This window comes from Pseudoxanthomonas putridarboris (genome assembly GCF_038321125.1).
Taxonomy (GTDB): domain Bacteria; phylum Pseudomonadota; class Gammaproteobacteria; order Xanthomonadales; family Xanthomonadaceae; genus Pseudoxanthomonas_A; species Pseudoxanthomonas_A putridarboris.
In genome coordinates this window covers 113,208-168,860 of record NZ_JBBWWT010000007.1, presented here as the reverse complement: position 1 = coordinate 168,860, position 55,653 = coordinate 113,208, and the positions used below count along the sequence as shown (strand labels likewise).

Genomic DNA, 55,653 nt, shown 5'->3' with positions numbered 1-55,653 from the left:
GGCGCATGGCCGCGCGCCGCGCGCAGGACCTGCCGCCCGCCGCGCTCGATTGACCCGGGATTGCGCTACCCTGCGCGGCATGGGCCATGCCGACGACCTGATTCCCCTGAGCCTGTGCGTGCTGACCGTGTCGGACAGCCGCACGTTGCGGGACGACCGTTCCGGCGACTACCTGGCCGCCGCGCTGGGCGAAGCCGGACATCGCCTGCACGACCGCGCGGTGCTGCCGGACGACCGCTACCAGCTGCGCGCGAAGGTATCGCAGTGGATCGCCGACGCCGCGGTGGACGGCATCCTGGTGACCGGCGGCACCGGCTTCACCGGCCGCGATTCCACGCCCGAAGCGCTGCTGCCGTTGCTGGACAAGGAAATGCCGGGCTTCGGCGAACTGTTCCGGCAGATCAGCTTCGAGGAGATCGGCACGTCCGCGTTGCAGTCGCGTGCGTTCGCCGGGCTGGCCAACCGGACCTTCGTGTTCTGCCTGCCCGGCTCGACGTCCGCGTGCCGCACGGGCTGGGAGAAGATCATCCGCGCGCAGCTCGACGCGCGCACGAAACCCTGCAACCTCGCCACGTTGCGCCCCCGCCTGAAGGAATGAGCAAGGAGCCGCCGAGCATGTCGCTGGACACCACGCTTCGCCTGCTGGCCAAGGCCAGCGGCATGACCGCCGCGGACCTGGCCGCCGCCATCCCGCGCGCGGGCGTGGCCACCGTCAAATCGTGGATGGCCGGCGACAAGCTGCCCGGCCGCGACCAGTTGAATGCGCTGGCGCGTGCGCTGGGCGTGCCGGCCGGCGCGCTGCTGTCGGAACTGGCCACCACGCTGGACCCGGCACGCACCAAGGGCGAACACGATCTGCTGGCCGCCTACCGTGCGCTCAACACGCGCCAGCAAGGCGCGCTGCTGGAGGTCGCCCGGAGCATGGCCGGCCATGCCGGGCGCAAGCGCTGACTCTTGCAGGAGGGCTTCGGCCCCGATCACTTCCTCGATCGGTCGGGGCTGAAGCCCCTCCTACAGCCTCTTACAACGCGATGCGTCGATTCCGGGCAGCGACAAAGCACTCAATCCCATCCGCACCACCCCGTCCTCCCGATAAGGAAGCCACTGTGAAAGAACTCAAGCGCAAGGATTACGAAGTCCTGCTCAAGCCACTGCAACTGGAACTGGCCGCGATGGCGCGCTGGGCTTCGCACACCGGCGCGCGCATCGTGGTGGTGGTGGAAGGCCGCGACACCGCCGGCAAGGGGGGCACGATCAGCGCCATCATCGAGCACCTCAACCCGCGCCAGTGCCGCGTGGTCGCCCTGCCCAAGCCCAGCGAGCGCGAGGCCACCCAATGGTATTTCCAGCGCTACATCGCGCACCTGCCCGCGGCCGGCGAAATCGTGCTGTTCGACCGCAGCTGGTACAACCGCGCCGGCGTGGAGCGGGTGATGGGCTATTGCAACGATGCGCAGTACCGCCAGTTCCTGCAGCAGGCGCCGGTGTTCGAGCGCGGGCTCACCGACGACGGCATCCTGCTGTTCAAGTACTGGCTGTGCGTGGACCAGGCGCAGCAGGAGGAACGCTTCGCCGAGCGCGCCGATGAGCCGCTGAAAAGCTGGAAGCTGTCGCCGATCGACCTGAAGGCGCGCGAGAAATACGCCGACTACACCGCCGCGCGCGAAGCCATGCTGAAGGCCACGCACAGCGCATACGCACCGTGGACGCTGGTGGATTTCAACGACCAACGGCTGGGCCGGCTCACCCTGATCCGCCACCTGCTGGACCGGCTGCCGGACACCGACGTGCCGCTGGATCCGCTGGGGTTGCCGCCGCTGAAGGGCAAGCTGCTGAAGGAGAAGTACACGGTGGTGAAGCCGGTTCCACGCTACCGCATCAGGGCGGCCCGCCGAGACATCAAGCCCGCGTGACGTCTTGAAGCGGGAGGGTCCATGCCCGGGACCCGTCCGGGTACGCGCTCCGTCCTCCGCGACACGCCCCATGCCGTGACCAGGCCAAGGCAAGACATGCCGCGGACAGGCCGTGTCCCTCTGCCCTCTCCCGCGTGCGTGCGTGGCGACAGGGCGCGGGACGCCACGGGCACGCGTCGGCACGCCCGGCGTCGCAGCGAGCGCATGCAGCATTGCAGCTTCCGTCCGTTTACTTCGACGCGACGGCCAATGCACGGCCAACAATTGCGATAACGCAACTGCATCACATCTCTACAGCCGCACGTGCGGCATACCGTCCTCCGGCCGTCGTCCTCGCGGGCCGGCCATCCCCCCACACCGCACTACCTGGCACGACGGGGCCTGCATGGCGCAGCCCCGGCCTCCACCTTTCGCAAGGCAACGGGAGAGTGATCATGTTGAGGAGTTTGGGCAGGACGTATTGGCTGGCGGGCCTGCTGGCACTGGCCGCCACCGGCACCGCACACGCACAGAGCGCCAGTTGCACCGGCGTTCCCGCATGGACGGCATCCACCATCTACAACCCCGGCGACCGGCTGGTGTACCAGGACCGGTTGTACGAAGCGAAGATCCAGATCTGGAACGCCCCGCCGACCCATTGCACCACCTGCGGCTGGTACCAGGACCTGGGCGCGTGCGGCACCGGCGGCAACCAGCCGCCCAGCGTCACCCTCACCGCACCCGCCGACGGCGCCACCGCCGCCACGGGCAGCACGGTGACCGTCAGCGCGAACGCCAGCGACAGCGACGGCAGCATCGCGCAGGTCGAATTCTTCCGCGGCACGGCCTCGCTGGGCGTGGACACCAGCCCGCCGTATTCGGTGTCGTGGACCAACGCCACCGCCGGCAGCCATGCGTTCCGCGCCGTCGCCACCGACAACGCCGGCGCCACCGCGCAGTCGGCCACGGCCACCATCACGGTGGGCACGCCCTCGGATACCGTGCCGCCCAGCGTGCCGACGGGGTTGAACTCGCCCGCGAAGACGGCATCGAGCGTGTCGCTGGCGTGGAACGCGTCCACCGACAACGCCGGCGGCAGCGGCGTGGCCGGCTACGACATCTATCGCAACGGCAGCCTCGCCGGTTCCTCCACCGGCACCAGCTTCACCAGCAGCGGGCTGACGGCGAACACCGCCTACAGTTTCGCCGTGCGCGCACGCGACAACGCCGGCAACGCCTCGGCGCAGAGCGCCGCCATCAGCGTGACCACCGCGGCGGCCAGCGACACCATCGCACCGTCGGTGCCGACCGGCCTGGCGGTAGTGGGACAGACCGCCAGCAGCATCTCGCTGGCCTGGGCGGCCTCCACCGACAATGCCGGCGGCAGCGGCGTGGCCGGCTACGACGTCTACCGCAACGGCACGCTGGCCGGCTCGCCGAGCGGCAACAGTTACACCGCCACCGGCCTGGCGGCCGCCACCAGCTACAGCTTCACCGTACGCGCGCGCGACAACGCCGGCAATACCTCGGCGCAGAGCGCCGCGATCACCGGCAGCACCACGTCGGGCGGAGGCGGCGGCAACAAGCGCCTGCTGGGCTACTTCGTGCAATGGGGCATCTACGCACGCAACTACCGGGTGAAGAACATCGACACCAGCGGCACCGCCGCCAAGCTGACACACATCAACTACGCCTTCGGCAACGTGCGCAACAACCGCTGCGAAGTCGGCCTCACCGTGCCGTCCAATGAAGCGACCGGCGCCGGCGGCGACGCCTTCGCCGACTACACCAAGGCCTTCGGCGCGGCCGAGAGCGTCAGCGGCGCGGCCGACACCTGGGACCAGCCGCTGCGCGGCAACTGGAACCAGTTGAAGCAGCTGAAGACCAAGTATCCCGGCCTGAAGGTGCTGATCTCGCTGGGCGGCTGGACCTGGTCGCGCGGTTTCTCCGAAGCGGCCAGGCCGGCCAACCGGCAGGCCTTCGTGGCCTCGTGCATCGACGCCTACATCCGCGGCAACCTGCCGGTGACCGACGGCGCCGGTGGTCCGGGCGCGGCGCTGGGGGTGTTCGACGGCATCGACATCGACTGGGAATACCCCAACGCCTGCGGCCTGAGCTGCGGCACGCCGGAGGACCGCGCCAATTTCACCGCGCTGCTGGCGGAGTTCCGCAGCCAGTTGAACGCGGTGCGGCCCGGCCTGCTGCTGACCGTCGCCGTGGGGGCCGGCGTGGACAAGATCGCCGCCACCGATCCAGGGCAGTACGCGCAGCACCTGGATTTCATCAACATCATGAGCTACGACTTCCACGGCGCCTGGGAGCCGCGCACCAACCACCACTCGGCGCTGTTCGATTCGCCCAACGACCCGTCCACGGGCGATGTGCGCTTCTACAACACCAACGACGCCGTCGAGGCGTTCCTGCAGCGCGGCGTGCCGGCGGCCAAGCTCAACCTGGGCATCGGCTTCTACGGCCGCGGCTGGACCAACGTGCCCGGCGCCAACAACGGCCTGTACCAGACCGGCAGCGCCGCGCCGGGCACCTACGAGTCCGGCATCGAGGACTACAAGGTGCTGAAGAACCTGGGCTGGCCCAGCTTCATCGACGCCAACGCCAGGGCGCACTGGATCTACAACGGCAGCACGTTCTGGTCGTTCGACAATCCGGCCATCATCACCGAGAAGATGAGCTACACCAAGGCGCAGGGACTGGGCGGCGCGTTCTTCTGGGAACTGAGCGGCGACGACGCGCAGGGCACGCTGGCCAAGGCGATGAGCGCGGGGCTGGAGTGACCGCATGAGGCAAAAGGAAGGAGGCGCCGGGCACGGCGCTTCCTTCCGCCGCTTCCCTGTGGGAGCGACGTCGGTCGCGACGGGAAACCACGAAAAGCCTTGCAGCCACGGATTGACACGGATCACACGGATGAAGCGGAAAAGGAACATCCGTTTCCATCCATGTGGACTTTCGGCAAAAAAGAGGTTCTTCCACCGATCGCGACCGACGTCGCTCCCACGAGGAAGCCTGTCAGCCAGCGACGAAGCCTTCGTCGACCGGGCCGTCCCATTCGCTGCGCTCCACGCGGTCCACGCGCGCGGATGGCGGGCCATGGTGCAGCCACGCTTCCAGCGTATCGAGCGCGTCGGCGTCGCCTTCGGCGATCACTTCGACGCGCCCGTCCGGCAGGTTGGTCGCGCGGCCCGACAAGGCCAGGTCCAGCGCACGCGCGCAGGTGGAGGCGCGGAAGAACACGCCCTGCACCTTGCCGCTGACCACGAATCTTGCCGCCGCCATCACGCCTCCGCTTTCGGTCCACCCGCGGCTTCCACGGCCGCCTGGATCTCCTTGCCGGTCACCGGGCCGAGGAACTGCTTGGCCACGCGGCCATCCGGGCCGATCAGGTAGGTCAGCGGCAAGCCGCGCGGCGTGGCGAAATCCGCCGGCGGGTCGTACACATCGAGGATCGCGATGGGATAGACCACCGGCCGCTCGGCCAGGAAGGCCTTCAGCTCGTCGGGCTCGATTTCCTCATAGGCCAGGCCGATGACCTCGATGTGGTCGTTGGCCCGGTCCAGTTCCGACAGGTCCGGCATTTCCTTCAGGCACGGTGCGCACCACGTCGCCCAGAAGTTCACCACCACCCATTTGCCGCGATGCGCGGCCAGGTCGTAGTCGGCGCCTTCCAGCGTCCGCACCTTCAGCGTGGGCAGTTCGGCGGTGCGGTCGCTCCCCCTCGCATTCGGGTCCACCGCCTGCACATGCGGCTCGATGGCGGGCTGCGCGGTTTCCTGTGGGGTCGATTCGGAATTGCAGGCGGTCATGGCCAGCAGCATGGCCAGCAACAGCGACAGGCGGTTCTTCATGCGGGCTCCTTGGCGGGTTCGGCGAAGATGTCGCTGACCCGGCGTTTCATCAGTTCGCGCAACGGCATGCGCAGTTCGTCCAGCGCGGACAGGGCCGCGCGGCCCAGCGCATCGTCGTGGAAAGGCAAGTGCGCTTCCGCCACCGGGATGCGCAACTGGCAGGCTTCGTACAGGTCGCACAGCGTCAGGTCGTCCAGGTCGCGCGCCAGCAGCCATTCGCCTTCCTCGTCGCGGCGCAGCAGGTTGATCCCGGACAGCTGCGCCAGCATCTGCTGGATCAGCGAATCGGTCAGCATCGGCTCCATCTCCAGGATCTGGTCGCTGTGCAGGCCGCGCCCCTGTCCGCGCGCCTGGGCGAAACGGCCCAGCATGCGCAGCAGGCCGTAGATCTCGTAGCCCAGCGGCAACCGCATCGAGACCGGCTGGTAGCGGAAGGCCGCCATGCCCGAGGCCAGCGACGCGCCCAGCAGCACCGCGATCCAGCACAGGTAGATCCACAGCAGCAGGATCGGCGCCGCCGCCACCGCGCCATATATCTTCTGGTAGGCATGGAAGCTGCCCAGGTACACGCCCAGGCCCCACTTGGCCAGTTCCAGCAGCACCGTGGCCAGCAGCGCGCCGGCCACCGCGTAGCGCCACTTGATGGTCCGGTGCGGCACCACGCGGTAGATCACCGCGATGGCCGCGAACTCGATCAGCACCGGCGCCAGGCTCAACGACAGCCCCTGCAGCAGCTTGCCGCCGCTGGTGGCGAACAGCGGCAATGCATAAAGGCGCGCCGACAGCGCCAGCGAGGCCGCGGCCATCAGCGCGCCCAGCGTCAGCACGGTCCAGTACACCAGGAAGCGCGACAGCTTGGGCCGCGCGCTGGAGACGCGCCAGATGCGGTTGAGCGTGGCCTCGATGCTGTTGAGCGTGATCAGCAGCGACACCACCAGCGCGACCACGCCGACCGCGGTCAGCTTGCCGGTATTGGCGAGGAAGCCGTCCAGCCTGGTCTTCAGGCTGGCCGCCGCGCCCGGCAGGAAGTTGGCGAAGATGTAGTCGCGCAGCTGCGCGCTCCATTCCTGGAATACCGGGAACGCCGACAGCACACCGAACACCACCATCGCCAGCGGCACCAGCGCGAACAAGGTGGTGTAGGCCAGCGAGCCGGCGGCCTGGAACAGGCGGTCGTCGAGGAAGCGCCTGGCCAGGAAGCGGAAGAACGTGCCCATGCGCGCGCGGTCGCGCATGCGCTCGCTCCAGCGGTTCAATGAATCCAGTGGCTCCATGGCCGGAAGGGTAACCGATGCGCCGCGGGGACGACATCGCCGATACTAGGCGCCTTCCCAAGCGACGATGACGGCCCGATGCCCGAGATCCTGGTGCTCTACTACAGCCGCGGCGGTTCGGTGGCGCGACTGGCGCGGCAGATCGCGCGCGGCGTGGGCGAAGTGGACGGCATGTCCGCGCGCCTGCGCAGCGTGCCGCCGGTGGCGGCGGTGACCCAGCAGGCCGCCCCGCCCGTGCCCGAGGACGGCGCGCCCTACGTGGACCGGCGCGACCTGGCCGAATGCGCGGGCCTGGTGCTGGGCAGCCCCACCCGCTTCGGCAACATGGCCGCGCCGGTCAAGCACTTCATCGACGGCCTGGGCGCCGAATGGGCCAGCGGCACGCTGGTCGGCAAGCCGGCGGCGGTGTTCACCTCCACCGCCACCCAGCACGGCGGGCAGGAATCGACCCTGCTGTCGATGCAGGTACCGCTGCTGCATCACGGCTGCGTGATCGTGGGCATCCCCTTCACCGAGCCGCAGCTGAGCAGCACGCGCACCGGCGGCACGCCCTACGGCGCCAGCCACGTGGCCGGCGGCGAAGACGATCCGCAACCCAGCGAAGAGGAAGCCGCGCTGGCGCGCGCGCTGGGCCGCCGCGTGGCCGACATCGCGCGCCGGCTGGGGGCGCCGTGATGGAGATGGATCGTTCGCGGGCATGGCTGGCCGCCATGCTGCTGGCGCTTGCCGCGCTGTACGCGGTCTGGTTCCTCGGCGACCGCCATTACACCGCCGTGCTGCTGGTGTTCTGCCTGCCGCCGGTGCTGCTGTCGCTGGGCGTGCTGGTGCGCAGGACCAGTGCCGCGTTCTGGGCCGGCGTGTTCGCGCTGTTCTGGTTCGCCCACGCGGTGATGGTGGCATGGTCGCGGCCGGCCGAAGCCGGCTATGCCTGGGGCGGCATCGTGCTGTCGGTCGGCATCGTGCTGGCGACCAGCTGGCCCGCGCTGCGCGGGCGTTTCCGGAAGAAGGCGTGATGCGCCGCCTGGCAGCGCTATTGGCACTGGCCGCGTCGTCCGCGTCGGTCACGCACGCGCGGGCACAGGAGGCCGCCTGCGAGGCCAGCCCAGCCGAACAGGCCGGCAACCGCGACGGCAGCACGCTGTCGTTGCGCACGGAATGCCCTGCCGGCGCCACCCGCCGCTACATCGTCGAACTGCGCTGCGCCGACGGCCGGCAGTGCGACACGCTGGAGATCGAACAGGACATCGAAGAGAGTCCGACGGGCCACGCTTCGCTGGTCGACATCGACGGCGACGGCATGCACGAAGTGGAGGTGCGCGGCATGTGCGGCGCCGGTCCCAACTGCGAAGGCGACCTCTACCGCATCGACCGCGATGGCCGGACGCTGTACCACTTCTTCAGCGGCGGCTATGCCGACGTGCGGATCATCGACGGCCATATCGTCGAATCCGGCCGCGCCAGCTGCTGCTCGTGGGAACACCATGCCTGGCCATTGGACGAGGATGGCCGCCTGCACGGCGACGGCCCCATGGCGTTGATGGTCACCATCGGCGCGGATTTCGCCAGCGAACGCGACGATGCGCCGCCGCGCTGCACGTTCAGCCGCCCCAGCGGCGATAATCGGCAGGTGGTCGCCCCGCCCGGCGCCGCCTGGCTGTCGTTGTGCGAGGTGTACGGCGACGACTACCACCTGGTCACCCCCGAAGAAGCGCGCGCGGCCGATGCCGCCGCCGCGCAGGAGCAATGAGATGGAAGAGCTGCTGATCGTCACCACAGGTGGCACGATCGACAAGATCTACTTCGACGACAAGTCCGACTACCAGATCGGCGATCCGCAGATCGGCCAGATCCTGAAGGAACTGGGCGTGGCCTTCCGATTCACCGTCATCCCGATCATCCGCAAGGACTCGCTGCACATCACCGACGAGGACCGCGAACTGGTCCGCGCCACCGTCGCCGCGCAGTCGGCGCGCCACGTACTGATCACCCACGGCACCGATTCGATGGTGGAAACGGGCAAGGTGCTGCAGTCGATCCCGGGCAAGACCATCGTGCTGACCGGCGCGCTGAACCCGGCGCGCTTCCGCGGCTCCGACGCGGAATTCAACATCGGCTGCGCGGTCGGCGCGGTGCAGTCGCTGCCCGCTGGCGTCTACATCGCCATGAACGGCCGCATCTGGGATCCGGCCAAGGTGCGCAAGAACGTCGCGGCGAACCGCTTCGAGGCGGTCGGCTGACACGGCTCCGGCCCGCACGCGCATGCGATGCCCCGAAAGGAAAACCCCGGCTTTCGCCGGGGTTTCCGTTTGGCTTGCCTGCAACGATGCAGTGGTTCAGCGCGTAGCCGTGAGCGTCACGCCGGAGAAGCTGGTGTAGGCCTTCACGCGGATGTGCCACGTACCCGACTGCGGCGCGTTGATCGTGCAGGTCTCGTTGTTGCCGTAGAGATACGGACGGCAGTTGTACACCGTGTCGGTCGGCGCGCTGCCATAGCGCACGTACAGGTCGGCGTCGCCCGTGCCGCCGGCGATGGTCACCCTGAGCTGGCTGGTCCCGGTGGGCACCTGGAAGGTGTAGTTGAGCGAATTGCCGGTGCCGGCCGACAGGCCGCTGACCGGTACGCCATTCTGCAACTGGTTGCCGCCGCCTCCACCGCCACCTGTCGCCGCGACCACCGCGCCGTCGGCATTGGCGATGCCCGCGCCGCAGCCGCCGGAACACGTGCCCGGCAACGGACGCGCGGTGCTCTTGAGGATGCTCTCCACCTGCGCCGGCGTCAGCGGCGAAGAAGCGGCCGCCTGCATCAGCGCGACGATGCCGGCCACGTGCGGCGCCGCCATCGAGGTGCCGTTGTAGGACGCGTAGCTGGCACTGCCCGGCGTGGTGGTGCCGGTGTTCAACGTGGACAGGATGCTCTGGCCCGGTGCGGAGATGTCGATGCCGGCGCCGTAGTTGGAGAAGCTGGCGCGCGAACCGGCCGACGTGGTGGCCGCCACCGCGATGACGTTGGGGCAGTTGGCCGGCACCGAACTGGAAACGTTGGTGTTGCTGTTGCCCGCCGCCACCACCACGGTGGTCCCGCGCGAGACGGCGCCGTTGATGGCGTTCTGGTAGGTGGCCGAGCAACTGCCGCTGCCACCCAGCGACAGGTTGATCACCTCGGCCGGGTTGGCGTTGGCCGGCACGCCGCTGACGGTGCCGCCGGAGGCCCAGGTGATGGCGTCGGCGATGTCGGACGTGTAGCCGCCGCAACGGCCCAGCACGCGCACCGGCACCACCTTGGCGTTGAACGCGGTGCCGGCCACGCCGGTGGCGTTGTTGGTCACCGCGGCCACCGTGCCGGCCACGTGCGTGCCGTGCCAACTGGAGTTGCTCACCGGCGAACCGGCATAGCATTCGCCCGCCACCGGGTTCCAGTCGCCCTCGTCGTTGGGATTGGAATCGCGGCCGTTGCCGTCGCGCGAGACGAAGGTGTCGCTGATGAAGTCGTAGCCGGGCAGGATGTTGGCGTTGAGGTCGGCATGGTTGGTGATGCCGGTGTCGATCACGGCCACCACCACGCCGGCACCGGTGGACTTGTCCCACGCCGGACGCACGTTGATGCCGGCGCTGCTGGTGCCGAACGCCCACTGTTCGGAGAAACGCGTGTCGTTGGGCACCAGCGTCGGATACATGCGCTGGTCGACTTCCACGTACTCCACGTTGGGGTCGGCGGCCAGCTGGCGCATCAGCGATTCGGCTTCCACGCGGTCCAGCTTGCGGTCGGCGCGCACCACGTCGGCGCCACCGGCGGCCAGGCGCATCAACCGTTGCAGGCCCAGTGCGCGTCCGTTGCGCTTGGCCACGCCGCTGCTCGCCGCGGTGTTGAGGGATTTCGTCAGCGATGCGGCGCTGCCCGCTTCACTGCTGCCATCGCGGTATTTCACGATGAAGCGATCGAAGCCCTCCGGCTCTTCCGCCTGCAAGCCACTGGTATCCACCCGGCCGGCGGCCGCGGGAAGCGCGTACAACGATGCCACTACCGCGGCGGCCAGGCCCACGACCTGCCAGCGCGAACGACGTTTCGCAAGAACGGACATCAGATTCTCCCTCGTTGGATGATGAAAGCCGCAGGAGCGGCGAACGTCCCGGTCGATTCGCATGGGGAGCGAGAGGGGGATTGGCGGCCTGTTGCGTTTCGACCGGAGCACGATCACGCGAACGCGTGATGCAGGACGAAGCTAGCGGACGCCGCCGCCGCGAATCAGCGATGAAAGACACACTTCGCGCGACGCACGCCAAAACGTAATCGTCCAGCTACACGCATGTAGCGGAGCCACCGGTGGACATCGCGATGTAGATTCATTTACGTGCGTCGCGCGTGAAAACTACATGCGCTCACGATGCTTGTGGAGCATGCATGTCCATGCAATGCGGCATGCGGTCGAATCGCACGCATGCCGACGGCAGCTTGTACCGGTGCGACGTCATGTTCGATGACGCGCAGGATCGCCCGTGCGTCGCATTCCTCGCCAAGCAGGACGACATGGCCGACTGGCAGCAGGCGCGGAAGCGATTCGAGAAGCTGCAGTTCCACCGCAAGCAGCGCAGCGGCCGGAACATCTGGACCTGCGAGGCCACAGGGCCGCATGGATCCCGGAAGCTGCATGCCAACGGGTCATTGGCCCGTCGCCTGGGCTTCCAGCCGACCGTAAGAACCGTCTATCAGGCCGCCGAGGAAAAGCTGCTGTGACGCACGCCCAGCGCTGGGCGCAAGCCTTTCGATCAGGCGGCGCGGCAATAGCACAGCGCGCCTAAGAGCGCCTGCTCCTTCTGGCATAGAACGACTGATCTGCGCCATTCAGGTCGGCCCGTGCCTTGCTCTTGGCTTGAGCACGGAAGGAGCACTGCGCCTGCTGCATAGCTCGATGCGTATCGAATGCTTCGCCGAATCCCGGCTGCAATGCCAGCGACAGATGCTGCATCGTGCTGCCGCCGCGGTCGGAAAACTGGAGCAGTACCCGACCGGCCCGGTGATGGAGGTGAAGGGTTCGGTCGGACGTGCGAACCGCCCTTCATGGGTCTTGATCGGAGCCTTCTAAACCGTGATTCCTCCATCCACGCTGAGAATCGTGCCCGTGGTAAACCCCGCGCTTGGCGAACACAGGTAGAGGACCGCCCCAGCAATCTCTTCGGGACGGCCAGTGCGCTTCATCGGCTGTAGTCCATTGAGAAAATCGCGGCCGCTTTCTTCCGCTCGCATCTCCTCGTTCATGGGCGTATCGATCACGCCTGGACACACCACGTTGACCCGGACTCCTTGTGCAGCGAACTCGACTGCCGCCGATTTGGTCAGCCCGATGACGGCAAACTTGCTCGCGTTGTATATCGCCGAACCCGGAAAGGCCCGGATTCCCAGGAACGAGGCGGTATTGACGATGCCGCCGCCGCCATTTTTCATGATCGCCGGGATTTCGTGCTTCATGCAAAGCGCGACGCCGCGCACGTTGACGGCCAGGATGCGGTCGATGGCCTCGGCTGTTATTTCGGTAATGGGGGCGGGCGGGAGGAAAATACCCGCATTGTTGAAGGCGAAATTCAAGCCACCGAACACCTCGACGGTCCGCGCGACCATTGAGGCAACCTCATCTTCGACCGAAACATCGGCCCGCACGAAAAGTCCTTTGCCGCCTGCTTGCTCGATGAGAGCAACGGATTCCGCACCCTCATCTTCCCGCCGTCCGACAACGGCAACGTTGGCCCCTTCCCGAGCGAACGCAAGAGCGGTGGCCCGGCCGATGCCGGAGGTGCCGCCGGTGACGAGAACGACTTTGTCGGCAAATGTTTTCATAGCGCTAGATCCTCGTTCGTTCTTCGATGTTGCGGCGCTTGGCATAGGTCGCGCGTGCGGCGTCCATGCGCGACGAGTTCTCGATGACCCACTCGGCGAGCGCCCGCACCGGCACAAGAAACTCAAACCCAAGTTTGGTCAGTGCATATTCGACTTGAGGCGGTTTTACGGGCGTCACCGTACGGGAAACGAAGCCGTTCTCCTCCAGATCCCTCAAGGTCGAGGCCAGTACCTTCTGGCTGATCTCGCCAACCGCACGACGCAGTGCGTTGAAGCGGTGGGGACCGCTGCCGAGAACGTGTACCACGAGCATCGTCCACTTGTCGCTGATCCTCGCGATCATGCCGCTGATGTGCTCGCACTGGGCGCTATCTCCGCGGTGATCAGGTTTCTTCAAAGTGCCTCCTTGTCGGCCTCGAGGGCCCGCCGTAGATTGGTTTCCATTGGAAACCAGCATACAAGAGGTTATCGTGAACACAACGCCAAAGATCGCCGTCATCATCGGCTCGACCCGTCCGACCCGCTTCGCCGACAAGCCCGCGCAATGGATTCTGAAGCAGGCCAGGGCTCGCACCGACATGGACGTGGAGTTGGTGGACCTGCGCGACCACCCGATGCCCTTCTTCGACGAAATATCGACGAACAGGTTCGTGCCGAGCCAGAATCCCGAAGCGGTGCGGTGGCAGGAGACCGTCGGCAAATATGATGGGTTCATCTTCGTTGTACCGGAATACAACCATTCCTTGCCCGCCGTGCTGAAGAACGCCCTCGACGAAGCTTACAAGGAATGGAATCACAAGCCTTTCACCGCTGTCGGCTATGGCGGTGTCGGCGCAGCGCGTTCGATCGAGCACCTGCGACAGATCGGCGTGGAGTTGCAGATGGTGTCGACGGCCGCGGCCGTCCATATCGCAGGCGGGGACTTCTTTACCGTTTCTCCCTTCGGCCATGACCGGCCGCTCGAGGAAATCGAGGCCAACCTGCTGCCTTACGCGAAAGGCGCGTTCGACGAGCTGGTCTGGTGGGCGAAAGCGACGATGGCCGCGAGAGCGCTCGAAGCATGAGCGCTACCGGCACCCTTCGACATCCGGCGGACCAATTCGAACGGACCATCAGCCATCGCTCGCGTGGCAGCCACTTTCGATACATCCGTCCCGATCATCTCGGGCGGGTAGTCAAGCCATTCGTCTATTTCGACCTGTTCGACAAGGACGGTCCCGAGATGATGTTCGGATTGCACCCGCATTCCGGCATCGCAACGGTCACCCACGTGTTCGAAGGCGCCATCGATTACACCGATCCGGACGGCACGAGCGGGACCGTGCTGCCCGGCGGCGTTGAATGGATGATGGCCGGCAAGGGCATGTGGCACGGGGGAGGCGCGGTCGAAGGACGCGTTGCAGGCTTTCAACTTTGGATCGCCATGCCGCCGGAACTGGAGCTGGCGCCCTACGAGTCCAGCTACTGGCAAGCGGAGGACATCGAGACGGACGGTCCTGCGCGCGTTCTGATGGGCCGACTCGGCGCTGCCAGGGGCAAGTTCGCAGCCGATCTCCCCATCACCTTGCTCACGGTGAAGCTTGTGGCCGGCGAGAGCTGGCGCTTTACCCCACCTGGTGGGCAGGAAGTGCTTTGGATCGGAGTGTCGAAGGGCGCCCTGTCGGCACCGGATCGCGTCGTGACCGGTGAATTGGTCATCTTCGATCGGTCGGAAAACGGCGTCACCTTCAAGGCCAAAACCGAGACGCTCTTCGTGCTCGGCGCCTCGACGCTGCACGACCATGAGTTGGCGGTCGGCCACTACTCGGTCCACACCAACCGCGATGCCTTGGTGGAGGGCGAGCGGCATATCCAGGAGCTTGGCACTGAACTGCGCAGGAACGGGCGTCTCTGATGCCGCCAAGGCGGTCGCCTGTTCCGCCACCTGGGACAAGGTGGCAAGCAGGGGCCGCCTACAGGGCAAGCCCATGATCGACACGCGCCCTGAAGCCATTGAGCTGCGGCAGGAGCCCGGAGACTGGGAAGGCGACACCGTCATCGGCGCAGCCGGCGAGCGCCACTGCCTCCTGACCCTGGTCGATCGCAGTTGGGGCCTCAGTCTGGTCGAGGAGCTGCCCCACCGCACCGCCACCGCCGTCAACCGCGCCGTGCTGAAGCTCATCCGCGTGGTCCATCGCGCACCGTCGTGAGACCGGTACTTGATCTGCTCCGGATGGGCATAAAGTCTCCAGAGGCCGTCTCGTAGCCGTTGGACGGGCACGACCGCGGCGTGGCATCGGCATCCTCGGCCCCTCCGTTGGGGAGTCCAACGCTCGGACCGAGCCTGTGACGCGATCGACGGCATGGACGTGATCGCGGTGGACCCTGCCGAGCGCAAGCAGTGGGGGGAGCAGACCGTCAGCTTCGGAGGCGGCGCATCCTCCCTTCAAACTTCAAAGCTCGGATTTCAGGCTGCCGAAGGCGTCCCGCAGGAACCTGGCCGCCGGCTTCCGCTGGCCGGTCTGCTCCCTCCATGCCTGAAGCGCGACTCTCATCGCACCGATGGACACCATGGCCACCATCCGCAGCGCCGGACGGCGCTCGGGCTGCCGCCAGACCTCGCACATCGCGTTGAAGAGCGCCTGCTCCTGTTTTGCGTAGAACGTCTGCTTGCGAGCAAGCAGCGATTCGCTCGACAGCATGAGATCGTCGATGGCTTTCATCTGCTCGGTCGTATGGCGCGCGATGCGCTTCACCATCACATCGCGAACGGCATCGAGCGGCGGTACGTCGGGCGATGTCTTCAGCAGATCGGCGATCAGCATGGCCGAATCGGCCTCCAGCCCGAACAGGATGATGTCGTCCTTCGACTTGAAGTACGAGAAGAAGGTGCGGCGCGAGATGCCCGCCTCCGCCGCGATGGCGTCCAGCGTCGTGCCTTCGTAGCCCTTGGAGAGGAACAAGCGCAGCGCGGTTTCGGCGATGCGCTGACGTGTTTCGCGGCGCTTGCGTTCCCGCAGGCCTTCTGCGGGGGCAGCGCCCACGGGGAGGAAGATTTCCGACATTCGAGTGCCTGGCGTATGTATCGCTTAAAGAATCTTTAATTTGCACTCAGTACGTTAATTTTTGCACTAGGTGTATATATTCATGCATCCAGCTTACCTTCCCACCCCTCGTAAGGGAAAGACCATGGCCAACCGGACAGCTTCCGATACCCCTTCTCGGCGCGGCCCCGCCAAGGTGCCCACCGCCGCAACGGATGCCCAGGCGATCGCCCGCCCGTGGAGCGTCAGCGAAGAACTCAGCGGCACGCGGTTCCCGTCGCGCCTCGCCGAATGAACGTCAACACGCGCTTGTACGGCGTACTCCGAGCCAGGATCCCCTCCCCATGAGTCGAACCACCACACCGGCGCCGCGTCGCCCACGCCTGTTGCAGGCCCTGTTCAACCTCCGCCGCGAGGAGATCGGCCCGGTGCTGATCGCGGCCTTGTTCTTCTTCTGCGTGCTGACCGCGCTGATGCTGTTGCGGCCAGCACGCGATGCCCTGGGCATGGAGCGCGGGATCGAGAGCATCCGTTGGCTGTTCATCGGCACCGCGGTGGTGACGCTGGCGGTGAACCCGCTGTACGGCTGGCTGGTCAGCCGCTTGAAGCGGCTGCAGTTCATCGGCGCGACCTACGGCTTCTTCGTGCTGAGCCTGGCGGGCTTCTGGGCGCTGCTGATGTTCGCACCCGGCGCGGTCGGCCAGCGCAGCGGCCAGGTGTTCTACGTCTGGTTCAGCGTGTTCAACCTGTTCGTCACCATGGTGTTCTGGGCGCTGCTGGCCGACCGCTTCACCAGCGACCAGGGCAAGCGCTTCTTCGCCCTGATCTCGGTGGGCGGTACGCTCGGCGCGATCTTCGGACCGTGGCTCACGTCGCAACTGGCCCAGCCGCTGGGTACGCCCAACCTGCTCCTTGTCGCGGGCGGATTCCTGCTGCTGGCCCTGGCCATGGCCTGGCTTCTGGTTCGCGTGGCGCCGGATCGGGTCGGCACCGATACATCCGCCGCCGCGGGCGGATTTTCAAGCGAGGCCGAGCGCATCGGCGGCAGCGCCTGGGCGGGCCTGCGTGCGGTGTTCCGGTCGCGCTACCTGACCGGCATCGCCGGCTACATCCTGCTGATGACCATCCTCGCGACGTTCATCTACTTCACCCGCCTGCAGATGGTCGCGGCGGTATCCGACAGCATGGATGCGCGCGCGGCGATCCTCGGCAACATCGACATGTGGACGCAGGTCGCGGTGCTGGTCCTGCAGCTCACCCTGACCGGGAAGATCATCAAGCGCTTCGGCCTCGGCGTGGCGCTGGCGATCCTGCCGGTGGCGACCGCGCTCGGCTTCATCGGGTTGGCGATCTACGGCTCGTTCGTGGTGCTGGTCCTGCTCGAGGCCGCCAACCGCGCGGTGCAGCGCGGCATCACCCGGCCGGCGCGGGAAGCGCTGTTCACCGTGGTCAGCCGTGAGGAGAAGTACAAGGCCAAGGCCTTCGTCGACACCTTCATCTACCGCGCCGGCGATGTCGTCGGCGCGCAGACCGAAGGTGCGCTCGGACGGTTGGGACTGGCCATGGGCGGACTGGTCAGCGTGGTCGTGCCGCTGGCGCTGGCCTGGGCCGCGCTGGGCCTCTGGCTGGGGCGCGCGGCACTGCCGCCGGCAAGCACCGCGCCTGCGGCCTCCGACGATGCGCACGACGGCCCCGACCTACCCGTGGCGCACGCCACAACCTCCCCCAGCAAGACAGATCCAACCCGGACCGTCTGAGCTCTGCGCGCATGAGGCATCACCGCGCTCCAACGTCAGAAAAACCAACCCACTGTGAGGACAAGAGATGATCAACATACTGCGAACTGAGAACACGCGTACCTCCCGTTCCGCATGGCGAAACCGCCTCGCCGCCCTTGGCATGCTGGTGAGTTGCGCCTTTGCCGCAGGCAGTGCGGTTGCGCAGAATCCGCCCAAGCCCGATTGGGGCGTGGCCGACATGCCCTCCCAGAAGGGGCGCATCTTCCTGGTCACCGGCGGAACCAGCGGCATGGGGTTCGAGGATGCCAAGGCATTGGCTGCCGCGGGCGCCCAGGTGGTCATCGCAGCGCGCAACCCCCAGCGGGGTCAGGAAGCGATCGACCGGATCAAACAGGAGGTGCCTGACGCCCAAGTGCAGTTCGAGCCCGTGGATCTGGCCGATCTGTCCTCGGTTCGCGCACTGGGCCAGCGTCTCGGCACCACCCTGCCCCGACTCGACGGCCTGATCAACAACGCGGCGATCATGGCGCCGCCGGAACGCGGCACGTCCGCGGACGGCTTCGAAATGCAGTTCGCCACGAACTACGCGGGGCACTTCGTCCTGACGGCCGAACTGCTGCCGCTGCTGCGCAAGAGCGATTCTCCCCGCGTCGTCACCCTGTCCAGCATCGCCATCCACCGCGGGGGCAGGATCAACTTCGACGACCTGCAGTTCACGCAGACTTATGAGCCGATGACCGTCTATGCCCAGTCCAAGCTGGCGTGCCTGATGTTCGCATTCGAACTGCAGCGGCGCAGCGATGCCGCGGGCTGGGGCATCCAGAGCATGGCCGCCCATCCCGGCGTCTCGGTGACCGAACTGGTCGCGCGCGGACCCGGCCTGGACAGCGAACAGGGACGCCAGTGGTCCGCCATGCGCGAGCACTTGCAGACTGCGGCCCAGGGAGCCGTGCCCACGCTGTACGCCGCCACCGCGCCCGAGGCGCAAGGCGGGGTCTACTACGGGCCGACCGGCCAGAACGAAATCAGTGGCCCGCTTGGTCTCGCCACGGTGCCCGCCGCCGCAGAAGACGCCGAAGCGGCCTCACGGCTGTGGACGACCACCGAAGAGATCACCGGCACGCGTTTCCCCTCACGCGCCCGTTGATCGCATCGGATACCTGACGAACGTCGGCCACGCCCCCTTTCCGTCCCTTTTGCAAGGCAAGAATCATGACCCACTGGACAGCTTCCGACATCCCTTCCCAACGCGGCCGCACGGCGGTCGTCACCGGCACTGGCGGCCTTGGGTTCGAAGACGCATTGGCGCTGGCCCGTGCCGGTGCGAACGTCATCATCGCAGGTCGAAGCTCGTCGAAAGGAGCGGCCGCCGTCGACCGCATTCGCCAAAGCGTTCCCGGCGCGAATGTAAGATTCAGGGCGCTGGATCTCGCCAGCCTCGATTCCATCGAAGCATTCGGCGAGGGGCTGCTGGACTCGCTGGGCAGCCTCGACCTGCTGATCAACAACGCGGGCGTGATGACGCCCCCAGAGCGGCAGGTGACCGCCGACGGATTCGAGCTTCAGTTCGGCACGAACTACCTGGGCCACTTCGCGTTGACCGCCCAGCTTCTGCCATTGCTGCGCAAGGGCAATCAGCCGCGCGTCGTCACCCTCTCCAGCATCGCCGCTCGCGCCGGTGCGATCCACTTCGACGACTTGCAGTCCGAGCGCAGCTACAAGCCGATGGTCGCCTATGGCCAGTCGAAACTGGCCTGCCTGATGTTCGCCCTCGAACTGCAGCGCCGCAGCGATGCGGCGGGCTGGGGCATCCAGAGCATCGCTGCTCATCCAGGCGTGTCGCGCACCGACCTGATCCCCAATGGCTCCGGCACAAGGAGCGCCGCCGGCGTGCTCCGTCGTCTCATGTGGTTTCTGTTCCAACCGGCCGCGCAGGGCGCCTTGCCGACGCTCTTCGCCGCGACTTCGCCGCAGGCGCAAGGCGGCGCCTACTACGGCCCGGACAGGCTCAGCGAAACCCGGGGTTATCCCGCCATCTCCAGGGTGCCGCCGCAGGCAACGGATACGGACGCCGCCGCAAGGTTATGGATCGAGTCGGAGCGGCTGACAGAAGTGGATTTCTCCGCTGGCGATGAACGGGACACCGGCGTCGCTACCATCCGGAAACCGAACCCTCGTTGATCCTCGAACCATGCCTCTTGTCCGATGAACGAGCAACTCGGTTTCCATGCAACCGGGTCAGTGCGCCCAGGCCATCTCCATTCCACAGGCGAACCCACCATGCACAAATACATCGTCTATGCAGCTTACGGCTGGCTTGCCCTGAGCGGGTCGCTTCACTTCATCATTGACGTGGTGTCGCAGTACCTGCGGGGCAAGCGCGAACCCGGCTTGGAGACGACCCTGTACTACGGGCTGAACTCCGCTTTTTCGTTGGGACAGGTAGCGTTCGGGTTGCTTGGGCTTTTTCTGGCCTGGCGGGCCATGGACCTGCTCAGCGCGACCCCGGTACTGATCCTGTCTGTACTGGCGGCATTCGGATGGCTGGCGATCACCTTCCTGTTCATGGAGTACTGGGAGCCCAAGCTCAACGTCGGCATTTTCTGCGTGCTCATCGTGGCCGCCTTCGTCACCCGCTGATCGCAGCAGATTCCCGGGTGTCCGACAGGGGCCGCCAGAGGGGGTGCTGGAGTCATGCTGAAACGAAAAAGCCCGCACCTTGCAGTGCGGGCCTTTCGTCATACGTGCTATCGATGGATCAGTCGCGCAGCTTGACCAGCCAGCCGTGGCGGTCGGGAAGGCGGCCGTACTGGATGTCGGTCAGTTCCTTGCGGATCGCCATCGTCACTTCACCCGCCGGCGCGTTGACGTCGCCCACCGTGAAGTCCTTGCCTTTCAGTTCGCCGATCGGCGTGATCACCGCGGCGGTGCCGCAGGCGAACACTTCGGCGATCTCGCCCGAGGCCACGCCCTGCTTCCACTCGCCGATGGACACCTTGCGCTCCTCGACAGCGTGGCCGCGATCGCGCGCCAGTTGCAGGATGCTGGAACGGGTGATGCCCTCCAGGATGCTGCCGGACAGTTCCGGGGTGACCACGCGGCCGTCCCTGTAGACCATGAACACGTTCATGCCGCCCAGTTCTTCCAGGTACTCGCCTTCCACCGGATCGAGGAACAACACCTGCGAGCAGCCCTGCGCGGCGGCTTCCTGCTGCGGCAGCAGCGAGGCGGCGTAGTTGCCGCCGCACTTGGCCGCGCCGGTGCCACCCTTGGCCGCACGCGCGTAGTCGGTGGACAGCCAGATCGACACCGGCGCCACGCCCTTGGCGAAGTACGGGCCGGCGGGGCTGGCGATGACGTAGTAGCCGGCCTTGTGCGCGGCGCGCACGCCCAGGAAAGCCTCGGTGGCGATCATGAAGGGACGGAAGTACAGGCTGGTCTCCGGCGCGGACGGCACCCAGTCCGCGTCCACCGCGACCAGTTGGCGCAGGGATTCGACGAATTCGGCCACCGGCAGCTGCGGCAGCGCCAGGCGCGCGGCCGAGCGTTGCAGGCGCGCGCCGTTGGCGTCAGGGCGGAAGGTCCAGATGGAACCGTCGGCATGGCGATAGGCCTTGATGCCTTCGAAGATCTCCTGGCCGTAGTGCAGCACCGACGCGGCCGGGTCGAGCGACAACGGGCCATAGGCGCGCACTTCGGCATCGTGCCAGCCCTGCGCCTTGTCCCATTCGATGGCGACCATGTGGTCGGTGAAGTGCAGGCCGAACCCGGGATTGGCGAGGATGGCGTCGCGTTCGGCCGCCGGCCTGGCGTTCGGCGAGCGGTGCACGCGGTAGGTCAACGGGGCGGCGTTCATGACGTTCATCTCTTCCTTCCTGACGGTTCTACGCAAATGAGTGGCGAGTCGCGCGGACTCAGAGCATGCCGGTTTCCAGCTTGGCGGCCTCGGACATCATGTGGCGGCCCCACGGCGGGTCGAACACCAGTTCGACATCCGCATCGGCGATGGTGGGGATCATCTCCAGCTTGCTGCGCACGTCGTCCACCAGGATCTCGCCCATGCCGCAGCCCGGCGCGGTCAGCGTCATCTTGACCTCCACCTCGCGCTGTCCGTCGTCGCGCTTGCTGAGGTTGGCTTCGTACACCAGACCCAGGTCGACGATGTTGAACGGGATCTCGGGGTCGAAACAAGTGCGCAGCTGGTTCCATACCAGCGCCTCGACTTCCTCGTCGCTGGCATCGTCGGGCAATGTCAGCGGCTCGGTGGGTTCCTTGCCGATGGCGTCGCCGTCCTTGCCCGCGATGCGGAACAGGTTGCCTTCGACGAACACGGTATAGCTGCCCCCCAATGCCTGGGTGATGTAGCCATGGCTGCCGGCGGGCAGGGTGACGAGTTCGCCCTGCGGCACCAGCACGGCGGCGCAGTCTCGCTCGAATTGGACGGGTTCGCTGCTACGGGAATACATGGGGACCAGATGGGGGCGCCCGGAGGGCGTCGCAAGAAGGCCCATTGTAGCCCCCGCGCCCCAATCCGACGCGTGCAGGCCTTATCCTTGGCGGCCCTGCCGGAGTCCCCATGTCCCCTGCCCTGCGTCGTCCGCCCCGCTGGCTTTCTCCCGTGTTCCTGTTGCTGGGCGGCCTGAGTTTCGTGCTGATCTGGGTGATGCTGGCGCTTTATCTGCAGAAACAGGTCGGCTGGATGGCGTTGCTGGCCGCCGTGGACGTGGTGCTGATGCTGCGCCTGGGCGGCATGGCGCGCGGCACGGGACGCAGCGTTCTGGCCCTGCTCGCCACCCTGGCGGTCTGCGCACTGGCGTTGTGGGGCATCGTGGCCACGCAACTGGGTTTCTCGTTGGGGCTGGGGCCGTGGGATTCCGCGCTGCGGCTGGGCGCGCACCATGCCTGGACGCTCACCACGCTGGCCAACGGCACGCTGGACTGGATCGCGCTGGCGCTGGCGCCGCTGCTGGCGGCCTGGCTGGCGCGCTGAACGCCGGCCAGGCCGATGGGCCTACGAAACCTGCCGTGCTGTCCGTTCGCCCGACGCCGATGCTTCCACCTTGAACGAGAGGCGCTCCAGCTGCGCCTCGACACGGCCGGGATCGTCGTAGAGGGCCTGCCGGCACGCCTGGGCCGGAAGCAGCAGGAATTGCATCTCGCACGTGCCTGACGGGTCCAGCGCGATGATGCCGACGCCATGCCGCGTGGTCTGCGCATGCCGGATGCGCGGCTCTCCCCCGGCCAGGATCCGGTCCAGCCCCGCCACCAGGCGGGCGCCCGCCTCGGCCGTGGCCGGGTCGTCCTTCACCGCGCCCGCCATGATGTCGGTCAGCGTCTGCGACGACACCGCCGGCGCGGTGAATTCCAGCGTGCGCGCCGAATGCTGGGTGGCGAAGCTGGCATGGATGTCGCCCGACAGCACGATGGCGCCCCCCGCCTCATCCATCGACCGCACCAGTGCGTCGCGCTGCGTCGCGAATCCGTCCCACTGGTCCACGTTGAGGTAGAACCGCCGACGCAGCGGCTCCGGGGCCTCCAGGGCGGGATTGGACAGGTCCAGCACCATCGGCGTCATCGACACCGAGCTGGCGACGAACTTCCAGCGCGCGCCGCTCTGCGCCAACTGCTGCGCCAGCCAGGCCTGCTGCGGTTCGCCCAGGGCCAGCGGCAACGCGCCCTCGGCCTGGCGGAGTGCCAACAGCAGGTCGTAACTGTCCTTCACCACCATGTAGCGGCTGCCGAGGTGGCTGAACAACCCGCTCTTGCCCAACGCCAGCCACGGCAACCCGCGTGCGTAGCCGGCATGTTCCTGCGGCGGCAATTCCACCTGCATGAAGCCGGGTACCGCGTCGTTGTAACGGCGCAGCACGTCGCGGGCCACGTAGACCGCCATCGGCGACGAACTCAGTTCCTGGCCCTTCCGCACCGCCGCGCGCTTGTCGATGCCCTCCCCCGCGTAGGCGCGCGCGAGCGCCCGCTGCAGCGGCTTGCGCAGCGGTTTCCATTGTTCGTCGGCCAGGTCCAGGTAGGGCATCAATGAAGGCGAAAGCGAGGCCCATTCCAGCCCGATCGCGGGCAGCAGCCGGCGCAGCGCGGCCTCGTCGTAGGCCAGCGCGCCGGGGAACGCATCCTCGGGAATCGGGTGGTCCGGCCGATGGCTGCGGTAGTCCAGCAGGATGAGCCGGCAGTCGCGGCCGAAATCCAGGCCGCGCCAGAGGGTGGTCTGCGGATGCAGTCGCGCTTCGTCCACGTCCAGCGCACCGTCCTCCCCGGTCGGGCCGACCTCCACGTCCACCGGCATGTATTCGAAATACGCGCGCTCGGCATTGCGGCGGCGCTGGCGGTCGTTCTCGGCGCCACGGCCGTTGAGATAGGTGGCGCTGTCCTGCCAGCAGTCGTCGCTGAACTCATGATCGTCCCAGATCGCCACCAGCGGCGCGCGTTCCAGCAGCGCCTGCAGCACGGGGTCGGTGCGGTACTGGCGATGCAGCTGGCGGTAGTTGTCCAGGCTGGCGGCGGCGAGGTAGTCGTTGCCGCGCTTGCCCACGCGCAACGCGCCCGCGGTGTCGGCAAACGCGATGCTGCGTTCGCCACCGACGCTCTGGAAGCTGGCGTCGCCGACCGACTCGTAGATGAAGTCGCCCAGGTGCAGCACGAAATCCAGTTCCTGCTGCAGCAACGGCAGCAGGCTGTTGTACCAGCGCCCGCCGTAGTCCTGGCAGCTCATGAAGGCGAAGCGCAGCGCGGGTGTCGGCGCATCCGGCGACGGTGCGGTGCGCGTGGTCCCGGTCGGCGAAGCCACCCATTCCGCGCCGTCGCGGCGCAGGAAGCGATAGTGGTAGCGCTGGCCGGGTTGCAGGCCTTCCACCCGCACGCGCAGGCAGTGGTCGTGCCGCGCCGGCGCGGTCATTTCGCGCTCCACGCGCAGGTGGGCGAACCCGGCATCGTCGGCCACCTGCAGCCGCACGGCGACATCGCCATCCTGCGCGGGCGCACGCGTCCACAACAGCACCCGATCGGGGCGGGGGTCGCCGGAAGCGACGGACTGCGGAAACAACGCACGCGACACGGCCGGCGCGGTCTCTTCGGCATGCAGCGGGAACCAGCGGCTGGCGAAGGGCGTGCTGGCCGCGGCCGCGACGACCAGCTTGAGGAAGCGGCGGCGCGAGGATTGGAGCGGAGCGGGGGATGTCCGGGTCAACGTAGGTCTCCATGCGATGCGGCGGCGGGCCGCGACGACGGCCTTCGTCCGGCCGCCCTGCGAAGCCGGGCAGGATGACGGGCGCAGATTGCGGTGGTGTGGCAATGGCGGCCGTCATGGGAAAGCAACATGGACAAGGCAGCCTGTGTGGCGATGCGCCTGGACCTTGCCGGTCCCGTACCGCCATCACGACCTCCTTCTCCCAATCCTCGACCTGCGACCTCCATGACCCAGCCCTCAGCCTGTGCCCCCGCATTCGCGCGCCGCCCCCTCTGCCTGGCGCTCTGCCTGGCCATGGCCGGCCTTCCCTTCGCCGTTTCCGCACAGCAGGCCGACGCCCCGGACACCGACAACGCTTCGCCCGCCGGCGCCACGCAGTTGGACACGATCGTCGTGACCGCGCAGAAGCGCGAGCAGCAGGTGTCGGAGGTTCCCATCGCCATCACGGCGTATTCCGGCGATTTCCTCGACCGCCAGGGCATCACCACGCTGGGCGGACTGGCCGGCTTCGTGCCCGGCCTGCAGGTGCAGGAACAGAGCCCCAACAACCCGGGCTACGTGATCCGCGGCATCACGTCCGACAGCGGCGAGGCCAACGTGCAGCCGCGCATCTCGATGTTCCAGGACGGCGTGTCCATCAGCCGCTCGCGCGGCGCCTCGGTGGAACTGTTCGACATGGAACGCGTGGAAGTGCTGCGCGGCCCGCAGGGCACCCTGTTCGGGCGCGCGGCGCAGGTCGGCGCCGTGCACCTGATCCAGAACAAGGCCCGCGACGAGAATTCCGGGCAGCTGGAAATCGGCGTGGGCAGCGACAGCCAGCGCCTGGCCAGCGGCTACGTCAACGCCAGCATCGCGCCGGAAGCGCTGTTCGCGCGCGTGGCGGTCTTCCACGAGGAGCGCGACGGCAGCATCGACAACGCCGCCGGCGGCACGCTCAACGGCAAGGACACCACGGCCGTGCGCGCCAGCCTGGGCATGCTGGTCGGCGAGGCCAGCCGCATCGACCTGATCGCCAACTACCAGAAGGACTCGCCGCCGGGCACCGCCTTCATCAGCGGCACCATCCCCAACCGCCAGGGCAGCACCAGCCCCTACGCGGACGCCGAGCTCAACCGCGGCGACGAGCTGGGCCTGGACCGCAAGGTGCGCGGCCTGACCGCGCTGGGCTCGTTCTGGCTGGGCGGCAACTGGACCCTGGACAGCATCAGCGGCTGGCGCAGCTTCGATTCGCACGAGGAATTCGATGCCGACGGGTCGCGGCTGAAGGCGATGGAGTTCGCCGAGATCGCCCAGGGCGACCAGTGGAGCCAGGAGTTCCGCTTCAGCTTCGACAACGGCGACAATTTCGCCGGCTTCTTCGGCGCCAGCTACTTCCACGAGGACGGCTCCCAGTACGTGCCGTTCAGCACCGACGAACGCAGCCTGCTGGCCCTGCTGTCGCAGGACGCGACCTTCCGCGACCAGATCGGCGCGCTGCTGGGCGGCATCCCGTTCCCGGCCATTCCGCTGTTCGACGCCAATGGCGATCCGTTCACCTCGTACGCGCTGCCGGGCGGGCTGCACACGCTGCTCAATTCCGACCATCGCGAGGCGTTCGCCAACTACGGCACCACCAAGGCCTGGGACGTGTTCGTCGACGGCACCTGGCGGGTCACCCCGGCGCTGGAACTCAGCGCCGGCCTGCGCGCCACCTGGGAAGAGCAGACCGCCGGCTACCAGGGCTTCGCCGGCAACGCGCCCACGCTGTTCAACGGCCTGGGCGCCGGTGCGCCGGCGCCGCTGGCGGGCAACAACATCATCAACAGCGCCACCGACGGGCGCCTGCAGCGGACCGAGAACTTCGACGCGGTCGTCGGCCGCATCGCCGCACGCTACGAGTTCAGCCCCACCCTGAGCGGCTACGCCACCGCCTCCCGCGGTCGCCGTCCGAACGTCATCGATGTCACGCCCCAGGGCAGCGAAGTGCTGCCGGCGGAAATCGTCAACAGCTACGAGATCGGCCTGAAGGGCGGCACCGCCGGCGGCCGCCTGGCCTACGACATGTCCGCCTACTGGTACGACTACAGCGACTTCCAGACCCAGATCCCCAACCCCACCGGCGGCACGCCGTTCCTGATCCCCACCAATGGCGGCAACGCCACCGCCAAGGGCATCGAGGCGTCGATCACCGGCGAACTGGCCGATGGCCTGGTGCTGTTCGCCAACTACGCCTGGACGCACGCGCGCTTCGACGACCGCGACGACGACGGCAACCCGCAGCTGTACGCCGGCCACCGTTTCCGCCTGACGCCGGACCACTCGGCCGCCCTCGGCCTGGACTGGCGCGTGCCGATGGGCAGCAACAGCTTCTACCTGCGCCCGTCGTACACGTGGAAATCGAGGGTGTATTTCGAAGACGAGAACACGCCCGGCCTGGAACAGGGCGCCTATGGCCTGCTGAGCCTGCGCATGGGCATGACGCTGGACAACGGGCGCTGGGACATCGGCCTGTGGGGCACCAACCTGACCGACGAGGAATACCTGATCGACGCCGGCAACACCGGCCGCCAGTTCGGCACGCCGACCTTCATCGCCGGCCAGCCGCGCGCCTATGGCATCACCGCCAAGGTCCGGTTCTGAGCGCCGGACCGCGCAGTCGATGCAGCGCATCCATGAAGGGGAGTGTCGTGACAACCCGGTTTCAGGGCGTTTCGCTTTATCGCATCGCCGCATGACTGCCATGGCCATGCAATGGAGATTGGCCTGCGCTGGCGACCGAGGGTCAACAACGTGTCGTACGGATCCGCTATGACGATGGGCGATGGATATTCTGTCGGATAGGCGCGCGCTCTGGCTTTCCCGCGCCGTGTTGCCCCATGAGCGCGGATTGCGTGTCTGGCTCCAGCGCCGCACCTCGCTGTCGCCCCACGATATCGATGATGTGGTGCAGGAAACCTATGCGATATTGGCTTCGCTGGGCAGCGTCGAACACATACGCGATCCGCGCAGCTATATGTTCCAGACAGCGAAATCCATCCTGCTGCAACAAGTCCGCAAGGCACAGGTGGTTTCGTTCGAGAGGGTCAGCGAACTCGAGTACCTCATCGTCGAGGACGACGGGCCGACACCCGAGGACATCAATAGCGATCGCCAGGAACTTAACCGTCTCGTGAAGGCGATATCCCGGTTCCCGGCCCGATGCCGCGAAGCATTCTATCTCTGCAAGTTCGAAGGACTCAGCCAGCGGGAAGCCGCCTTTCGCCTGGGCATCTCGGAGAATACCGTCAAGAAGCATGTCGCGAAGGGAATCCATCTGTTGATGGATCTGAGCAAGCGCATTGATAATGCGGAGGACGCCTCCCGATATCCCGAACGCGTAGGACAGGCCGAAGAGGTCGATGACGCAGCGCGAGACCAGCACCGAGATTGACGCTGAAGCCGCCCGTTGGGTGGCGCTGATGGATCGCGGGCCGCTGTCCGCCGATGATTCGGCGCGGTTGCAGGCATGGCTGGATGGCGATTCGAGGCGTGCCGGCGCATTCGCCAAAGCCAGGGCCGTCAATATCCAGGTGGACCGGGCGGCGGCCCGTCGCCCGGGGCGCCGCGCGATCATCGGCCAGGAAGACGGTACCGCCTCCCGCCGGCCGGCGACATGGCGGCGCCGGGGAGCCATGGCCGCCGCACTCGCGTCTTGCCTGGTCGTGGGAGTGGTCTATCAGAACCTGGCCGGTCGGATTTCCACGAACGTGGGCGCTTCGCATCGCACGACGCTGAGCGACCGTTCTGTCGTGACCCTGAATACCGCATCCACGGTCAAGCCGGTCTTCGACAAGCATCATCGGCGGGTGGTGCTCATCAAGGGCGAAGCCTTGTTCGACGTCGCCAAGGACGCGAGCAGGCCCTTCATCGTCGATGCCGGCGATGTCGAAGTGGTCGCCATCGGAACCAGCTTCGTGGTCAAGCGGCTGGAAGGGTCGCCCGTCTCGGTGATCGTCCGCGAAGGGACGGTCGAGGTCGTCCGCAGCGGCGACAAGCAGGTCAGGCGGCTGGAAGCAGGCCACAAAGTCGAGGTTTCGAGGAAAGCCGTGGCGGCGATCCAGCCGATATCCGGCCGGGACCAGGACGCCGCACTGGCATGGATGCGGGGAAAGATAAGCCTGAGCCGCATGAGGCTGGATCAGGCCGTTGCCGAGATAGGCCGCTACAACGCGGTTCCGATCAGGATCCGCAGCGAATCGCTCAAGGAACAGCGGATATCGGGGCTGTTCTCGACCACCGATCCGGAAGGCTTCGCCCGCGCCGCCGCGCTGAGCCTGGGCGGCGCCAGCGGCACGGATGCCGAGGGCATCTGGATAGATTCGACGCCCGAGCGCTAGCCGCCCCCATTCGACTGGTCCCTGCCTCCCGCTTCTGCATCTACCTAGGTATTGCCCGTCATGTCGACAGGGAGTACGGAGCCAGCATGCAGATCAAGACCTCTCTGGCGAGCGCCATCGCCTTGATGTTTCTCGCCGTCCCGCCCGCCTTGGCGGGGCAGAAATCCTTCACACTTCCCGCGCAGCCGCTCTCCTCGGCCCTCCATGAGTATGCGCAGCAGGCGGGCGTCCAGATCATCGCTCCCGACGATGCCGACGGCGGGACCATGACCCGGGCCGTGGAAGGCGTCATGGATGCGCGGCAAGCCTTGTTGAAGATGCTTGAAGGGTCCGGCCTGGAGATCGCCTCCGATGATGGCGAGGTCATCGTCCTCCGACGCAGGAAAGACGATCGTTCCAGCGCGCCGGATTCGGAGGCACTGCTGGATACCATCGTCGTCACGGCGCAGAAGCGCGTCCAGCCCGCCCAGGAGGTGCCGATCGCCCTGACCGGATACTCCGCCAAACAGATCGACCAGATGCAGCTCCAGAGCCTGCGCGACGTGTCCCGCCTGACCCCGGGATTGCTCGTTTCTTCGTTCAGCCAGTCCAGTCCCACCATTGCCGTGCGCGGCGCGACCAACACCTTCACCCAGATCGGCGTCAACAAGCCCGTTGCCATCGTGGTGGACGACGTCTTCGTTCCCCGCAACAGTGCGGCCACTTTCGATCTGTATCGCCTGGAATCCATCCAGGTGCTCAAGGGACCGCAAGGCACCCTGTTCGGGCGGAACGCGACCGGCGGCACCATCGTCATCGACAGCGGCAAGCCGGCATACGGGCAGTCGTCCGGGTCCGTGCAGGCCGGGTTCGGGAACTACGACCTTCATCAGGTCGACGCACTGGTGGATGTCTCTCCCGGGGACAATGCCGCCTTCAGGTTGTCGGGTTCGTTCAAGGCGCACGACGGCTATGGCCGCGACCGATTGACCGGGAACGAGCAGGATGACCTGGACAGCAGGAACCTGCGCGGACAGGCCAGGTTCCAGGCTTCCGACTACGTGGAAGTCCTGTTCGGCGCCGACTGGAGTTCCGACAAGAACGGCGGACGAACGCTCTCGTCGAAGACGTTGGGATCCGATGGCGACCGCAGGACATCCGAAGTCGGTGTGCCGCAAGGCTTCGAGCGCGACCAGTGGGGAGCATCTTCCCGCATCTATTGGGATTCTTCCGCGGGGAAATTCGCTTCCATCACCGGCTATCGGCACACCGAATCCGGCGAGCGCTATTCCGGGGTAGGCGCCAACTATCGGTTCCTGAGCGGAACCGCCCGCCAGGCCACCACCCAGGACAACGACGACGTGGACGCGCTTTCCCAGGAGTTCCGCTATGCGAGCCCGATATGGGAGCGCGGCGATTTCGTCGCCGGCCTCTACCTGCTGGACGAGGATGCCAGCAGGACCTTGTTCAATCGCGACTATGCCGCCGTTACCGGCGTCCTGGCCAATCATGTTCTGGCCGACCAGGAGGTAAAGACCAGAAGCTATGCCGGTTTTGTCGATGGCAACATCCGATTCTCGGATCAATGGAGCCTGACCCTTGGGACGCGCTATACCTACGACAAGAAGGCAGCCTCGCTCACCCGGACCGACTTTCTGAATCCGGTCAACAGCTTTTCGATGGACGACCTGAAGGCGAGCTGGAACGAGCTGACTTCGCGAGCCGTGCTCTCCTGGAAACCGTCCGACCGGATGATGTGGTACGCGAGCGCCACGCAGGGCTACACGTCGGGCGGATTCAATACGGAGGCTTCCAGTGCCGCCGCATTGGCCCGGCCCTTCGATCCGGAAACGGTGACGAACGTCGAACTGGGAACGAAATCGCAATGGCTGGACGACCGGCTGCGAATCAACGTCACTGCATTCCAGATGAAGTACAAGGACAAGCAGGAACTGTACTTCGACGGAATAACCCGCATCCTGAACATCGAGAATGCCGGCGAAGCCACGATCAAGGGAGCCGAGCTGGAGCTGGAGTACCGTCCCGTCAGGAACTTCGGCTTCATGGCCAGCTACGGCTGGCTGGACACGCGCTACGACCATTTCGTCATCCCCGGCGGTGCCGACAATACCGGCCACCCCTTGGGCTCATCGCCGAAGGACAAATGGGCACTGGCGACGGACTTCAGGATTCCGCTGGCCAATGGCGCACAGGTGGTCGGCGCGGCCAGCTATGCCTATACGGGCGATTACTACACCGGCGCGACCATGGATCCGAATCTTTTCATCAAGGGTTATGGACTGGGCAATGCCCAGCTCGGCTATGAATCCGCGGGCGGCCGCTGGCGCCTGATCGGCTGGATCAAGAACATCACCGATACCGAATACGTGCTCACCCCGTCGACACAGGTCGTGCTGGCGGAATATCTTGGCGAACCCCGTACATACGGCGTGACTTTCATGCTGAACTTCGGGGGAGGCGATGCCCGATGAGGACGATCCCCTGCTGGAGCATCGGACTCTTGGGATTGCTTGCCGCCTTTTCCGCCCACGCGGGATCGAAGGATCGGGTGGGCGCGGCCCTGGCGCCTTGGCGGCCAGGCACGATGGATATCCACCACATCGCCACCGGGCGGGGCGATGCCACTCTGATGATCGCTCCGGACGGGACCAGCCTGCTTGTCGATGCCGGCGCAGCATCCGGGGATCGGGAATACCAGTCGCCCGCGGTGCCGGACGACAGCCGGCGCCCCGGCCAATGGATCGGACGATACGTGTTGCGCCAGTTGGCCGCGACCGGTAATTCCCGGCTCGACTACTTCGTCGCCAGCCATCTTCATCCGGACCATATCGGCGCCGTCGTCGAGGATTCGCCGCATTCTCCCGATGGTTCGTATCGGCTCACTGGCGTCAGCGACGTCGCCGAGATCGTTCCCATCGACAACGTGCTGGACAGGGGATTCCCCCGTTACGATTTTCCCGTGCCGCAGAGCGCCGACTTCGCGGACAACTACATCCGCTTCATCCGGCAGAGGGAAATCCGGGGCAAGCGGGTGGAACGGCTCCAGGCGGGCCGGACGGATCAGATCCGTCTGATGCATCGACCGGATGAGCATGACGATTTCTCCATACGCACCATCGCGGTAGGCGGAAACGTTTGGACAGGACACGGAAACGAAGTCCGGTCGCTGCTGCCGCCGATCGAGACGTTGTCTGCGCAGGACATCCCCGACGAGAACATGCTGTCCGCCGCGATCCACATACGCTTCGGGAACTTCGACTACTACACCGCGGGGGATCTCAGCAGCAATACCTTCGACGGCACCATGCCGTGGCGCGACATGGAGACCCCGGCAGCCCAGGCGACCGGACCGGTAGAGGTGGCGGTGGCTCCGCATCACGGATTGTTCGATGCCACCTCGGTGGGGTCCGTTCTCGCGTTGAAGCCGAGGCTGTGGGTCATCCAGAGCTGGCACGTGTCGCACCCAAGCATCACCACGCTCGAGAGGATATACAACACTCGTCTATACGACGGTCCTCGCGACGTGCTTGCGACCGGATTGGCGCCCGCCAACCGAATCGTCAACAACCGGCTCGCCAAGCGGTTGCTGAGCCAGTCCGGCCATATCGTGGTAAGAGTCGCCAAGGGAGGGCGCAGTTACCATGTCGTGGTCATCGACAATTCGAACGAAGAAGACCGGGTTGCCGCCACCTTCGGTCCCTTCCAGTCGAATTGACGCCGGCATCTCCATGTCCGCCGGCATCGTCGGCCGGCTTCAGCCGCGCGCCACCGCGTGCACGCATTCGGCCAGCCGCTGCACGGCGTGTTCGATCTCCATCACCGACATGCTGGCGAACCCCATCAGCAACCCGGTGCGGTGCGGCGGGCGCGAGTAGTACGGTGTGATGGGATAGATGTCCACGCCGCATTCGCGCGAGCGCTGGATCAGCTGCTCGCCCTGCACCGCATCGAAGCGACGCAGCCAGGCCACCAGGTGCATGCCCGCGCGCGAATCGGCCAGTTCCAGTTCGTCGCCCAGTTCGCGCCACAGCGACGCCATCAGCGCGGCGCGGCGTTCCTCCAGCGCGCGCGACGTGCGGCGGAGGTGGCGCTCGAACCCGCCGTCGGCGATGAAGTTGGCCAGCGCCGCCTGTTCGATACCCGGCGAACCGAAGTCGTCCTGCCATTTCGCCGTCACGTAGTCCTCGCGCAGGCCTGGCGGCATCACCAGGTAACCCAGCCGCAGCGAGGGGAACAGCACCTTGGAGAAGGTACCCACGTAGACGACGTGGCCATCGCGGTCCAGCGAGCGCAGGGCCGCCAGGGGCTGCGCGTCGTAGCGGAATTCGCCGTCGTAGTCGTCCTCGAAGATCCAGCAGCCATGGCGGCGTGCGTAATCCAGCAGTGCCAGCCGGCGCTCCAGCGACATCACCACGCCCGAAGGAAACTGGTGCGAGGGCGTGACGTAGATCAAGCGCGGCGGCGGATCCGGCAGCCGGTCCAGGCGCAACCCCTGCGCGTCCACGTCCACCGCGTCCACCCGCGCGCCGTGGATCTGCAGCACCTCGCGCATGGCGCTGTAGTGCGGCTCCTCCACCACGGCACCGTCGCCCACGTCCAGCAGCACGCGCGCCGTCAACGCCATCGCCTGTTGCGTGCCGGCGACGATCAGCACGTCCTCCGGGACGACCTGCACGCCGCGCCGTCGCGCCAGATAGTCGCAGACCGCCTGCCGCAGCGCGGGCAGGCCCTGGGTCATCGGGTAGTTCGGCGGCGTGTAGGCGGCGGCGCGGCTCAGTTCGCGTGCCCAGGCATTGGTGAGCGCGGGATTGGTGTATGGCACGCCGTAGGAAAACGCATAGCGCATCCCGGGCGTGGGCCGTCCCGCCATGTTGGCGTGATCGTGGTAGCGGCGGCCGCGGCGGGCGAAGGCCGACTGCGCGGGGCGCTCGATCCGCACCGTCGGCGCCGGCGCGTCGGGCCGGACCGGCGGCGTGACGAAACTGCCCGATCCCACCCGCGCGGCCACGAAGCCCTCCGCGCGCAACTGCTCGTACGCGGCCAGCACGGTATTGCGCGACAGTCCCAGCTCCCGCGCCAATTGCCGGGTGGCGGGCAGGCGACCGCCGTCGCCCACGGTGCCGGCGAACAACGCCGCCTTCAGTGCCCGCGTGAGCTGGGCATGCAGCGGCCCATGGCCATCCATGTTCAGGTGCATCCGCAACGCCTCACTTGAATTGGCCCCATTCCAGCCCAGGGAATTGGACCTTGATAGTGCCACTTTTCCGCGCGTTGATAGAGCCAATCTTCCTGCCCGTATTGGAGACTGGTCGTGCGTTCCCTCCCCCTGACCTGGCGACAAGGCCCTTCCGCCGTCGTCGCACCCTGGTTCTTGCTCGCCGCGCTGGCGGCGACCGCGCTGGACCTGGGCTTCGCGATGCTGTTCTGGGCCGGCGAAGGCGTCGCGCCGCTGCGGATCCCGCAATCGATCGCCGCCTGGGCGGTGGGGGCCGAGGCCTTTGCCGGCGGTGCCCGGACCGCGGCGATGGGCGTGCTCGTCTACCTCGCCCTGATCTGGGGATTGGCGCGGCTCCACGCGATGGCCGCGCGCCGTCTCCCCGTGCTTCGGCGGAACCCGGTGCGCGGCGGCCTGCTCTATGGCGCGTCGATGTACGTCGTGGTGTTCCATCTCGCGGTTCCTCTCTTCGCCGTGGACGGCGCGGCACCGGCACGGCTGGACTGGATCATGGCGTGCGTGCTGGCCTACATGCTGCTGATCGGCCTGCCCTGCGCATGGGCCACCCACCGCATGCTGCGGCATTGATCCGCGCGCCGGTTGGCCCTCGCCGCCGGGGCCGGAACTGGACCTGTCCGCCCGGGGCCGCCCTCGCTTCAATGGCGCTCCCGCAGGCATGCCGCGCCACGCCCCAGTCGCCATGAACACCCCGATCCCATCGCGCCCGCTGACCGCCGCCATCCTGCCGCGCGCCGTGGTGCTGGGCGGGCTGATGGCGGGTACGCTGGACCTGGTCTACGCCTTCGCGTTCTGGGGCCTGCGGGGCGTGGAGCCGGTGCGCATCCTGCACTCGATCGCCTCCGGCTGGCTGGGCCCTTCCCGCGCCATGGCCGGTGGCGCCGCCTCGGCCTGGCTCGGCGGGATATCGCACTACGCCATCGCGCTTGCGATGGCGTGGACGTATTACCTCATCGCGAAACGCCGGCCCGCGCTGGTGCGGCATCCGTGGCGCCATGGCGCGCTCTACGGCGTTGTGCTGTACGCGGCGATGACCTATGTCGTGGTGCCCCTGTCGGCCGCGCACAGCGGTCCGCTTCCGGCTTGGCGATGGCTCGATCTCGCGCACGTGGCGGCGCATGCCTGGCTGGTGGGCGTGCCCTGCGCCCTGGCCGCGCGGCGGGCGTTGGCCGGCACGCACAGCGGCAAGTGAATGGCCGGGCGCGGGCATCACCCGTCATGCCCGCGCGTTGCGCGCCCCGGGCAAGCGAAGGCGCGCGGTACCGGAGCACGGCCGCTGCCACGACGATTGCAGCCCTTGTCCTGCATTCGGAACGCTCCCCACTCTTCCGGCCCTCACGCTAGGGTGCCCGCCGGTCGCGGCACGTGCACGGCTTGCGCATTTCCTGCTTGCCGCCAGCGCTTTGCGTGAAGGATGTCGCACGCGACGGTTATGGTTGATCCGTGCACAACGTAAGCGCGATGGATGCGCACGGGCACTGGTTAAGGATTCGTGATTCTTGCAATCACCCCCTGCCTCATCGGCGGCAGGCCTCACGAACCGGAGACCACATGAAACTTGCCACCCATCATCCCTTGTGCCTGGCGATACTGAGTGCGATCGCCTCGGGCTCGCCGGCAGGCCACGCCCTCGCCCAGGAGTCGGAATCGGCTTCCACCACCACGCTCGATCGCATCCAGGTCACGGGTTCGCGCATCAAGCGCAGCGATCTGGAAACGTCGAGCCCGGTCTTCGTCATCGATCGCCAGGCGATCAGCGATTCCGGCGCGGCGACGGTGGGCGAGTTCCTGCAACGCACGCCGTCCATCTCCGGCGCCGGCATGAACCCGCAGGTCAACAACGGCGGCGGCGCGGGCGCGGCCACGGTGGACCTGCGCGGCCTGGGGCAGACGCGCTCGCTGGTACTGGTCGACGGCAAGCGCTGGATCTCGTCCGTGATCAACGCGCAGGGCGCGGTGGACGTCAACACCATTCCCATGGCGATGATCGAGCGCGTCGAAATACTGAAGGACGGTGCGTCCGCCATCTACGGCTCCGACGCCATCGGCGGCGTGGTCAACTTCATCCTGCGCCGCAACTTCGAGGGCGTCGAGGCGAGCGCCTTCTACGGCGTCTCCTCGCGCGGCGACGCCGATACCGAGCGCTACGACGCCATGTTCGGCGCCAGCAGCGACCGCGGCAGCGTGATCATCGGCGCCGGCTACGACAAGGAGGACCCGGTACTGGCCAAGGATCGCGCCTATTCCAGCCAGCCCTACCAGCTGTATGCCGGCGAGCATGGCATCGGCGGCACCAGCCGCATCCTCACCGGCCGTTACGTGGTGCCGCGCGCCAACGCCGCGGCCGCCGGCGTCAACCTGCAGGACCCCAACTGCGGCAACCAGGCCAATGTCGCCCTGACCCGCATCGATGGCACGCCCGGCGCTTCGGGCAGCGACTTCCGCTGTTTCGACAACCTCAACGACGTGTACAACTTCCAGGCCGACGGCAACCTCAACCTGACCCCGCAGGAACGCACCAACCTGTTCCTGAGCGGCAGCTACCAGCTGACCGAGCGCACGGAAGCCTTCCTGCTGGGCTCGTGGAACCGCACCAATTCCTCGTTCAAGATCGCGCCGCTGCCGTTCGACGGCCGGCCCGACGTCGACGACGTGCCCATCAGCGCGGACAGCATGTACAACCCGTTCGGCGCGGACATCAGCGATGCGCGCCTGCGCCTGCGCGACTTCATCCCGACGCGCAGCACGTCGTTCGAAACGCAGACCTACCAGATCGTCGCCGGACTGCGCGGCATGTTCGGCGACAGCAGCTGGTCATGGGATGCGTCGTACTCCTATGGCCGCACCCCGCAGACGCAGGTGGTGCGCGGGTACCTGTACAGCCCGGCGTTGCGCGACGCCCTGGGTCCCTCCATGATCGATCCCGTGTCCGGCGATCCGATCTGCGTGCGCACGCCCGGCGATCCCGCCAGCGTGATCGCCGGCTGCCTGCCGGTGAACTTCCTCGGCCCACCGCCGGACCCGAACACCCCCGAAGGCCAGGCGCAGCTCGCGGCGCTGTCCACCATCAACCCGACCATCGTCAATACCAACCACAACGACCTGAAGGTCTTCAGCGCCAACGCCACCGGCGACATCTTCGAACTCCCGGCCGGCATGGCCTCGCTGGCCCTGGGCGTGGAGTACCGCGAGGAATCGGCGAGTTCCGACGTCGACTTCCTCACCATCATCCCGCCGGGCGAGACGGTCTGCCTGATCACCCAGGAAGCCTGCACGTTCGGCAATATCGCCGGTTCGTTCGACGTGAAGGAACTCTATGCCGAGGCCCTGTTCCCCCTGCTGTCGGATGCGCCGTTCGCCGAGAAGCTGAGCATCTCGCTGGGCACGCGCTATTCGGACTACTCCAACTTCGGCAACACCACCAACTCGAAGATCGGCGTGGAATGGAAACCCATCGGCGACCTGTTGGTGCGGGCCACCTACGCGCAGGTGTTCCGCGCGCCCACCATCGGCAACCTGTTCGGGGCGACGGTACCCAGCGCCAACTCCTATGTGGATCCCTGCAACGGCTACACGGGCCAGCCGGTCGCCGATCCCCGCGCCTGCGCCAACGTGCCCGTCGATGGTTCCTTCCAGCAAAGCAACAGCCAGGTCACTTCGTTCCAGGTCTCCAACCCCGACCTGCAACCGGAAGAAGGCGACGTGCTGACCTTCGGCTTCGTCTACAGCCCGGAGTGGGCGCAGGGCTTCAGCACCACCGTGGATTTCTGGCGCGTCGAGCTGGACGACTTCATCACCACGCTGCCCGAGACGGTCATCCTGAACCAGTGCTACCAGTTCGGGCGCTACTGCGACAGCTTCATCCGCGACGCCTCGGGCGACGTGACGCAGATGACCAACGTGGTCGGCAACTTCGGCTCGCTGAAGACCAGCGGCGTCGACATCGGCTTCCGCTACATGCTCGGGCAGACCTCATGGGGGCGGTTCTCCTGGAGCCTGGACACGAGCTACCTGGCCGAATACGAAGTCCGCCTGCTTGCCGGCGATCCGACCAGCGACGTGGGTGCGTTCCCGGGCATTCCGGAAAGCAAGGGCCTGGCCGGCACGTTCGTCGACAGCGCCAGTTCCGGCTTCGGCAACCTGGCCCGCTGGCGCGCGCTCAACGACATCCGCTGGGACCTGGGCAACTGGAGCGCGAGCCTGAGCACGCGCTACGTGCACCATGTCTACGAGGCGCCCGACGTGGCCGACGTCACCGAACCCGGTTACATCGCCAAGCGGCGCGTGCCCTCGTACACCCAGACGGACCTGCAGGTGGGCTACCGCTTGCCCCAGCTTGCGAACAGCGAGATCCAGATCGGCGTCCGCAACCTGACGGACCGCCAGCCGCCGCTGATCTATTCCGGCTTCAACGCTTCCACCGACCTGCGGACCTACGATGCCATCGGACGCTTCTACTGGATGCGCTGGACAGCGAGGTTCTGAGTCGCTGCCCGTGGACGAGGCGGCCGCACTTCCGGGTGCGGCCGCCTTCGGGGGAGCGGACCTTCGCCATTTCGTCCGCATCTACGATGCGGACCTGCCGCCCGCCGTCTGTGCGCGGATGATCCAGTCGTTCCATGCGCTGGAACGGCTGCAGCGGCGCAATGGCCGTGGCGTGCGCGCGGGTCTCGAGCAAAGCGCCTGGACCGAACTGGACGTCGGCCGCCATGCGGATGCGGGGTTCGTGCGGTTCTTCAGGCAGCGGATCCGCGACGCGCTGGCCCGCTACAACCGCGACATCGCGTTGCCGATCGACGTACCGGACAGCCCCCTGCTGGCGCCGCTGGTGATGAAACGCTATGCGGCCGAACGTGCGGAAGGGTTCCAGCTCCATTTCGACTCGATCGGCGACGTGTGCGACCGCTATCTGGTGTTCCTGTGGTACCTCAACGACGTCGATGACGGCGGCACCACGGACTTCCCGCTGCTGGACCTGAAGGTGACGCCGCGCAGGGGAAGGCTGTTGATGTTCCCGCCCTACTGGATGTACCAGCATCGCGGCTGCCCCTCGCCGTCCCGGGACAAGTACATCCTGTCCACCTACCTGCGCTTCCCGCGGACTCATTCCAGCGAATAGCCGTAGCGTTCCGCCCACGGCGAAAGCAGTTCCAGCACATCTCCTTCGAAGTACCGGCGATATCCCCGCCAACGGTGGACGGCGGCGGCGTCGACCGGACGGATCACCTGCGCATAGCTGGGTGTGCGGATGCGCTCGGCCTGCCGCCGCGCCCGCTGGTGGAAATCCCGGAACCCGTCGCACCAGGGGAATCCCAGGAAACGGACGACGCCCTGCATGGTCCCCTCGAAATCCGCCACCAGGTCCTCGTAGCGGAGCGCATGGATGGCGCAGCCTACCCGTTGCTTCTGCTCTTCCCAGTAGGACATCACCTGCGCATAGGCCTGGGCCGTGGATGCCAGCGAGGCGAACGCCAGCGCACCTCCGTTCAGCCCGAAAGCCTGCATGTAGCAACTGAGGACGACATCGCAGGGATGCCGCAGCAGGCACAGCGTGTGCGATGCGGGGAACAGGCGGGCGATGTACGGGATACGGGTGAGCGACAGCGGATACTTGTCCAGCAATCTCCGGCCGTCGTCGCGCGTGTGGTCGGCCATGCCATGCCAATACATGGCGCGCAGTGCCGCCAGCCGCTCCGGCGCGATCGCGTCCAACCGCGCCAGCAACGGCAGGGATCCCTGGCCTGCGGATTGAAGCGAAGCGATGACGTCCTCGAGCACCGGCTTCTCCTCGGCCACGCGGATATCTGGATGCATCGCCAGGATGTGCTGCAGCAACGTGGTGCCGGAACGCGGAAAGCCGACCAGGAACACGGGATCCCGCGGGCCGCCATCGGGCAAGGGACGTCGCCAGCGATCCGGTGCCGGCGCATGCAGGCGCTGATCCAGCCAGCCCAGCCGCATCGTCCTGTCCGTGCCGGGATGGCGGCAGGCGAATGCCCGGCGCGCGTTTCCGTGCGCGTGCGCCAGTGCCGACATCGCCGCATCGGGATCGCCAAGCTGGTCGTGCAACCTGGCTGCCTCGAAATGAAGCTGTGCCGACATCTCGTCCCCACTCTGGAGAGAAAGCGCACCGCGCACGCTGTCCAATGCCGCCCGGGCCTGACCATTGCGGCGCAGCAGGCGCGACATCGCCAGCGCACGCATCGGCGCGTCGGCCTGGGCATCCCGTACGGCCCGCAGTTGTTCGCCTGCCTCGTCCAGGCGATTGAGCCGCTCGAGCAGGAGCACGTACTGCAGGCGAAGCAAGTCGTCCCCCGGCGATTCCTCGAGACAGGCGCGGAACAGCCGCGATGCGTCTTCTTCCAGGCCGCACTGCGCCAGCACCCAGGCAGCGCCCCGCCGTTGCGTGGACGAAAGGGCATCGGTGTCCACGCCCGACATGCAACGGCGCGCCTCGTCGAAGCATTCCATCTCCACCAGGTACTGGGCCCACCCGAGCGCCACGTCCGGCGCCCGCGGTTGCGCGCGATACGCGCGGCCCAGGCGTTGGCCCGCTTCACGGAAACGCCGCGAGGCCAGCAGCGCCAAACCATGCCCCAGCCAGCAGGCGATGCCATCCGCGCCCAGTCTTTCCGCCTCGTCGAAAGCACTGATGGCGCCTGCCGTATCCGCACATGCCAGCCGGGCATTGCCCAGATTGATCGCATGCGCCACTTCGAACGGCTGCATGGCATGCAGCCGTTCGAACAGCGGCACCGCCTCGTCGGGCCGTTCTTCTTCCACCAATCGGAAAGCCTGCGCCAGGAGCCGGTCCGCGTCGGCCCGCGCTCTGTCTTCCATGCCAATGGGCAACGGCTCGAAATGATTGTTCACTTCATGCTTCATCCACGCACCCTCGACAGGCGGCCATGGTCGAATCTGGCACGAACGCTGGCGTCCGGGGCATGGATTGGCACCCTCACAGCGCATCGCTTTGGCCCTTGAACGCTGGGTCCCATGCATGCCGGGCTTTGCACGCACGGCGTCGTCGCCCAAGGCGCTGCCGATGCACAACCAAGCCGCAGCCGCGGCGCACCGAAGTGGCTCCCCGGGCACCGCGCGCCGAGGCCATGGGTGGGAACCTGCGCACGTCCACTACGCCGCACTCTCTCTCCGGCCAGACTGAACGCCAGTTCCCCCACAGAGGAACGTCCGCGTAATCGCCCGTGGACATGCCCGGCAATGCCGGGCTTTCTTTTCCGGCCCCTGCCGGCTTGCCGGTGCCGCCGGCCACCGACGCGCGCACGCTCGATTGGCCCTTGCCGCCATGGCGGAATTGGTTCTCAAAGCCGCGCCATGCGCTGACTAAAGTGGCCTCAAGGCAACGCATGGCACGCATGCGGACAGAGGGCCACTCAGATGCGGATACTCCATCACAGCCTCCGTTTCGGCGACAGCCTCAACCTGATCCGGCTGTCGCCGGACAGCCTCCATCTGCTGCATGCGCGCGGCCGCGGCATCCAGGTCGACGCACCCGCGGGCTGGGTGTCGCTGTGGTGGCCATTGCATGGGCGGATCGGATTGACGGCGACGGGCAGCGAATGGACCCTGCCTGCCCGCCACATGCAACTGTGGCGCGATGGCGCATTGCGCTGCCGCGCGCTCGGCCCGCAGGCCTGGCTGGCGCTCGCGGGTCCGGCCGCACTCTGGGACGGCAGCGCGCTGGCGCACGAGAAGGACCTGCCCCTGCTGCTGCCGTGGCGGGGCAGCGCGGGACGCGAGGTCGTCGGCCTGTTCGCGCGGCTGGCGCGCGGGGACCATGCCGGATCGAACCGGCCCGCGGGCGATCCCGCCACCCTGTTCCCGGCGCTCTGGTCCGCCCTGGCGGATCGCCAGCACGAACTGCAGGCACGGCTGCCGCGCTGCAACGGACGGACACTGGCCCGGCGCCAGCAGACGCTGCTGCGCCTGCTGCGCGTGCGGCACGCCATCGAATGCAATCCCGACGTACGGCTGGACCTGGAATGCCTGGCGAAGGCGGCGAACTATTCGCCCTGCCATCTGATCCGCATCTTCCGCGGCGTGTTCGACCAGACGCCTTCGGAGTACGCCGCGCGCCTGCGCGAGCAACAGGCCTGGGAGATGGTCAGCGGCACCGGCCTGCCCATCTGCGAGATCACCGAGATGCTGGGCTTCGAGAGCCAGAGCGCGTTCTGCCGCGCGTTCAAGAACACCTTCGGCCAGACCACCTCCGAAGTGCGCCGCAGCATGCAGCACGATGGGCAGGCGGTGGCGGCCTGAAAGCGAGCGGGAAGTCGTGCGCTACGCGCCCTGCAAGTCGGCGGCTTCGCCGCCTGTAAGAACCTGTTCACGATCTCGAAAAAGGAGTTCGTCATTCCGGCGAAAGCCGGAACCCAGCGACTTTCATTGAGTCGACACGAGCATTCCGAAGAGCCAAAGACACTGGGTTCCGGCTTTCGCCGGAATGACGGGTCTTTTTCCTCGAATACCGGCCGCGCTTATCGAGATCGTGAACAGGCTTTAAGACGCAAGGAAAAGCGCCGTTGCTCCTGACTCGCAGGCGGCGAAGCCGCCCGACCTCCCTCTTTGCAGGCCGCGCAGCGGCCGACTTCCCCGCTAATGCCCGCCGTCGAGGGCCTTGAGCTCGCTCACCAGCGCGCTCGCCATCTCGGCGCCGTCGCCGTACAGCATGCGCGTGTTGTCGGCGTAGAACAGCGCGTTCTCGATGCCGGCGAAGCCGGTGCCCTTGCCGCGCTTGATGACGATGGTGTTCTTGCTGTTGACCACATCGAGGATCGGCATGCCGTAGATCGGCGATGCGGGGTCGGTCTTCGCCACCGGGTTGACCACGTCGTTGGCGCCGATCACCAGCGACACGTCGGTGTTGGCGAACTCGGGGTTGATGTCGTCCATGTCGGCGATCAGGTCGTAGGGCACGCCGGCCTCGGCCAGCAGCACGTTCATGTGGCCCGGCATGCGCCCGGCCACCGGGTGGATGGCGAACTTCACCTTCACCCCGCGCTCGATCAGCCGCTGGGTCAGTTCCCAGATCTTGTGCTGCGCCTGCGCCACCGCCATGCCGTAGCCCGGCACGATCACCACGCGCTCGGCGTAGGCCATCATCGCGGCGACGTCGCCGGCCTCGATGGGCTTCTGCGCGCCGGTGATCTCCTGCGCCTGCCCACCGCCGCCGAAGTTGGAGAACAGCACGCCGCTGATCGGCCGGTTCATCGCCTTGGCCATCAACCGCGTCAGCAGGATGCCCGCCGCGCCCACCATCATGCCGGCGATGATCAGCGCCTCGTTGCCCAGCACGTAGCCCTCGAACGCCACCGCCAGCCCGGTCAGCGCGTTGTAGAGGGAAATGACCACCGGCATGTCGGCGCCGCCGATGGGCAGCGTCATCAGCACGCCCAGCGCCAGCGCGGCGACGAAGAACGCGATGATCCACGGCACCCCCAGCGACCAGATCACCACGCCGCCCAGCGCCACCGCGCCCAACGCCACCAGTGCGTTGAACACCTGCATGCCCGGGAACGCGTAGCGCTTGTCCATGCGCCCGTCCAGCTTGGCCCAGGCGATCACCGAACCCGACAGCGACACCGCGCCGATCAGCGAACCGATCACCGCCAGCACCAGCGTCACCATCGAGGGTGCCGTGCCGGCACCGGAGAACTTCAGCAGTTCCACCGCGCCGATCGCCGCCGCCGAACCGCCGCCCATGCCGTTGTACAGCGCGACCATCTGCGGCATGTCGGTGATGGCCACCTTCTTGCCGGAGATCCACGCCGCCGCCGTGCCGATCACGATGGCCGCCAGGATCAGCGGGATGTTGTGCAGGTCGGGCAGGAAGAACGTCGCCACCGTGGCGATCACCATGCCCAGGCCGGCCCAGCGGATGCCGCTGCGCGCCGTGGTCGGCGAGGCCATGCGCTGCAGGCCCAGCAGGAACAGGGTCGCCGCGACGAGATAGCTCAACTTGACCAGCGCCAACAGGCTCATGCATCCGTCTCCTGCGCCGGATGCCCTGCATCCGGCGGGTTCTTGTCCAGTCGATGGTGTTCGAACATCTCGATCGCGGTCTTGAGCAGCCCGAACATGCCCAGGCCCACGGCGAAAAGGCCCATCGACAACTGGTTGATGGCGCTCGTGCGCGACAAGTAGCTGCCCAGCAGGCCGACAAGGATCATGCCGAAGGCGAGGATGGCGAGGACCCAGAGCATCACGGCGCCCTTGAGCGGGCTTTGCCAGACCTTCCGCGAGATGTCGTTCTGGGTCTTGGTCGGGTCCTGCAGCGAGGACAGCCCGACCCCGACCCCCATGTAGAGCAGCGCGTAGTTCCAGGCGTCCAGCATTCCGACGAAACCCGTCAGGTAGGGCTTGAGCGCGTAGCCCAGCGCCACCAGCATGAAGGGATACTGCAGGTAACTGACGATCTGGAATACATCCCTGGCACTCGTCGGCCGCGACGCGGGCCGCGGAACGGAACGACCCTCGATCATTGCGCGCTCCGCCCCGGCTTCTTGCTGCTCTTGAACATCTCCAGCATGCGCTCGGTGACCACGTAGCCGCCGGCGGCGTTGCCCGCGCCCAGCAGCACCGCGACGAAGCCGACCACCTTCTCCAGCGTGGTGTCGGCGTGGCCCAGCACCACCATCGCGCCGATCAGCACGATGCCGTGGATGAAGTTGGAACCGGACATCAGCGGGGTGTGCAGGATGACCGGCACCCGGGAAATGATGACGTGGCCGGCGATGGCCGCCAGCATGAAGATGTACAGCGCCACGAACCCGTCGCTCATCCGCTCCCCCATCCTGTCCAGTTTGTCGGCCCCGGCACCGGAAGGGCACGCGGCGGTTCCCCGCATCATAACCGCACCTGAATCCATTGGGTGCCACGCCCCGGCATGTCAACCGAAGGCCGACGCGGGCGTTTCCCTCCCTGCAACTCCCTCCAAGGACCTCCGCCATGGAACGCATGCATCCAACGGGTTTGGCCATGCCGCCATCGGGCGCCGTGGACACCGACGATTGCAGCCAGCGCACTAACCGCCGGCCGCGGCGCCCGTCGTTGGGGCCGCCGTCACCGGGCCGCGGCTAAGCTATGTTGGTGAGTACCGCGCCCGACCTGTCGCTGGAAACCACGTCGCCACCGCCGCGCGCGGCGGCGACGCTGGACGTGTTCCTGGCGGAGATCGGCCCGCGCGCGTTCCGTTTCGCCGAGGCCGGCCTGCGCCATCGCGACGACGCGCTCGACGCGGTGCAGGACGCGATGATGAAGATGCTGGCCTACCGCGAGCGCCCGGCGGCGGAATGGACCCCGCTGTTCTGGAGCATCCTGCGCCGCCGCATCGTGGACCTGCAGCGCCGCGCCGGCTTCCGCCTGCGCTGGCTGCTGCCCACCGGCGATCGCGGCGAGGAAAGCGTGGTGGACTGGACGCCCGACCACGCCGCCGGCCCCTCGCAATCGCACGACCAGCGCGAAACCTACGCACGATTGGTGCAGGCGTTGCGCGGACTGCCCGCACGCCAGCGCGAAGCGTTCACCCTGCGCGTGCTGGAGGAACTGGACGTGGCCGATACCGCGCGCGCCATGGGCTGCTCGGAAGGCTCGGTGAAGACCCACCTTTCGCGCGCCCGCGAAGCCCTGCAGAAGCAACTCGAGGAATTCCGATGACTCCGGTCGAAGACACCCACGCCCGCCTCGACGCACAGGCACGGCGACTGCATGCGACGGCGCTGTCGCAGGTTTCGCCGCAGACGCTGTCGCGCCTGCGCGCCGCGCGCCATGCCGCGCAGGCCACCGACGCACCCGCGCGCGCCGGACACTGGCGCTGGTTCGCCGCGACGACGTTCACCGCCGTGCTGGCGGTCGGCATCGGCCTGCAGCTGATGCCTGCGGACCCTGCCCTCCCCCCGGCCGGCGAACAACCCGCCGCGCCCGCCATCGCCTCGTCCACCGGCACGCAGCAGGACGACTTCGACGCCGCCACGTTGCTGGACGAAGATCCCGATCTCTATCTCTGGCTGGCCTCCGTCGAGGCGCAGCCGCTGGCCATGGAGTCCATCCCATGAAACACCTCGCCTCACTGACGCTTCTTCTCTTCTCGATATTGCTGTCCGGCAACGTGCTGGCGCAGGACGCCGCCACGCCGCCGGAGTGGGACAAGCTGACGCCGCAGCAGCGCGAGGCGCTGATCGCGCCCGTGCGCGAGCGCTGGAACCGCGAACCCGAGGAACGCGCCCGCATGCTGGAACGCGCGCAGCGCTGGCAGTCGATGACGCCGGAACAGCGCAAGCAGGCGCGGCACGGCATGAAGCGCTTCGAGCGCATGAACCCCGAGCAGCGCAGGCAGGCCCGCGCCCTCTACGAACAGATGACGCAGCTCACCCCGGAGCAGCGCGACGAACTGCGCGAACGATGGAAGACCATGACGCCCGCGCAACGCGACGACTGGATGCGCAAGCACGCACCCAAGGATGCGAAGCCGGCCCCGCCGCGTCCGTGACCCTGGAGTCCCGTCCACTGCAGGAGCGGGCCATGCCCGCGATCATCGCGATGCGTGGTTGCCTTGGAAGTTCATCGCGCCAGAGGTCGCTCCTGCGGACAGGGCAGGTTCCTACGCCGCTCCCGCCGCCGGGGATTCCGTCACGGGTGCCGCTTCTGAAGGCCGCTCCGGCCATACCGTCTTCGCCAGCAGCTCGTCGTCCCAGTCGAACTGCAGCGCGCCGTCCCTGACGAACAGCGAGACGAAGTTGAGCACGTTGCGCGCATACATCTCGCTGGCGTGCACGGCGCCCAGGCTGGCCAGGTTCAACGGGCCGGCGATGGTGACGCCGCCATGATCGAAGGTGTCGCCGGGCCGGGTCAGTTCGCAGTTGCCGCCGGTCTCGGCGGCCAGGTCCACGATCACGCTGCCGGGCTTCATGCCTTCGGCCATCGCCGTCGAAATGATCTTGGGCGCGGGTCGGCCGGGAACGGCCGCGGTGCAGACGATCACGTCGATGCCTTTGAGATGATCGGCCAGCCGTTGCTGCTGGACCGCGCGTTCCTCGTCGGTCAGCTGGCGCGCATAGCCGCCCTCGCCCGCCGCGCTGACGCCCAGGTCGAGGAACTTGCCGCCCAGCGATTCGATCTGCTCGCGCGTTTCCGGGCGCACGTCGAAGCCTTCCACCTGCGCGCCCAGCCGCCTGGCGGTGGCGATGGCCTGCAGGCCGGCGACGCCGGCGCCGACGATCAGCACCTTGGACGGACGGATGGTGCCGGCGGCGGTGGTCAGCATCGGGAAGAAACGCGGCGCCAGCTGCGCGGCGATCAGCACGGCCTTGTAGCCGGCCATGCCCGCCTGCGAACTCAGCACGTCCATCGCCTGCGCGCGCGTGGTGCGCGGCAGCTTTTCCAGCGGGAACGACTGGATGGAACGCGCCTGCAACGCCTCGGCGCGCGCCACGTCCGCCTGCGGCTGCAGCATGCCCACCAGCGTGGCGCCCGGCTTCAGCCGCGCGATATCGGCGGGGGGCGGCGGCTGCACGCACAACACCAGGTCGGCCGCGTCACGCGCATCGCCATCGTCCAGCCGCGCGCCCGCATCGGCGTAGGCCTGGTCCACGAAACCCGCGCCGATGCCGGCACCGCGTTCCACCGTGACCTGAGCGCCGGCCGCCAACAGTTTCCTGACGGTCTCCGGGGTGGCCGCCACGCGGCGCTCGCCGCTCGCCGTTTCCTTCAGTACCCGAACCTCGACCGCCATGCGCCCCTCGTCTTAAGGTCATCCGTGGGCCGATGCTAGCAAATGCGACGCGGCGCAGTGGGCATCGCGCGGGATGGCATGCAGGAAGGCCGCCGATCCCGGGCGGCGGGCGGCCTCAGACCCGCGCGGCAGGCGCGGCAGCCGGTTCCAGGCGGTCGATCACGCCCTGCATGGCGCTGTCGAAGGCGTCTTCGCTCTGGTGGGTGCGCAGGCGGCCCAGCCGCACCATCGCGGCCAGTTCTTCCGGCGAGGCCACGCAGAAACGCACGCCGCGGCGGTTGACGAACAGCAGGCGCGAGGAGATCGGGCTGACCCACGACAGCTTGCCCGGCTGCACCTTGTTGTCCTTGTCGATGAAATCCAGCCAGGTGCCGATTTCCAGCTTGCGGAAGTGATCGGCGTCGGTGTGGTCGAATTCCAGCGTGTCCGTGCCGGCCACCAACTGCATCGGCATGCTCGCTTCCTCGACCGCCGGCTTGGGCAGCACCACCTGCGGCAGTTCCGGCAACGCCTTTTCCAGGTCCGGGCGCGACGCGGCGACGGCCTGCAGCGTGTCGTGCAGCGCATCGACCGCGGCGCTGGCCGCGTCCTGGTTCATGCCGACACTGGAGAAGACCTTCTGCAGTTCCGGGCGCCAGGCCTGCAGCCACGGCTTGCCGACGATGTGGCGCTGCGCCTCGGACAGTTCCTCAAGCAGGCCGTCGGCCACCAGCAACGCCTCGGCCAGGCCGCCGCCGTCCTCGCCTTCGCGCAGCACGGTCATGGTGACGTGGTGCGCCCACGGCTGGCGCAGGAAATCCTCGATGGCCTGCGGCACCCGGCGGTCGGCCAGGCGGGCATCGAGTTCGGCGTTCATGCGCGCGCGCGCGGCTTCCAGGCGTTCCTGGCCGCGCTGGATCTCGGCGGCGCGGCGTTCGGCGATCTCGATGCGGCGGCGGTGCTGGTCCAGGAAGGCGCGGAATTCCTCTTCCAGGGTCAGGAAGATGGCGAGGTTCTCGTTGAACTCGGCCACCAGCCGGTCCACCACTTCCTCGACCTTGGTCAGCAGCGTGCGCTCGGCGGCGCTCTCGCCGTTGTTGCCTTCGCAGGCCTCGGCCAGCACGTTGAGCAGGCGGCGCGCGGGGTGGGTCTTCTGCACGAACATGCGCCGATCCAGCAGCGCCACTTTCACGAACGGCACCACCAGGCGGCCGATCAGTTCGCGCGGGCGGCCTTCCAGGTCGCGCTCGTCCAGCATCACGTCGAACAGCATGCCGACCAGGTCGATGGCGTCCTCGTCCACCGGCGCCAGCCGCGCGGTCGAGGGGTCCACGCCCAACTGGGTGGCGTTGCTGAGCACTTCGTTCTTCAGGCGCTGCGCCAGCGACTCGCCGTTGTCCCCGATGGCCGCGCGCAGCGTGGCGCTCGGCGAGGCCTGCAGCAGCGACAGCACCGACAGCATTTCGCGCTGGGAAAGATCGCGCTGCCCGTGCGCGGCGGGACGGGGCGCTTCTTCAGGTGCGGGCTCGCGCCCGCGGCGGGATTCCTGCAGCAGGTGGTGCAACGCTTCCAGCAGGACACCCTGCGCGCCGGGCGCGGGGGAATAGCCGGGCGGCACGTCGCCGAAACCCGCCATCTGCGGCGGGCCGCCGGAGGTCGCCTGCAATCCGCGACTGACGCCGGCCATGCGGTTGACGAAACGGGCCGCCCACGCCGGGGCGCCCAACTCGTCCGCCTGGTCCAGCTCGTCCGCTTCTTCTTCCAGCGGCGCCTGCGCCGGCTGCCGCTGGGCGCGGCGCGCCGGCATCTCGGGCATCACGCCAGCCTGCGCCAGGCGCTGGTCCAGCGCTTCGTAGACGCGGGCGATGCCCGGCACGAAATCGCGTTCGCACAGCTTGATGACGACCAGCCGGACTTCCGACGCCAGGTCGCAGGTGGCGAAGGCCTGCTGCACGGCCACGCCGATGTGCTCGGGCCCGATCGGGCTGTGCTCGGCGTCCAGCACCAGGTTGCCGGCGATCCAGCCCAGCCGGCGGTCCAGCCGCAGCAGCACCGGCTTGCATTCGCGCAGGATCACGCTGGCCAGGTTGCGCGCGGCCAGGCGGGATTCCAGTTCCTGCTCCGACACCAGGCTCAGGGTGTCTTCGCGGGTATGCGCCAGCACGTTTTCCATCGAGATCGGTTCGCCGTCCTCCAGCGACTGCCACGCCTGCAGCAACTGGGCGCGGAAGCGGGCGATGATCTCCTCGCGGCGGCGGCGCAGTTCGCGCATCGCGTCGAGGAAGGCCATCTGCGAGGGACCGGCGCGCTCGGCGCGGTCGAACAGGGCATCGTCGAAGCGGCCCAACGCCACGGCGAAGCCATCGACCAGCGGCGGGATGGCCGCATCGCGTGCCTGCTCGAGCAGGCGTGCGTCCCGCCCGGGGCGGTTGGCGAGGTTGGGGGCGTTCGACATGCGCAAGGTTCCCCGCCTTGGCAGGCGAAAGGAGTTCGGGGGACGCGGAGAGTATCCGCCACGCCATCGTAGGAAATCCACCTACGGGGCAACCGTGATGGCCTCTGCACTTTGGTGCCGTGCAATACGATGCGACACGGTAAACTTGATCCATGTCGCTTCCAACCCCCCTGCAGTTCCTCGACGCCCGCCGTTCGGTCCCCTCCAGGCAGCTGGGCGAACCCGGCCCCGACCCCGCCACCCTGCAGCGCATGCTGGCCTCGGCCGTGCGCGTGCCGGACCACGGCAAGCTGGTGCCGTTCCGCTTCATCCGCATCAGCGGCGACGCCCGCCATGCGCTGGGCGAAGCGCTTGCGGCACGCACCTTGCATCTCGACCCGGGTGCGCCGCCGGCCGCCATCGAGAAGGACCGCGCCCGCTTCTCGCATGCGCCGCTGATCGTCACCGTGGTGGCGCGGCTGACGCCCGGCCACAAGGTGCCGGAACAGGAACAGCTGCTGACCGCCGGCAGCGTCTGCTTCGCGCTGCTGCAGGCCGCGCAGGCGCTGGGCTTCGGCGCGCAGTGGTTGACCGGCTGGATGGCCTACGACGACGCCATCGCGCGCACGCTGGGGCTGGACGCCAACGAAAAGGTCGCCGGTTTCATCCACATCGGCACGCCGCTGCTGGAAGTGCCCGAACGCGAGCGCCCCGACCCCGCCACGCTGCTGAGCGACTGGACCGGCGACCGCGCGTAGCCGATGCCCCGATGAAGCCCCTCTACCTCGTCGACGCCAGCCTGTACGTGTTCCGTGCGTGGCACTCGATGCCGGACGAGTTCCAGGATGCGGACGGCTGGCCGACCAACGCGGTGCACGGCTTCGCCCGCTTCCTGCTGGAGCTGCTGGAGAAGGAACGCCCCCAGCACATCGCCATCGCCTTCGACGAAGCGCTGGACAGTTGCTTCCGCAACCGCCTGTATCCCGCCTACAAGGCCAACCGCGATCCGGCGCCGGAGGAACTGCGCCGCCAGTTCACCCATTGCAAGGCGCTGTGCGCGGCGCTGGGCCTCAACGTGCTGGCGCACGGCGAATACGAAGCCGACGACCTGATCGGCAGCGCGCTGCACGGCGCGCGGCCGGACGGCTTCCGCGGCGTGATCGTCTCGGCCGACAAGGACCTTTCGCAGCTGCTGATGGACCACGACGAACAATGGGATTTCGCCCGCGGCCAGCGCTGGGGCATGAACGGGGTGAAGGCGCGCCATGGCGTGGAGGCGCGGCAGATCGCCGACTACCTGGCGCTGACCGGCGACGCGGTGGACAACATCCCCGGCGTCACCGGCATCGGCGCGAAGTCCGCCGCGGTGTTGCTGGCCCATTTCGGCGACCTGGACACCTTGCTGGCGCGCGTGGACGAGGTGCCGTTCCTGCGCCTGCGCGGCGCGGCCACCCTGGGCCTGCGGCTGCGCGAGCAGCGCGAACACGCGCTGCTGTGGCGCCAGCTCACCACCATCGCGCTGGATGCCCCGCTGGACGGGATCGAACCCGGCTACACCCGCGCCAGCGCCGATCCCGGCACCCTCAACGCCCTGTCCGACGCCCTGCGCTTCGGTCCGATGACGCGGCGCCGGTTGCGCGTGGCGGCGGGGCTGGAAGAACCCGGCTACTGAGGCCGTCGCGCACGCGCCTGTAAAACGTCACGTCCAACCGCTAGCATCGGGACCATGACCGACGCACCGTACCCGAAACGCACCGCCCAGCCCCGCATCGTCTACGAAGGCAAGTACCAGCGCATGGTGGTGCGCGGCACGTGGGAATACGCCGAGCGCGTGCACGCCGGCGGACTGGCCGCGATCATCATCGCGGTGACGCCCGAGGACAAGGTAGTGTTCGTGGAGCAGTTCCGCGTGCCGCTGCAGGCGAACACCATCGAGATGCCGGCCGGACTGGTAGGCGACATCCATGCCGGCGAATCCATCGAGGTCTCGGCGATCCGCGAGCTGGAAGAGGAAACCGGCTGGACGGCGGAACATGCCGAAGTGCTGATGATCGGCCCCACCTCATCGGGCAGCAGCAGCGAGAAGATCGCCTTCGTGCGCGCCACCGGCTTGACCAAGGTCGGCGAAGGCGGCGGCGACGGCGACGAGGACATCACCGTGCACGAGGTGCCGCGCACGCAGGCCGCCGCCTGGCTGGTGCAGAAGATCAACGAAGGCTACGAACTGGACGCCAAGCTCTGGGCCGGCCTGTGGATGATCGACCACGACCTGGACGGCACACCGCGCACCTGATCTCCCGTTGTGGGAGCGACGCGAGTCGCGACCGAAACCCGTGAAAGCAAGGAAACCACGGATCACGCGGATTGCCACGGATAAGGCACGAAAGGCTTTATCCGCGTTCATCCGCGTGATCCGTGGCTTGCGTTCTGTTTTGCGGTCGCGACTCACGTCGCTCCCACGGGAAGCGGGAGGGGCGGGGTTATTGCAGGTGCTGGCGGAAAAAATCCAGGGTGCGCTGCCAGGACAGTTCGGCGGCGGCCTGGTCGTAGCGCGGCGTGGTGTCGTTGTGGAACCCGTGGTTCACGCCGGGATAGAAGTACGCGACATGCGCCACGCCGGCCTGCTTCAGCGCCTGTTCGTAGGCGGGCCAGCCTTCGTTGACGCGCGTGTCCAGTTCGGCGAACTGCAACAGCAGCGGCGCGCGGATGCGGGCGGCTTCCTCGGCCGTGGGTTGGCCTCCGTAGTAGGGCACGCCGGCGTCCACGATGTCCGGCAGGCGCGAGGCCAGCAGGTTGGTCAGCAGGCCGCCGAAGCAGAACCCCACCACGCCCAGCCTGCCGTTGCCGCCCGGCAGGTCGCGGGTGAAGCGCGCGGCGGCCTCGAAATCGGCCACCACCTTCGCCCGGTCGAGCTCGGCCTGCAATGCGCGGCCTTCGTCGTCGTTGCCGGGATAGCCGCCCACGGGGTACAGCGCGTCCGGCGCGAACGCGACGAAGCCGGCCACCGCCAGGCGGCGGGCCACGTCCTCGACGTAGGGATTCAGGCCGCGGTTCTCGTGGATCACCAGCACCGCCGGATGCCGGTCCCCGCCCTTCGGCATGGCCAACAGACCGCGGCCCTCGCCATGCCCCTGCGGCGAAGGGAAAGCGCGGTACGCCGTCGTGATGCGCGGATCGTCCGGTGCCACCTGGGTGGCGAAGGCGTACCGCGGCGTCAGTGCGCCCAGCAATGCCGCCGCCGTCGTGCCGCCCACCGCGAAGCGGGCCGCGCCCGACAGGAAACCGCGCCGGTCGATGCGTCCATGCACGTAGTCGTCGTACAGGTCCAGCACGCGCGGGTCGAACTCGCCCGCATGCTTGCGTTCAAGGTCCATCATGGTCTCCGGTTGCGGTGGAACACGGATTGCGGGAGGAAACGTGCCGCGGCTCGCGCCATCGCATGGATGCCCCCGCGGGGCGGAATCAGGCGAACGCGTCCGTCGCGCGCACCAGTGCGTCGATGTTCTCCGCCTCGAACGCGGAATGGCCCGACGCCGGGGTGATTTCCAGTGTCGACTTCGGCCAGGCCTTGTGCAGTTGCCATGCATTGGCGACCGGGCAGACCACGTCGTAGCGGCCATGCACGATCACGCCGGGGATATCGGCGATGCGGCCGGCGTCGCGCAGCAACTGGTCCTCGACTTCGAAGAAACCGCCGTTGACGAAGTAGTGGTTCTCGATGCGCGCGAACGCCAGCGCGAACTCGGCGTCCTCGTGCCCGCTGACGAAATCCTTGTCCACGTGCAGGAAGCTGGTGGCGCCTTCCCACACGCTCCACGCGCGCGCTGCGGCCAGCCGCACCTCGGCGTTGTCCGAGGTCAGGCGGCGGTGGAAGGCGGAGATCAGGTCGTGGCGTTCCACCGGCGGGATCGCGGCCAGGTAGTGCTCCCACGCATCGGGGAACAGGCGGCTGGCGCCTTCCTGGTAGAACCATTCCAGTTCCCAGCGGCGCAGCATGAAGATGCCGCGCAGCACCAGTTCGGCGACGCGCTCGGGATGCGTTTCGGCGTAGGCCAGCGCCAGTGTGGAACCCCAGCTGCCGCCGAACACCTGCCACTTCGGGAGGCCCAGCTTTTCGCGCAGCTTCTCGATGTCGGCCACCAGGTCCCAGGTGGTGTTGTCCACCAGGTCGGCGTGCGGCGTGGAACGGCCGGAGCCGCGCTGGTCGAACAGCACGATGCGGTACCTGGCCGGGTCGTGGAAGCGCCGCATCTTGGGGCTGCAACCGGCGCCGGGGCCGCCGTGCAGCAGCACCACCGGCTTGCCGTCGGGGTTGCCGCACTGTTCGTAGTACAGCGTGTGGCGATCGTCGACCTTCAGCGTGCCGGTGTCGAACGGCGCGATGTCGGGATACAGCGTGCGCATGGGCAAGGTGTCCTATGGCGTAAAGACGGCTAGTTTAGCCGCAGACCATGACCCTGCCGTGCATGCACGCAGGAGCGCCCCATGGGCGCGATGCTTTTCCGCGACGGATCCAAGAGCATCGCGCCCAGGGGTGCTCCTGCATGGTGCCGGTGCGGGTAGGAGCGGGCCATGCCCGCGATGCTTTCCGTGGGGATCCAGGAGCATCGCGCCCATGGGGCGCTCCTACGGCAGGCGGCCCAGCGTGACACGGTCGCGGTGTTCCAGGTCCTGCGCGGTGTCCACGTCCATGAAGCCCGCCTGCCGCAGCAATGCGCGGATGGATTCGCCCTGCTCCCAGCCGTGTTCCAGCAGCACCCAGCCGCCGGCACGCAGGCATCGCGGTGCAGCGGCGACGATCTCGCGGATCGCCGCCAGCCCATCGGTGCCGGAGGCCAGCGCGCCGGCTGGCTCGAAGCGCAAATCGCCCTGCCCCAGGTGCGGATCGCCTTCGGCGATGTAGGGCGGGTTGCTGGCGATCAGGTGGAAGCGCTCGCCGGACAGCGGCGCCAGCCAGCTGCCGCGGCGGAACTCGACGTTGGCCAGGCCGTGCGCGGCCGCGTTGTCGTGCGCCACCCGCAACGCGTCGTCGCTCGTGTCGGTGGCGACGACGCGCGCCCGCGGGCGTTCGCTGGCGATGGCC

The 55,653-nt window shown here is 67.5% G+C and carries 54 protein-coding genes and 1 pseudogene (2 of these 55 running past the window's edge); 35 read left to right on the top strand and 20 right to left on the bottom strand.

All coding sequences use genetic code 11. The features are described from left to right. The 5 genes from AAD027_RS15045 to AAD027_RS15025 form a co-directional block, all read left to right on the top strand. On the top strand, window positions 1–53 hold the 3' end of the coding sequence (locus AAD027_RS15045; protein ID WP_341726842.1) for an O-linked N-acetylglucosamine transferase, SPINDLY family protein. The gene continues 1,672 nt to the left of window position 1, outside the view; only the last 53 of its 1,725 coding nucleotides appear in the window; its start codon lies off the left edge, out of view; its stop codon occupies window positions 51–53. A 26-nt stretch (window positions 54–79) separates the two neighbouring features. Next, window positions 80–598: a molybdenum cofactor biosynthesis protein B gene (gene moaB / locus AAD027_RS15040; protein WP_341726841.1), complete on the top strand. Its 519-nt coding sequence runs from the start codon at window positions 80–82 to the stop codon at window positions 596–598. A gap of 17 nt (window positions 599–615) precedes the next feature. Beyond that, window positions 616–951, top strand: a complete 336-nt coding sequence (locus tag AAD027_RS15035) for a helix-turn-helix domain-containing protein (protein ID WP_341726840.1) — start codon at window positions 616–618, stop codon at window positions 949–951. A gap of 155 nt (window positions 952–1,106) precedes the next feature. Then, a complete protein-coding gene (gene ppk2, locus AAD027_RS15030) occupies window positions 1,107–1,913 on the top strand; it encodes a polyphosphate kinase 2 (protein ID WP_341726839.1) in 807 nt (268 codons plus the stop codon). 434 nt (window positions 1,914–2,347) lie between these two features. Then, entirely contained in the window at window positions 2,348–4,684 is a 2,337-nt protein-coding gene (locus AAD027_RS15025) for a glycosyl hydrolase family 18 protein (protein ID WP_341726838.1), read from the top strand. Window positions 4,685–4,916: 232 nt separating this feature from the next. On the opposite strand, the gene AAD027_RS15020 is transcribed toward AAD027_RS15025, so the two are convergent. The 3 genes from AAD027_RS15020 to AAD027_RS15010 are packed head-to-tail and all read right to left on the bottom strand — an operon-like array spanning window position 4,917 to window position 7,026. Next, window positions 4,917–5,183: an acylphosphatase gene (locus AAD027_RS15020; RefSeq protein WP_341726837.1), complete on the bottom strand. Its 267-nt coding sequence runs from the start codon at window positions 5,181–5,183 to the stop codon at window positions 4,917–4,919. Further along, entirely contained in the window at window positions 5,183–5,752 is a 570-nt protein-coding gene (locus tag AAD027_RS15015) for a TlpA family protein disulfide reductase (protein WP_341726836.1), read from the bottom strand. The genes AAD027_RS15020 and AAD027_RS15015 overlap by 1 nt, the downstream gene beginning before the upstream one ends. Then, entirely contained in the window at window positions 5,749–7,026 is a 1,278-nt protein-coding gene (locus AAD027_RS15010; RefSeq protein WP_341726835.1) for a YihY family inner membrane protein, read from the bottom strand. Before AAD027_RS15010 ends, AAD027_RS15015 begins: the two co-directional genes overlap by 4 nt. A gap of 78 nt (window positions 7,027–7,104) precedes the next feature. Here AAD027_RS15010 and wrbA point away from each other — a divergent pair, with 78 nt between their 5' ends. Genes wrbA through AAD027_RS14990 form a run of 4 tightly spaced genes read left to right on the top strand, consistent with a single transcriptional unit; the run spans window position 7,105 to window position 9,263 of the window. Further along, window positions 7,105–7,701, top strand: coding sequence for an NAD(P)H:quinone oxidoreductase (wrbA, locus tag AAD027_RS15005; protein WP_341726834.1), 597 nt, complete (start codon window positions 7,105–7,107; stop codon window positions 7,699–7,701). Continuing rightward, the gene (locus tag AAD027_RS15000) at window positions 7,701–8,039 is read left to right on the top strand and encodes a DUF2069 domain-containing protein (protein WP_425605470.1); all 339 of its coding nucleotides are present in this window, start codon (window positions 7,701–7,703) and stop codon (window positions 8,037–8,039) included. The genes wrbA and AAD027_RS15000 overlap by 1 nt, the downstream gene beginning before the upstream one ends. Continuing rightward, a complete protein-coding gene (locus AAD027_RS14995; protein WP_341726833.1) occupies window positions 8,039–8,773 on the top strand; it encodes a hypothetical protein in 735 nt (244 codons plus the stop codon). The genes AAD027_RS15000 and AAD027_RS14995 overlap by 1 nt, the downstream gene beginning before the upstream one ends. 1 nt (window position 8,774) lies before the next feature. Further along, complete coding sequence (locus AAD027_RS14990) at window positions 8,775–9,263, top strand: asparaginase domain-containing protein (protein WP_341726832.1); 489 nt, start codon at window positions 8,775–8,777, stop codon at window positions 9,261–9,263. Window positions 9,264–9,359: 96 nt separating this feature from the next. Here the strand turns inward: AAD027_RS14990 and AAD027_RS14985 are convergent, their stop codons facing one another. Then, window positions 9,360–11,105: a S8 family peptidase gene (locus tag AAD027_RS14985; protein WP_341726831.1), complete on the bottom strand. Its 1,746-nt coding sequence runs from the start codon at window positions 11,103–11,105 to the stop codon at window positions 9,360–9,362. A gap of 326 nt (window positions 11,106–11,431) precedes the next feature. On the opposite strand from AAD027_RS14985, the gene AAD027_RS14980 reads away from it, so the two are divergent. Both AAD027_RS14980 and AAD027_RS14975 read left to right on the top strand, forming a co-directional pair. Further along, complete coding sequence (locus tag AAD027_RS14980) at window positions 11,432–11,758, top strand: conjugal transfer nickase/helicase domain-containing protein (protein ID WP_425605469.1); 327 nt, start codon at window positions 11,432–11,434, stop codon at window positions 11,756–11,758. 136 nt (window positions 11,759–11,894) lie between these two features. Next, window positions 11,895–12,107, top strand: coding sequence for a hypothetical protein (locus tag AAD027_RS14975; protein ID WP_341726830.1), 213 nt, complete (start codon window positions 11,895–11,897; stop codon window positions 12,105–12,107). Here the strand turns inward: AAD027_RS14975 and AAD027_RS14970 are convergent. Beyond that, a complete protein-coding gene (locus tag AAD027_RS14970) occupies window positions 12,104–12,856 on the bottom strand; it encodes a glucose 1-dehydrogenase (protein WP_341726829.1) in 753 nt (250 codons plus the stop codon). The genes AAD027_RS14975 and AAD027_RS14970 overlap by 4 nt on opposite strands. Window positions 12,857–12,860: 4 nt before the next feature. Continuing rightward, the gene (locus AAD027_RS14965; RefSeq protein WP_341726828.1) at window positions 12,861–13,253 is read right to left on the bottom strand and encodes a winged helix-turn-helix transcriptional regulator; all 393 of its coding nucleotides are present in this window, start codon (window positions 13,251–13,253) and stop codon (window positions 12,861–12,863) included. Window positions 13,254–13,326: 73 nt separating this feature from the next. Here AAD027_RS14965 and AAD027_RS14960 point away from each other — a divergent pair, with 73 nt between their 5' ends. From AAD027_RS14960 to AAD027_RS14950, 3 genes and pseudogenes are all read left to right on the top strand, one after another. Continuing rightward, a complete protein-coding gene (locus AAD027_RS14960) occupies window positions 13,327–13,920 on the top strand; it encodes an NADPH-dependent FMN reductase (protein ID WP_341726827.1) in 594 nt (197 codons plus the stop codon). Further along, window positions 13,878–14,750, top strand: coding sequence for a pirin family protein (locus AAD027_RS14955; protein WP_341726826.1), 873 nt, complete (start codon window positions 13,878–13,880; stop codon window positions 14,748–14,750). Before AAD027_RS14960 ends, AAD027_RS14955 begins: the two co-directional genes overlap by 43 nt. Before the next feature lie 3 nt (window positions 14,751–14,753). Continuing rightward, a pseudogene (locus AAD027_RS14950) lies at window positions 14,754–15,021 on the top strand (IS30 family transposase); the annotation flags it as partial. Window positions 15,022–15,288: 267 nt separating this feature from the next. Here AAD027_RS14950 and AAD027_RS14945 read toward each other — a convergent pair. Then, on the bottom strand, window positions 15,289–15,900 hold the full coding sequence (locus tag AAD027_RS14945; protein WP_341726824.1) for a TetR/AcrR family transcriptional regulator: 612 nt from the start codon (window positions 15,898–15,900) through the stop codon (window positions 15,289–15,291). A 323-nt stretch (window positions 15,901–16,223) separates the two neighbouring features. Here AAD027_RS14945 and AAD027_RS14940 point away from each other — a divergent pair, with 323 nt between their 5' ends. From AAD027_RS14940 to AAD027_RS14925, 4 genes are all read left to right on the top strand, one after another. After that, window positions 16,224–17,636, top strand: a complete 1,413-nt coding sequence (locus tag AAD027_RS14940; protein ID WP_341726823.1) for an NTP/NDP exchange transporter — start codon at window positions 16,224–16,226, stop codon at window positions 17,634–17,636. Between the two features lie 67 nt (window positions 17,637–17,703). Then, window positions 17,704–18,765 (top strand): SDR family oxidoreductase, encoded by a 1,062-nt coding sequence (locus AAD027_RS14935; RefSeq protein ID WP_341726822.1) that lies wholly within the window; start codon window positions 17,704–17,706, stop codon window positions 18,763–18,765. A 65-nt stretch (window positions 18,766–18,830) separates the two neighbouring features. After that, on the top strand, window positions 18,831–19,799 hold the full coding sequence (locus tag AAD027_RS14930; protein WP_341726821.1) for an SDR family oxidoreductase: 969 nt from the start codon (window positions 18,831–18,833) through the stop codon (window positions 19,797–19,799). Window positions 19,800–19,898: 99 nt separating this feature from the next. Then, window positions 19,899–20,258 carry a hypothetical protein gene (locus AAD027_RS14925; RefSeq protein WP_341726820.1) on the top strand — a complete coding sequence of 120 codons (360 nt, stop codon included), beginning with the start codon at window positions 19,899–19,901 and terminating at the stop codon, window positions 20,256–20,258. 118 nt (window positions 20,259–20,376) lie between these two features. Here the strand turns inward: AAD027_RS14925 and AAD027_RS14920 are convergent, their stop codons facing one another. Beyond that, a complete protein-coding gene (locus AAD027_RS14920) occupies window positions 20,377–21,474 on the bottom strand; it encodes a branched-chain amino acid aminotransferase (RefSeq protein WP_341726856.1) in 1,098 nt (365 codons plus the stop codon). A gap of 58 nt (window positions 21,475–21,532) precedes the next feature. Further along, window positions 21,533–22,084: a putative Fe-S cluster assembly protein SufT gene (sufT, locus tag AAD027_RS14915; protein WP_341726819.1), complete on the bottom strand. Its 552-nt coding sequence runs from the start codon at window positions 22,082–22,084 to the stop codon at window positions 21,533–21,535. Window positions 22,085–22,194: 110 nt separating this feature from the next. Between sufT and AAD027_RS14910 the strand changes: the two genes are divergently transcribed. Beyond that, complete coding sequence (locus AAD027_RS14910) at window positions 22,195–22,608, top strand: hypothetical protein (RefSeq protein ID WP_341726818.1); 414 nt, start codon at window positions 22,195–22,197, stop codon at window positions 22,606–22,608. Window positions 22,609–22,629: 21 nt separating this feature from the next. Here AAD027_RS14910 and AAD027_RS14905 read toward each other — a convergent pair whose 3' ends face one another. Continuing rightward, window positions 22,630–24,819: an alkaline phosphatase D family protein gene (locus AAD027_RS14905; protein ID WP_341726817.1), complete on the bottom strand. Its 2,190-nt coding sequence runs from the start codon at window positions 24,817–24,819 to the stop codon at window positions 22,630–22,632. 225 nt (window positions 24,820–25,044) lie between these two features. On the opposite strand from AAD027_RS14905, the gene AAD027_RS14900 reads away from it, so the two are divergent. The 5 genes from AAD027_RS14900 (at window position 25,045) to AAD027_RS14880 (ending at window position 32,889) form a co-directional block, all read left to right on the top strand. After that, entirely contained in the window at window positions 25,045–27,438 is a 2,394-nt protein-coding gene (locus tag AAD027_RS14900; RefSeq protein ID WP_341726816.1) for a TonB-dependent receptor, read from the top strand. A 181-nt stretch (window positions 27,439–27,619) separates the two neighbouring features. Next, window positions 27,620–28,228, top strand: coding sequence for an RNA polymerase sigma factor (locus AAD027_RS14895; protein ID WP_341726815.1), 609 nt, complete (start codon window positions 27,620–27,622; stop codon window positions 28,226–28,228). Next, complete coding sequence (locus AAD027_RS14890; RefSeq protein ID WP_341726814.1) at window positions 28,197–29,174, top strand: FecR family protein; 978 nt, start codon at window positions 28,197–28,199, stop codon at window positions 29,172–29,174. Before AAD027_RS14895 ends, AAD027_RS14890 begins: the two co-directional genes overlap by 32 nt. A gap of 86 nt (window positions 29,175–29,260) precedes the next feature. Then, window positions 29,261–31,645: a TonB-dependent receptor gene (locus tag AAD027_RS14885; RefSeq protein ID WP_341726813.1), complete on the top strand. Its 2,385-nt coding sequence runs from the start codon at window positions 29,261–29,263 to the stop codon at window positions 31,643–31,645. Continuing rightward, window positions 31,642–32,889, top strand: a complete 1,248-nt coding sequence (locus tag AAD027_RS14880) for a ComEC/Rec2 family competence protein (protein WP_341726812.1) — start codon at window positions 31,642–31,644, stop codon at window positions 32,887–32,889. The genes AAD027_RS14885 and AAD027_RS14880 overlap by 4 nt, the downstream gene beginning before the upstream one ends. 39 nt (window positions 32,890–32,928) lie before the next feature. Here the strand turns inward: AAD027_RS14880 and pdxR are convergent, their stop codons facing one another. After that, window positions 32,929–34,371, bottom strand: a complete 1,443-nt coding sequence (gene pdxR, locus AAD027_RS14875) for a MocR-like pyridoxine biosynthesis transcription factor PdxR (protein WP_341726811.1) — start codon at window positions 34,369–34,371, stop codon at window positions 32,929–32,931. A 114-nt stretch (window positions 34,372–34,485) separates the two neighbouring features. Between pdxR and AAD027_RS14870 the strand changes: the two genes are divergently transcribed. The 4 genes from AAD027_RS14870 (at window position 34,486) to AAD027_RS14855 (ending at window position 39,526) form a co-directional block, all read left to right on the top strand. Beyond that, on the top strand, window positions 34,486–34,977 hold the full coding sequence (locus AAD027_RS14870; RefSeq protein WP_341726810.1) for a hypothetical protein: 492 nt from the start codon (window positions 34,486–34,488) through the stop codon (window positions 34,975–34,977). Between the two features lie 112 nt (window positions 34,978–35,089). Continuing rightward, entirely contained in the window at window positions 35,090–35,599 is a 510-nt protein-coding gene (locus tag AAD027_RS14865; RefSeq protein WP_341726809.1) for a hypothetical protein, read from the top strand. Between the two features lie 359 nt (window positions 35,600–35,958). Then, entirely contained in the window at window positions 35,959–38,892 is a 2,934-nt protein-coding gene (locus tag AAD027_RS14860) for a TonB-dependent receptor plug domain-containing protein (RefSeq protein ID WP_341726808.1), read from the top strand. A gap of 118 nt (window positions 38,893–39,010) precedes the next feature. Further along, window positions 39,011–39,526, top strand: coding sequence for a 2OG-Fe(II) oxygenase (locus AAD027_RS14855; RefSeq protein WP_341726807.1), 516 nt, complete (start codon window positions 39,011–39,013; stop codon window positions 39,524–39,526). Here AAD027_RS14855 and AAD027_RS14850 read toward each other — a convergent pair. Then, window positions 39,511–41,292 carry a tetratricopeptide repeat-containing sulfotransferase family protein gene (locus tag AAD027_RS14850; RefSeq protein ID WP_341726806.1) on the bottom strand — a complete coding sequence of 594 codons (1,782 nt, stop codon included), beginning with the start codon at window positions 41,290–41,292 and terminating at the stop codon, window positions 39,511–39,513. The genes AAD027_RS14855 and AAD027_RS14850 overlap by 16 nt on opposite strands. Window positions 41,293–41,805: 513 nt before the next feature. Between AAD027_RS14850 and AAD027_RS14845 the strand changes: the two genes are divergently transcribed. Beyond that, window positions 41,806–42,687, top strand: coding sequence for a helix-turn-helix domain-containing protein (locus AAD027_RS14845; protein ID WP_341726805.1), 882 nt, complete (start codon window positions 41,806–41,808; stop codon window positions 42,685–42,687). 336 nt (window positions 42,688–43,023) lie between these two features. Here the strand turns inward: AAD027_RS14845 and AAD027_RS14840 are convergent, their stop codons facing one another. From AAD027_RS14840 to AAD027_RS14830, 3 genes are all read right to left on the bottom strand, one after another. Continuing rightward, complete coding sequence (locus AAD027_RS14840) at window positions 43,024–44,409, bottom strand: NAD(P)(+) transhydrogenase (Re/Si-specific) subunit beta (RefSeq protein WP_341726804.1); 1,386 nt, start codon at window positions 44,407–44,409, stop codon at window positions 43,024–43,026. Then, window positions 44,406–44,816, bottom strand: a complete 411-nt coding sequence (locus AAD027_RS14835) for a hypothetical protein (RefSeq protein ID WP_341726803.1) — start codon at window positions 44,814–44,816, stop codon at window positions 44,406–44,408. The genes AAD027_RS14840 and AAD027_RS14835 overlap by 4 nt, the downstream gene beginning before the upstream one ends. Window positions 44,817–44,905: 89 nt before the next feature. After that, entirely contained in the window at window positions 44,906–45,208 is a 303-nt protein-coding gene (locus AAD027_RS14830; protein WP_341726802.1) for an NAD(P) transhydrogenase subunit alpha part 2, read from the bottom strand. A gap of 302 nt (window positions 45,209–45,510) precedes the next feature. On the opposite strand from AAD027_RS14830, the gene AAD027_RS14825 reads away from it, so the two are divergent. From AAD027_RS14825 to AAD027_RS14815, 3 genes are read left to right on the top strand one after another with little or no spacing between them, the layout of a single operon-like run. Further along, entirely contained in the window at window positions 45,511–46,083 is a 573-nt protein-coding gene (locus AAD027_RS14825) for an RNA polymerase sigma factor (protein WP_341726801.1), read from the top strand. After that, window positions 46,080–46,481, top strand: coding sequence for a hypothetical protein (locus AAD027_RS14820; protein WP_341726800.1), 402 nt, complete (start codon window positions 46,080–46,082; stop codon window positions 46,479–46,481). The genes AAD027_RS14825 and AAD027_RS14820 overlap by 4 nt, the downstream gene beginning before the upstream one ends. Further along, the gene (locus tag AAD027_RS14815; RefSeq protein ID WP_341726799.1) at window positions 46,478–46,915 is read left to right on the top strand and encodes a DUF3106 domain-containing protein; all 438 of its coding nucleotides are present in this window, start codon (window positions 46,478–46,480) and stop codon (window positions 46,913–46,915) included. The genes AAD027_RS14820 and AAD027_RS14815 overlap by 4 nt, the downstream gene beginning before the upstream one ends. A gap of 111 nt (window positions 46,916–47,026) precedes the next feature. On the opposite strand, the gene AAD027_RS14810 is transcribed toward AAD027_RS14815, so the two are convergent. Then, on the bottom strand, window positions 47,027–48,157 hold the full coding sequence (locus tag AAD027_RS14810) for an NAD(P) transhydrogenase subunit alpha (protein WP_341726798.1): 1,131 nt from the start codon (window positions 48,155–48,157) through the stop codon (window positions 47,027–47,029). Between the two features lie 115 nt (window positions 48,158–48,272). Continuing rightward, window positions 48,273–50,591 carry a DUF1631 domain-containing protein gene (locus AAD027_RS14805; RefSeq protein ID WP_341726797.1) on the bottom strand — a complete coding sequence of 773 codons (2,319 nt, stop codon included), beginning with the start codon at window positions 50,589–50,591 and terminating at the stop codon, window positions 48,273–48,275. A gap of 152 nt (window positions 50,592–50,743) precedes the next feature. On the opposite strand from AAD027_RS14805, the gene AAD027_RS14800 reads away from it, so the two are divergent. The 3 genes from AAD027_RS14800 to AAD027_RS14790 are packed head-to-tail and all read left to right on the top strand — an operon-like array spanning window position 50,744 to window position 52,863. Continuing rightward, the gene (locus AAD027_RS14800; RefSeq protein ID WP_341726796.1) at window positions 50,744–51,328 is read left to right on the top strand and encodes a nitroreductase family protein; all 585 of its coding nucleotides are present in this window, start codon (window positions 50,744–50,746) and stop codon (window positions 51,326–51,328) included. 11 nt (window positions 51,329–51,339) lie between these two features. Continuing rightward, window positions 51,340–52,242 (top strand): 5'-3' exonuclease, encoded by a 903-nt coding sequence (locus tag AAD027_RS14795; protein WP_341726795.1) that lies wholly within the window; start codon window positions 51,340–51,342, stop codon window positions 52,240–52,242. 54 nt (window positions 52,243–52,296) lie between these two features. Continuing rightward, complete coding sequence (locus AAD027_RS14790) at window positions 52,297–52,863, top strand: NUDIX hydrolase (protein WP_341726794.1); 567 nt, start codon at window positions 52,297–52,299, stop codon at window positions 52,861–52,863. A gap of 187 nt (window positions 52,864–53,050) precedes the next feature. Here AAD027_RS14790 and AAD027_RS14785 read toward each other — a convergent pair whose 3' ends face one another. The 3 genes from AAD027_RS14785 to prmC all read right to left on the bottom strand — a co-directional run. Next, the gene (locus AAD027_RS14785) at window positions 53,051–53,944 is read right to left on the bottom strand and encodes a dienelactone hydrolase family protein (RefSeq protein WP_341726793.1); all 894 of its coding nucleotides are present in this window, start codon (window positions 53,942–53,944) and stop codon (window positions 53,051–53,053) included. Window positions 53,945–54,032: 88 nt separating this feature from the next. Beyond that, complete coding sequence (gene pip / locus AAD027_RS14780; RefSeq protein ID WP_341726792.1) at window positions 54,033–54,974, bottom strand: prolyl aminopeptidase; 942 nt, start codon at window positions 54,972–54,974, stop codon at window positions 54,033–54,035. Window positions 54,975–55,196: 222 nt separating this feature from the next. Continuing rightward, window positions 55,197–55,653: the 3' portion of a peptide chain release factor N(5)-glutamine methyltransferase gene (gene prmC / locus AAD027_RS14775; RefSeq protein WP_341726791.1), read on the bottom strand. Its footprint extends 392 nt past the window's final position; the window shows 457 of its 849 coding nt (coding positions 393–849); its start codon lies beyond the right edge, outside the window; the stop codon is at window positions 55,197–55,199.

Excerpts from the sequence above, each read along its gene's own strand:
- pdxR (WP_341726811.1), bottom strand. The coding sequence starts at position 34,371 with ATGCACCTGAACATGGATGGCCATGGGCCGCTGCATGCCCAGCTCACG.
- AAD027_RS14995 (WP_341726833.1), top strand. The coding sequence starts at position 8,039 with ATGCGCCGCCTGGCAGCGCTATTGGCACTGGCCGCGTCGTCCGCGTCG.
- AAD027_RS14945 (WP_341726824.1), bottom strand. The coding sequence starts at position 15,900 with ATGTCGGAAATCTTCCTCCCCGTGGGCGCTGCCCCCGCAGAAGGCCTG.
- AAD027_RS14815 (WP_341726799.1), top strand. The coding sequence starts at position 46,478 with ATGAAACACCTCGCCTCACTGACGCTTCTTCTCTTCTCGATATTGCTG.
- AAD027_RS14825 (WP_341726801.1), top strand. The coding sequence starts at position 45,511 with ATGTTGGTGAGTACCGCGCCCGACCTGTCGCTGGAAACCACGTCGCCA.
- AAD027_RS14880 (WP_341726812.1), top strand. The coding sequence starts at position 31,642 with ATGAGGACGATCCCCTGCTGGAGCATCGGACTCTTGGGATTGCTTGCC.
- AAD027_RS15035 (WP_341726840.1), top strand. The coding sequence starts at position 616 with ATGTCGCTGGACACCACGCTTCGCCTGCTGGCCAAGGCCAGCGGCATG.
- sufT (WP_341726819.1), bottom strand. The coding sequence starts at position 22,084 with ATGTATTCCCGTAGCAGCGAACCCGTCCAATTCGAGCGAGACTGCGCC.
- AAD027_RS14920 (WP_341726856.1), bottom strand. The coding sequence starts at position 21,474 with ATGAACGCCGCCCCGTTGACCTACCGCGTGCACCGCTCGCCGAACGCC.
- AAD027_RS14840 (WP_341726804.1), bottom strand. The coding sequence starts at position 44,409 with ATGAGCCTGTTGGCGCTGGTCAAGTTGAGCTATCTCGTCGCGGCGACC.
- AAD027_RS14820 (WP_341726800.1), top strand. The coding sequence starts at position 46,080 with ATGACTCCGGTCGAAGACACCCACGCCCGCCTCGACGCACAGGCACGG.
- AAD027_RS14865 (WP_341726809.1), top strand. The coding sequence starts at position 35,090 with ATGAACACCCCGATCCCATCGCGCCCGCTGACCGCCGCCATCCTGCCG.
- AAD027_RS14845 (WP_341726805.1), top strand. The coding sequence starts at position 41,806 with ATGCGGATACTCCATCACAGCCTCCGTTTCGGCGACAGCCTCAACCTG.
- AAD027_RS14860 (WP_341726808.1), top strand. The coding sequence starts at position 35,959 with ATGAAACTTGCCACCCATCATCCCTTGTGCCTGGCGATACTGAGTGCG.
- AAD027_RS14805 (WP_341726797.1), bottom strand. The coding sequence starts at position 50,591 with ATGTCGAACGCCCCCAACCTCGCCAACCGCCCCGGGCGGGACGCACGC.
- AAD027_RS14810 (WP_341726798.1), bottom strand. The coding sequence starts at position 48,157 with ATGGCGGTCGAGGTTCGGGTACTGAAGGAAACGGCGAGCGGCGAGCGC.
- AAD027_RS14890 (WP_341726814.1), top strand. The coding sequence starts at position 28,197 with ATGACGCAGCGCGAGACCAGCACCGAGATTGACGCTGAAGCCGCCCGT.
- AAD027_RS14830 (WP_341726802.1), bottom strand. The coding sequence starts at position 45,208 with ATGAGCGACGGGTTCGTGGCGCTGTACATCTTCATGCTGGCGGCCATC.
- AAD027_RS14940 (WP_341726823.1), top strand. The coding sequence starts at position 16,224 with ATGAGTCGAACCACCACACCGGCGCCGCGTCGCCCACGCCTGTTGCAG.
- AAD027_RS14935 (WP_341726822.1), top strand. The coding sequence starts at position 17,704 with ATGATCAACATACTGCGAACTGAGAACACGCGTACCTCCCGTTCCGCA.
- AAD027_RS14850 (WP_341726806.1), bottom strand. The coding sequence starts at position 41,292 with ATGAAGCATGAAGTGAACAATCATTTCGAGCCGTTGCCCATTGGCATG.
- wrbA (WP_341726834.1), top strand. The coding sequence starts at position 7,105 with ATGCCCGAGATCCTGGTGCTCTACTACAGCCGCGGCGGTTCGGTGGCG.
- AAD027_RS15015 (WP_341726836.1), bottom strand. The coding sequence starts at position 5,752 with ATGAAGAACCGCCTGTCGCTGTTGCTGGCCATGCTGCTGGCCATGACC.
- AAD027_RS14970 (WP_341726829.1), bottom strand. The coding sequence starts at position 12,856 with ATGAAAACATTTGCCGACAAAGTCGTTCTCGTCACCGGCGGCACCTCC.
- AAD027_RS14990 (WP_341726832.1), top strand. The coding sequence starts at position 8,775 with ATGGAAGAGCTGCTGATCGTCACCACAGGTGGCACGATCGACAAGATC.
- AAD027_RS14795 (WP_341726795.1), top strand. The coding sequence starts at position 51,340 with ATGAAGCCCCTCTACCTCGTCGACGCCAGCCTGTACGTGTTCCGTGCG.
- AAD027_RS14790 (WP_341726794.1), top strand. The coding sequence starts at position 52,297 with ATGACCGACGCACCGTACCCGAAACGCACCGCCCAGCCCCGCATCGTC.
- AAD027_RS14930 (WP_341726821.1), top strand. The coding sequence starts at position 18,831 with ATGACCCACTGGACAGCTTCCGACATCCCTTCCCAACGCGGCCGCACG.
- AAD027_RS14800 (WP_341726796.1), top strand. The coding sequence starts at position 50,744 with ATGTCGCTTCCAACCCCCCTGCAGTTCCTCGACGCCCGCCGTTCGGTC.
- AAD027_RS15010 (WP_341726835.1), bottom strand. The coding sequence starts at position 7,026 with ATGGAGCCACTGGATTCATTGAACCGCTGGAGCGAGCGCATGCGCGAC.
- AAD027_RS14785 (WP_341726793.1), bottom strand. The coding sequence starts at position 53,944 with ATGGACCTTGAACGCAAGCATGCGGGCGAGTTCGACCCGCGCGTGCTG.
- AAD027_RS14885 (WP_341726813.1), top strand. The coding sequence starts at position 29,261 with ATGCAGATCAAGACCTCTCTGGCGAGCGCCATCGCCTTGATGTTTCTC.
- AAD027_RS14855 (WP_341726807.1), top strand. The coding sequence starts at position 39,011 with ATGATCCAGTCGTTCCATGCGCTGGAACGGCTGCAGCGGCGCAATGGC.
- AAD027_RS15020 (WP_341726837.1), bottom strand. The coding sequence starts at position 5,183 with ATGGCGGCGGCAAGATTCGTGGTCAGCGGCAAGGTGCAGGGCGTGTTC.
- AAD027_RS14980 (WP_425605469.1), top strand. The coding sequence starts at position 11,432 with ATGCAATGCGGCATGCGGTCGAATCGCACGCATGCCGACGGCAGCTTG.
- AAD027_RS14910 (WP_341726818.1), top strand. The coding sequence starts at position 22,195 with ATGTCCCCTGCCCTGCGTCGTCCGCCCCGCTGGCTTTCTCCCGTGTTC.
- AAD027_RS14985 (WP_341726831.1), bottom strand. The coding sequence starts at position 11,105 with ATGTCCGTTCTTGCGAAACGTCGTTCGCGCTGGCAGGTCGTGGGCCTG.
- AAD027_RS15025 (WP_341726838.1), top strand. The coding sequence starts at position 2,348 with ATGTTGAGGAGTTTGGGCAGGACGTATTGGCTGGCGGGCCTGCTGGCA.
- AAD027_RS14835 (WP_341726803.1), bottom strand. The coding sequence starts at position 44,816 with ATGCTGGTGGCGCTGGGCTACGCGCTCAAGCCCTACCTGACGGGTTTC.
- AAD027_RS14895 (WP_341726815.1), top strand. The coding sequence starts at position 27,620 with ATGGATATTCTGTCGGATAGGCGCGCGCTCTGGCTTTCCCGCGCCGTG.
- AAD027_RS15000 (WP_425605470.1), top strand. The coding sequence starts at position 7,701 with ATGGAGATGGATCGTTCGCGGGCATGGCTGGCCGCCATGCTGCTGGCG.
- moaB (WP_341726841.1), top strand. The coding sequence starts at position 80 with ATGGGCCATGCCGACGACCTGATTCCCCTGAGCCTGTGCGTGCTGACC.
- pip (WP_341726792.1), bottom strand. The coding sequence starts at position 54,974 with ATGCGCACGCTGTATCCCGACATCGCGCCGTTCGACACCGGCACGCTG.
- AAD027_RS14925 (WP_341726820.1), top strand. The coding sequence starts at position 19,899 with ATGCACAAATACATCGTCTATGCAGCTTACGGCTGGCTTGCCCTGAGC.
- AAD027_RS14900 (WP_341726816.1), top strand. The coding sequence starts at position 25,045 with ATGACCCAGCCCTCAGCCTGTGCCCCCGCATTCGCGCGCCGCCCCCTC.